The 57,671-nt window shown below is 71.2% G+C and carries 44 protein-coding genes, 1 pseudogene and 1 riboswitch (2 of these 46 cut by a window edge); of the genes and pseudogenes, 26 read left to right on the top strand and 19 right to left on the bottom strand.

Annotated elements, in window-relative coordinates; genetic code table 11:
• Window positions 1-464 carry the 5' portion of an HD domain-containing protein gene (locus tag AB0C35_RS18665; RefSeq protein WP_358457150.1) on the bottom strand. Its footprint begins 175 nt before the window's first position, so 464 of the gene's 639 nt are visible here — the first part of the coding sequence; the start codon lies at window positions 462-464; its stop codon lies beyond the left edge, outside the window.
• 99 nt (window positions 465-563) lie between these two features.
• Between AB0C35_RS18665 and AB0C35_RS18660 the strand changes: the two genes are divergently transcribed.
• Both AB0C35_RS18660 and AB0C35_RS18655 read left to right on the top strand, forming a co-directional pair.
• Complete coding sequence (locus AB0C35_RS18660) at window positions 564-1,526, top strand: GlxA family transcriptional regulator (RefSeq protein WP_358457147.1); 963 nt, start codon at window positions 564-566, stop codon at window positions 1,524-1,526.
• A gap of 102 nt (window positions 1,527-1,628) precedes the next feature.
• On the top strand, window positions 1,629-2,786 hold the full coding sequence (locus tag AB0C35_RS18655; protein ID WP_358457144.1) for a glycosyltransferase: 1,158 nt from the start codon (window positions 1,629-1,631) through the stop codon (window positions 2,784-2,786).
• A gap of 61 nt (window positions 2,787-2,847) precedes the next feature.
• On the opposite strand, the gene AB0C35_RS18650 is transcribed toward AB0C35_RS18655, so the two are convergent.
• From AB0C35_RS18650 to AB0C35_RS18615, 8 genes are read right to left on the bottom strand one after another with little or no spacing between them, the layout of a single operon-like run.
• Entirely contained in the window at window positions 2,848-3,261 is a 414-nt protein-coding gene (locus AB0C35_RS18650; protein WP_358457141.1) for a DUF1257 domain-containing protein, read from the bottom strand.
• An 11-nt stretch (window positions 3,262-3,272) separates the two neighbouring features.
• Window positions 3,273-4,868, bottom strand: coding sequence for an Hsp70 family protein (locus tag AB0C35_RS18645; protein WP_358457138.1), 1,596 nt, complete (start codon window positions 4,866-4,868; stop codon window positions 3,273-3,275).
• A 10-nt stretch (window positions 4,869-4,878) separates the two neighbouring features.
• Entirely contained in the window at window positions 4,879-7,251 is a 2,373-nt protein-coding gene (locus AB0C35_RS18640) for a hypothetical protein (protein ID WP_358457135.1), read from the bottom strand.
• Window positions 7,252-7,261: 10 nt separating this feature from the next.
• Window positions 7,262-9,634: a hypothetical protein gene (locus AB0C35_RS18635; protein ID WP_358457132.1), complete on the bottom strand. Its 2,373-nt coding sequence runs from the start codon at window positions 9,632-9,634 to the stop codon at window positions 7,262-7,264.
• Entirely contained in the window at window positions 9,631-11,175 is a 1,545-nt protein-coding gene (locus tag AB0C35_RS18630) for an AAA family ATPase (protein ID WP_358457130.1), read from the bottom strand. The genes AB0C35_RS18635 and AB0C35_RS18630 overlap by 4 nt, the downstream gene beginning before the upstream one ends.
• On the bottom strand, window positions 11,172-11,732 hold the full coding sequence (locus tag AB0C35_RS18625) for a 4Fe-4S single cluster domain-containing protein (RefSeq protein ID WP_358457127.1): 561 nt from the start codon (window positions 11,730-11,732) through the stop codon (window positions 11,172-11,174). The genes AB0C35_RS18630 and AB0C35_RS18625 overlap by 4 nt, the downstream gene beginning before the upstream one ends.
• The gene (locus tag AB0C35_RS18620) at window positions 11,723-11,938 is read right to left on the bottom strand and encodes a DUF2997 domain-containing protein (RefSeq protein ID WP_358457124.1); all 216 of its coding nucleotides are present in this window, start codon (window positions 11,936-11,938) and stop codon (window positions 11,723-11,725) included. The genes AB0C35_RS18625 and AB0C35_RS18620 overlap by 10 nt, the downstream gene beginning before the upstream one ends.
• Window positions 11,939-11,942: 4 nt before the next feature.
• Window positions 11,943-12,332 (bottom strand): DUF1257 domain-containing protein, encoded by a 390-nt coding sequence (locus tag AB0C35_RS18615; protein WP_358457121.1) that lies wholly within the window; start codon window positions 12,330-12,332, stop codon window positions 11,943-11,945.
• A gap of 226 nt (window positions 12,333-12,558) precedes the next feature.
• Here AB0C35_RS18615 and AB0C35_RS18610 point away from each other — a divergent pair, with 226 nt between their 5' ends.
• The 3 genes from AB0C35_RS18610 to metH all read left to right on the top strand — a co-directional run bounded on the left by AB0C35_RS18610 (window position 12,559) and on the right by metH (window position 18,028).
• On the top strand, window positions 12,559-13,812 hold the full coding sequence (locus tag AB0C35_RS18610; RefSeq protein ID WP_358457118.1) for a lipase family protein: 1,254 nt from the start codon (window positions 12,559-12,561) through the stop codon (window positions 13,810-13,812).
• A 91-nt stretch (window positions 13,813-13,903) separates the two neighbouring features.
• A complete protein-coding gene (locus tag AB0C35_RS18605) occupies window positions 13,904-14,293 on the top strand; it encodes a DUF6221 family protein (protein WP_358457115.1) in 390 nt (129 codons plus the stop codon).
• Between the two features lie 36 nt (window positions 14,294-14,329).
• Window positions 14,330-14,407, top strand: a riboswitch (S-adenosyl-L-homocysteine riboswitch).
• 9 nt (window positions 14,408-14,416) lie between these two features.
• On the top strand, window positions 14,417-18,028 hold the full coding sequence (gene metH, locus AB0C35_RS18600; protein WP_358457112.1) for a methionine synthase: 3,612 nt from the start codon (window positions 14,417-14,419) through the stop codon (window positions 18,026-18,028).
• Between the two features lie 82 nt (window positions 18,029-18,110).
• On the opposite strand, the gene AB0C35_RS18595 is transcribed toward metH, so the two are convergent.
• A complete protein-coding gene (locus AB0C35_RS18595) occupies window positions 18,111-18,899 on the bottom strand; it encodes a DUF2249 domain-containing protein (protein WP_358457108.1) in 789 nt (262 codons plus the stop codon).
• 56 nt (window positions 18,900-18,955) lie between these two features.
• Here AB0C35_RS18595 and AB0C35_RS18590 point away from each other — a divergent pair, with 56 nt between their 5' ends.
• Together AB0C35_RS18590 and AB0C35_RS18585 are read left to right on the top strand one after the other, a co-directional pair.
• Window positions 18,956-20,077: a hypothetical protein gene (locus tag AB0C35_RS18590; protein ID WP_358457105.1), complete on the top strand. Its 1,122-nt coding sequence runs from the start codon at window positions 18,956-18,958 to the stop codon at window positions 20,075-20,077.
• Window positions 20,074-22,596, top strand: coding sequence for a multicopper oxidase domain-containing protein (locus AB0C35_RS18585; protein ID WP_358457102.1), 2,523 nt, complete (start codon window positions 20,074-20,076; stop codon window positions 22,594-22,596). The genes AB0C35_RS18590 and AB0C35_RS18585 overlap by 4 nt, the downstream gene beginning before the upstream one ends.
• On the opposite strand, the gene AB0C35_RS18580 is transcribed toward AB0C35_RS18585, so the two are convergent.
• Window positions 22,586-22,975 (bottom strand): STAS domain-containing protein, encoded by a 390-nt coding sequence (locus AB0C35_RS18580; RefSeq protein WP_358457099.1) that lies wholly within the window; start codon window positions 22,973-22,975, stop codon window positions 22,586-22,588. The two genes, AB0C35_RS18585 and AB0C35_RS18580, sit on opposite strands and share 11 nt — an antisense overlap.
• A gap of 126 nt (window positions 22,976-23,101) precedes the next feature.
• On the opposite strand from AB0C35_RS18580, the gene AB0C35_RS18575 reads away from it, so the two are divergent.
• The gene (locus tag AB0C35_RS18575) at window positions 23,102-24,412 is read left to right on the top strand and encodes a HEAT repeat domain-containing protein (protein WP_358457096.1); all 1,311 of its coding nucleotides are present in this window, start codon (window positions 23,102-23,104) and stop codon (window positions 24,410-24,412) included.
• Between the two features lie 25 nt (window positions 24,413-24,437).
• Here AB0C35_RS18575 and AB0C35_RS18570 read toward each other — a convergent pair whose 3' ends face one another.
• The 3 genes from AB0C35_RS18570 to AB0C35_RS18560 are packed head-to-tail and all read right to left on the bottom strand — an operon-like array spanning window position 24,438 to window position 28,622.
• The gene (locus AB0C35_RS18570) at window positions 24,438-25,736 is read right to left on the bottom strand and encodes an ABC transporter substrate-binding protein (RefSeq protein ID WP_358457093.1); all 1,299 of its coding nucleotides are present in this window, start codon (window positions 25,734-25,736) and stop codon (window positions 24,438-24,440) included.
• Window positions 25,717-26,148: a DUF742 domain-containing protein gene (locus tag AB0C35_RS18565; RefSeq protein ID WP_358457090.1), complete on the bottom strand. Its 432-nt coding sequence runs from the start codon at window positions 26,146-26,148 to the stop codon at window positions 25,717-25,719. Before AB0C35_RS18565 ends, AB0C35_RS18570 begins: the two co-directional genes overlap by 20 nt.
• Window positions 26,148-28,622, bottom strand: coding sequence for a nitrate- and nitrite sensing domain-containing protein (locus AB0C35_RS18560; protein WP_358457088.1), 2,475 nt, complete (start codon window positions 28,620-28,622; stop codon window positions 26,148-26,150). The genes AB0C35_RS18565 and AB0C35_RS18560 overlap by 1 nt, the downstream gene beginning before the upstream one ends.
• Window positions 28,623-29,055: 433 nt before the next feature.
• On the opposite strand from AB0C35_RS18560, the gene AB0C35_RS18555 reads away from it, so the two are divergent.
• The 3 genes from AB0C35_RS18555 to AB0C35_RS18545 all read left to right on the top strand — a co-directional run bounded on the left by AB0C35_RS18555 (window position 29,056) and on the right by AB0C35_RS18545 (window position 31,600).
• Complete coding sequence (locus AB0C35_RS18555) at window positions 29,056-30,144, top strand: SRPBCC family protein (RefSeq protein ID WP_358457086.1); 1,089 nt, start codon at window positions 29,056-29,058, stop codon at window positions 30,142-30,144.
• Between the two features lie 62 nt (window positions 30,145-30,206).
• A complete protein-coding gene (locus AB0C35_RS18550; protein WP_358457085.1) occupies window positions 30,207-31,334 on the top strand; it encodes a hypothetical protein in 1,128 nt (375 codons plus the stop codon).
• 2 nt (window positions 31,335-31,336) lie between these two features.
• Window positions 31,337-31,600, top strand: a complete 264-nt coding sequence (locus AB0C35_RS18545) for a hypothetical protein (RefSeq protein WP_358457083.1) — start codon at window positions 31,337-31,339, stop codon at window positions 31,598-31,600.
• A gap of 63 nt (window positions 31,601-31,663) precedes the next feature.
• On the opposite strand, the gene AB0C35_RS18540 is transcribed toward AB0C35_RS18545, so the two are convergent.
• Window positions 31,664-31,846 carry a hypothetical protein gene (locus tag AB0C35_RS18540; RefSeq protein ID WP_358457081.1) on the bottom strand — a complete coding sequence of 61 codons (183 nt, stop codon included), beginning with the start codon at window positions 31,844-31,846 and terminating at the stop codon, window positions 31,664-31,666.
• Between the two features lie 374 nt (window positions 31,847-32,220).
• On the opposite strand from AB0C35_RS18540, the gene AB0C35_RS18535 reads away from it, so the two are divergent.
• From AB0C35_RS18535 to AB0C35_RS18505, 7 genes and pseudogenes are all read left to right on the top strand, one after another.
• Window positions 32,221-32,379 (top strand): hypothetical protein, encoded by a 159-nt coding sequence (locus AB0C35_RS18535; RefSeq protein ID WP_358457079.1) that lies wholly within the window; start codon window positions 32,221-32,223, stop codon window positions 32,377-32,379.
• Window position 32,380: 1 nt separating this feature from the next.
• Complete coding sequence (gene folE / locus AB0C35_RS18530) at window positions 32,381-33,028, top strand: GTP cyclohydrolase I FolE (protein WP_358457076.1); 648 nt, start codon at window positions 32,381-32,383, stop codon at window positions 33,026-33,028.
• A 49-nt stretch (window positions 33,029-33,077) separates the two neighbouring features.
• Complete coding sequence (locus AB0C35_RS18525; protein WP_358457075.1) at window positions 33,078-34,313, top strand: FAD-dependent oxidoreductase; 1,236 nt, start codon at window positions 33,078-33,080, stop codon at window positions 34,311-34,313.
• A complete protein-coding gene (folP, locus tag AB0C35_RS18520; RefSeq protein ID WP_358457074.1) occupies window positions 34,310-35,236 on the top strand; it encodes a dihydropteroate synthase in 927 nt (308 codons plus the stop codon). Before AB0C35_RS18525 ends, folP begins: the two co-directional genes overlap by 4 nt.
• Entirely contained in the window at window positions 35,236-35,979 is a 744-nt protein-coding gene (locus AB0C35_RS18515) for a pyrimidine reductase family protein (RefSeq protein WP_358457072.1), read from the top strand. Before folP ends, AB0C35_RS18515 begins: the two co-directional genes overlap by 1 nt.
• Window positions 35,980-36,120: 141 nt before the next feature.
• Window positions 36,121-36,467 (top strand): annotated as a pseudogene (locus AB0C35_RS18510) (VOC family protein).
• A 144-nt stretch (window positions 36,468-36,611) separates the two neighbouring features.
• Window positions 36,612-37,058: a hypothetical protein gene (locus AB0C35_RS18505; protein WP_358457069.1), complete on the top strand. Its 447-nt coding sequence runs from the start codon at window positions 36,612-36,614 to the stop codon at window positions 37,056-37,058.
• A gap of 444 nt (window positions 37,059-37,502) precedes the next feature.
• Here AB0C35_RS18505 and AB0C35_RS18500 read toward each other — a convergent pair whose 3' ends face one another.
• A complete protein-coding gene (locus AB0C35_RS18500) occupies window positions 37,503-38,585 on the bottom strand; it encodes a class I SAM-dependent methyltransferase (protein ID WP_358457066.1) in 1,083 nt (360 codons plus the stop codon).
• 92 nt (window positions 38,586-38,677) lie between these two features.
• On the opposite strand from AB0C35_RS18500, the gene AB0C35_RS18495 reads away from it, so the two are divergent.
• The gene (locus tag AB0C35_RS18495) at window positions 38,678-41,575 is read left to right on the top strand and encodes a BTAD domain-containing putative transcriptional regulator (RefSeq protein ID WP_358457063.1); all 2,898 of its coding nucleotides are present in this window, start codon (window positions 38,678-38,680) and stop codon (window positions 41,573-41,575) included.
• 24 nt (window positions 41,576-41,599) lie between these two features.
• Here AB0C35_RS18495 and AB0C35_RS18490 read toward each other — a convergent pair whose 3' ends face one another.
• Window positions 41,600-42,190, bottom strand: coding sequence for a hypothetical protein (locus AB0C35_RS18490; protein ID WP_358457060.1), 591 nt, complete (start codon window positions 42,188-42,190; stop codon window positions 41,600-41,602).
• 266 nt (window positions 42,191-42,456) lie between these two features.
• Here AB0C35_RS18490 and AB0C35_RS18485 point away from each other — a divergent pair, with 266 nt between their 5' ends.
• The 5 genes from AB0C35_RS18485 (at window position 42,457) to AB0C35_RS18465 (ending at window position 46,571) form a co-directional block, all read left to right on the top strand.
• A complete protein-coding gene (locus AB0C35_RS18485) occupies window positions 42,457-42,804 on the top strand; it encodes a VOC family protein (RefSeq protein WP_358457057.1) in 348 nt (115 codons plus the stop codon).
• 140 nt (window positions 42,805-42,944) lie between these two features.
• Entirely contained in the window at window positions 42,945-44,180 is a 1,236-nt protein-coding gene (locus AB0C35_RS18480; RefSeq protein WP_358457054.1) for a PHB depolymerase family esterase, read from the top strand.
• A 138-nt stretch (window positions 44,181-44,318) separates the two neighbouring features.
• Window positions 44,319-44,765: a hypothetical protein gene (locus AB0C35_RS18475; RefSeq protein WP_358457051.1), complete on the top strand. Its 447-nt coding sequence runs from the start codon at window positions 44,319-44,321 to the stop codon at window positions 44,763-44,765.
• A 154-nt stretch (window positions 44,766-44,919) separates the two neighbouring features.
• Window positions 44,920-45,732, top strand: coding sequence for an SRPBCC domain-containing protein (locus AB0C35_RS18470; protein WP_358457048.1), 813 nt, complete (start codon window positions 44,920-44,922; stop codon window positions 45,730-45,732).
• A 26-nt stretch (window positions 45,733-45,758) separates the two neighbouring features.
• Window positions 45,759-46,571: an SDR family oxidoreductase gene (locus AB0C35_RS18465; protein ID WP_358457044.1), complete on the top strand. Its 813-nt coding sequence runs from the start codon at window positions 45,759-45,761 to the stop codon at window positions 46,569-46,571.
• Window positions 46,572-46,631: 60 nt separating this feature from the next.
• Here the strand turns inward: AB0C35_RS18465 and AB0C35_RS18460 are convergent, their stop codons facing one another.
• Both AB0C35_RS18460 and AB0C35_RS18455 read right to left on the bottom strand, forming a co-directional pair.
• Window positions 46,632-47,933, bottom strand: a complete 1,302-nt coding sequence (locus tag AB0C35_RS18460) for a hypothetical protein (RefSeq protein ID WP_358457041.1) — start codon at window positions 47,931-47,933, stop codon at window positions 46,632-46,634.
• Complete coding sequence (locus AB0C35_RS18455; RefSeq protein WP_358457039.1) at window positions 47,933-50,389, bottom strand: AAA family ATPase; 2,457 nt, start codon at window positions 50,387-50,389, stop codon at window positions 47,933-47,935. The genes AB0C35_RS18460 and AB0C35_RS18455 overlap by 1 nt, the downstream gene beginning before the upstream one ends.
• A gap of 241 nt (window positions 50,390-50,630) precedes the next feature.
• Between AB0C35_RS18455 and drmD the strand changes: the two genes are divergently transcribed.
• Window positions 50,631-53,729 carry a DISARM system SNF2-like helicase DrmD gene (gene drmD, locus AB0C35_RS18450; protein ID WP_358457036.1) on the top strand — a complete coding sequence of 1,033 codons (3,099 nt, stop codon included), beginning with the start codon at window positions 50,631-50,633 and terminating at the stop codon, window positions 53,727-53,729.
• Window position 53,730: 1 nt separating this feature from the next.
• Window positions 53,731-57,671, top strand: partial view of a type IIL restriction-modification enzyme MmeI gene (locus AB0C35_RS18445; protein WP_358457033.1) — the 5' portion only. Its footprint extends 94 nt past the window's final position; only the first 3,941 of its 4,035 coding nucleotides appear in the window; its start codon is at window positions 53,731-53,733; the stop codon falls past the right edge of the window.

Below are 57,671 nucleotides of genomic sequence, written 5' to 3'. Positions count from 1 at the left end.
GCGTCCACAACGGCCGCGCGCTGTTCGCCGGAGACCGCGTCGTAGCCGATGCCCAGCACGTCCAGTTCGACTCCCCGGGTGACCAGGGCGACCTCCGGGGCCATGTGCAGCGGGATCTCCGGCGTGGTGTGCAGGGCGATCGCCGTCCAGACCCGGTCGGCCGCCTCGCCGGTGACGCCGTGGGCGTGCAGGAACCGCCGCGCCTCGTCGGCGCCGTCGATCTCGAATCGCTGGTCGGTGCGGCGGAACCGCTCGGTCAGCCCCAGGTCGTGGAACATCGCCCCGACGTACAGCAACTCGGGGTCGAACCGAACCCCCTGCTCGCGCCCCCGCAGCGATCCCCAGACGAAGACTCGCCGGGAGTGGTCGAACAGCAGCGGTGAGGCCGCCTCACGGACCAGTTCGGTCGCCTCGCGCGCCAGTGCGCTGTCCGGGATCTGCACGCCCGCAATCGACTCGCTCATGGTTCTCCCCGTCTCCTCGTTTCAGCGGTACTACCCAGCGTCGCCGGACACGTACTCTGGCGCCATGTCCTTTCTGACAGACAAACCACAGATTCAGACATGACGCATCGTGTGGGCTTCGTGGTGTTCGACGGTGTGACCATGCTGGACGTCAGCGGCCCCGCCGAGGTCCTGCACCAGGCGAACCGGCTCGACCGCCACTACGACCTGATCCTGATCTCCGCGCGCGGCGGGGAGGTCGGGACGTCGACCGGGATGCCGCTGAGCGGCACCGTGACGGCGGCCGACGCCGGACGGATCGACACGGTGCTCGTCGCCGGAGGCGACCGCCTGGCCGAGCGGCCGGTGGACGCGGAGCTGCTGGCGACGACCCGCACCCTGGCCGCGCGGGCGACGCGGGTCGCCTCGGTGTGCACCGGCGCCTTCGTCCTGGCCGAACTCGGCCTCCTCGACGGACGCCGGGCCGCGACCCACTGGCGGCATGCCGACGCACTCGCCCGCCGTCACCCCCGGGTGCGCGTCGAGCCCGATGCGATCCATGTCCGGGACGGGCGCTTCGTCACGTCCGCGGGCATCAGCGCGGGCATCGACCTGACGCTGGCCCTCGTCGAGGACGACCACGGAGCCGAGGCGGCCCGCCGCATCGCACGCGAACTGGTCGTCTTCCTGCAGCGTCCGGGCGGGCAGTCGCAGTTCACCATGGCCGCCACCCCGCCCGCGCGCGACGAACCCCTGCGCACCCTGATCAACGCCGTGCTGGCCGACCCGGCCGGCGATCACGGTCTGCCGTCCATGGCCCGCGCCGCGGCCGTCAGCCCCCGGCATCTGACCCGGTTGTTCCACACCGAGCTGGGCACCACCCCCGCCCGCTGGGTCGAGCGGGTCCGTCTCGACCATGCCCGCCGGCTCCTCCTCGACGGGCACAGCGTCACCTCGGCGGCCCGGCACAGCGGGTTCGGCAGCGACGAGACCCTCCGCCGCGTGTTCGCCCGCCACCTCGGCATCACCCCCACCGTCTACCGCCGGCGCTTCACCACCACCGCGGCCCGGCCCGCCGGGTGAACACCGCCTTCGTGAACACCGCCTTTTGTGAACACCGCCTTTCCGGCGCCGCGCTGACGCGCCGGTTGGACGGGCGGCCCGAGCACTGCAAGGCTGCCGGACGTGTTGGTCGTGGGCGTTCTGGCGCTGGCAGCCCTGGCCGGGTGGCTGTATCTCGCACTCGGCCACGGCGGCTTCTGGAAGACCGGCCCCGGGCTCCCGCCAGGCGCCGATCCGTCCGGCTGGCCCGAGGTCGTGGCCGTGGTCCCGGCCCGCGACGAGGCGGCCGTGCTTCCGGAGACTCTGCCGACCCTGCTGGCGCAGGAGTACCCGGGCACCTTCAGGGTGATCGTCGTGGACGACGGAAGCGGCGACGGCACCGCGGACGTCGCGACCCGCCTCGGCGGCGGGACGGACAGGCTCCGCGTGGTCGGGGCACTGGAACGTCCCCCGGGTTGGGCGGGCAAGGTGTGGGCGATGTCGGAAGGCGTCCAGGACGCGGGCGAGCCGGAGTTCCTCCTCTTCACCGACGCGGACATCGCCTACGCGCCCGGAACGGTGGCCGGTCTCGTCCGCGCCGCCCTCGCCGACGAGCGCGATCTCGTGTCGCAGATGGCCATGCTCAACACGGACACCCGCTGGGAACGCCTGATCGTTCCCGCCTTCGTGTACTTCTTCGCCCAGCTCTACCCGTTCCGCCGCGTCACCCGCGACGGCGCGCGCACCGCCGCCGCCGCGGGCGGCTGCATACTCGTCCGCCGCGAGACCCTCGCCTACGCCGGCGGCGTCAACGCGATCAAGGGCGCGCTGATCGACGACGTGGCGCTCGGGCGGCTGATCAAACGCGCCGGCGGGAGCTGCCGCCTGGACCTCAGCCGCGACGTGACCAGCCGCCGCCCCTACCCCGGCCTCGCCGACCTGTGGACGATGGTCACCCGCAGCGCCTACGACCAGCTCCGGTACTCACCGGCCCTCCTCACCGGCACGATCGCGACCCTCGTCCTGCTGTACGCGGTCCCGCCCGCCGCTGCCGTGGCGGGGCTGGCCGGTCTCGTGACCGGCACGGGGAGCGCCGCGCTCGCCGCCGCGGCGGGCCTCCTCGCCTGGACGATCATGGCCGCCACCTACGCGCCCATGCTCCGCCACTACCGCCTGTCGCCCCTCCGTGCCCCGGCCCTGCCCCTGGTGGCCCTGATGTACGCGGCCATGACCATCGACTCGGCCCGCCGGCACCGCGCGGGCCGGGGCGGCGCCTGGAAGGGCCGCACGGCCCCGCATTAGCGGACGGCCGGACCCGCACGCCCGTCTCGGCGGCCGGTCGTCCGGCGTCCAGGCCCCCGGTTCAGAAGGCCGTGCGGCGGAGGGTCAGGCGGACTTCGCCGGTCTGGTCGTCGGTCTTCTCGGCGGTGACGTCGAAGCCGTTGGATTCGGCGTAGGCGAGGGCGGTGAGGCGGCCGTAGCGCTGCGCGACCTTCTGCAGCCATCGACGGTCGTACCTGCTGCGGTCGTAGTCGCTGATGACGGCCTCGAACGTGCCGTCGGACGTCCGGTGAAAACCCAGATCGTTGCTGGCGGAGCCGATGTACCGGCGGCGGACGACGACCTCTGCCCGTTCGGGGCGCCTGTCGCCCCGGTAGCCGTAGAGGTGCGCGGCTTCGCCGTGGGACTCGACTTCGGGGAAGCCCAGTTCGTGGAGGACGGCGACGAGGCGGTCCTGGTCGGTGATCGTGGTCCGGACCGTCGTGAAGTGCGACATCGCGTCCTGCCTTAGGAGAGTCGGACCACGGGCTGGTGGTCGAGGACCAGGGTGTTGCGGTGGAGGTCGTAGGCGGAGACCGTCAGGCGTTTCTGCGCGTCCACGCGGAAGTCGAGGCGGAAGCGGTCGACGCCCGCCTCGGCCGGGGGGTCGGCTTCGAGGAAGGTGGGGCTGTCCTCGTTGAGCCAGAGCCGGGAGCGTTCCTGGAGGCGCTGCGCGGTGACCGCGACGGTGCGGGCGCCGCCGTTCGCGTCGAACATGATCTCCAGGTCGGAGCTCGCCTCGCGGTAGCTGGCGTGGGCGAGTTCGTAGACGGCGATGCCGAGGTGCTTCTGCCCGTCCCTGATGGCCTTGATGGTGAGCATCTTGACGGGCTCGGCAGTGGGGTATTCGGTGCCGGCCTCCACGAGCGTCTCGAATTCGTAGGCGCCGGTGTCGCGGTTGACGTGCCGGATGGCGTAGTCGTGCTGGATGTGGTCGCTCAGCTCGTATCCGCCGGCGATCCCGGCGGCGCCGGCGGCGACGGCCTCCAGCGGCCGGTCCAGGTGCAGGGCGTCCGGCGGGAACTGCAGCGACAGGACGTCCTGGACGGCCGGGATCAGGCTGGTGCCGCCCACCAGGAACACCTTGGCGATCTCGTCGGCGGGGAACCCCTTGGCGGCGGCGCCGTCGAGGGTTCTGCGCAGGGCGCGGTTGACCCGTCCGAGGACGTCCTTCTTCTTGAGGAGGCCGTCGAACTCGGCGCGGCCGATGTCCAGCCGGTACGGCCCGGCCTCGATGACCGCCGACTCCTGTGCCGTCAACGCGATCTTGGCCTTCTCGGCGGAGCGCAGCAGCTCCCGGAAGACGCGGTTGTACTCGCGGGTGTCGCCGAACGGGACGCCGGTCTGCTCGGCGGCGTACTCGGCGAGGAGGGCGTCGATGTGGTCGCCGCCGAGGTCGAGGCCCGCCTTGGAGATCGTCCGGACGGCGCTGCCGGCGGTGGCGTTGGACGGGTCCAGCACCTTCACGACGGACGTGTCGAGGGTTCCGGCGCCGAAGTCGAAGACGAGGAACACCTCGCCCGGGTTCAGGCGGGCGCTGTAGCCGACGGCCGCGGCGGTCGCCTCGTCCACGACCCGCAGCCGCGCCCCGCCCGCGTCCTCGCCGACCTCCTGGACGAGCCAGTCGCGGTAGGTGTCGAACGACTCGACGGGCGCGGTCGCGACGATCTCCAGGTCGGCGGAGTCGACGGTGAGGATCGCGGTGGCCATCACGTCGGACAGGAACCGGGTCGCGGCCTCCCGGGCGGTGACGGTCCGGTCGCCGCCCAGCCGGCGCGGGATGTCGACGGACCGGCCGGTGACCGCGCTCTTCGCCGACTGGAACACAGCGGTCCCGGGATCGTCGGCCATCTCCGGCGTCACCTGCGCGCCGATCCACCGCCGGTCGCCCGCGGCGGAGAACGCGATCCGGGACGGCACGACCCGCTGGTCGACGCCCCGGCCGTCCTCCCGTGTCAGGTCCAGCCCCGGCAGCGGGATCGGCTCGCCCCGGTCCAGGGTGTGGTCCCACCCCGCGACGACGGTGTTGGCGGTGCCGAAGTCGATACCGATACGGGTCGTCATCCATCCCCCTTCACAGGCTGATGTCGTATTCTCCCGCGGCGAGCCGGACGGCGTCGCCGATCTCGACGTCGTAGCGGAAGCGGTGCTCCAGGGACGCCCGGAGGAGTTCGAGGAGCGACCGCGCGTCCCCGGTGATCGCCGGGTCCGCGGTGGCGGCGGCGACGAGTCCCAGGTGGCGCGGTACGAGGTCGGCCACGGGGCGCCGGATCAGCCCGGGTACCTCGCGGAGGCGCAGATCGAACAGGTCGATGGCGCCGTCGCGGTGGCCGACCGCGAGGAACTCGCCGCCGGGCGACACGGTCAGGCCGGTGGGCTTGCCGGGGCGCAGGGCGGAGTGGACACCGGCCCTCTCCAGCGACGAGCCGTTGAGGAAGTACAGGTCGCCCTGCCCGCATGCGACCACGAGCTGGCCGATGTGGGGCAGCGTTCCCAGCCCGGCGAACCCGGGGACGTACACGAGGGGCGAGCGGTCGTGCCGCGCGCCCGGCGGCGATGCGAGCCTCAACGCCCCGTCCCGTTCGGCGCGGACGAGGGTGTCGGCGTCGACGAAGGCGGCCTGGACGGTCGACGATCCGGGACACACCCTGATGGCGGTTCCGGCCGCCGGGTCGATCAGGTGGATCGACGCGCCGATCACGGCGAGCCGGCCGGAGTCGCGGTGCGCGGCGACCTGGCGGGGCCACTGGCGCTTGCCCAGCCCGAACTCGGAGACGGGCCGGACCCGGACCGGGCCGCCGGGCGTGCCGAGCAGCAGTTCCCCGGCGCGCGTGCCGGCCGCGAAGCTCCCGCCGTGGCCGGTCAGCACGAGCGAGGTGACGGCGCCGGGCGTCGTGTGCAGGGCCTGCATGGCGCCGTCCGCGCACCGCACCAGGCGGCACTGGGGCTGACCGTGGTTGGGCTGCTCCCCGGCGATCAGCGTCCCGCCGCCGAGGTGCAGGACGCGCCCGACGGACGAGCCGAACCCGCCGTAGCGTTCGGTGAGCCGCGCGGTGCGCAGGTCGAACACGCCCGCGACCTTGTTGATGCCCGCCACGGCGAGGAACGGGCCGTCCGGCGCGAACGACACGTCGTTGACGCGGTCGTGGAAGAGGAACGTGGCCTGCGGCACCGCCGCCCGGCGCTCGTCCCGGAGCTGCTCCGAACCGGCCTTGACGGTCTCGGGATCGGCATCGTGCAACATGCGGAAGAGGCGGCGCTGGTCCTCGTGGCGCGGGGCCCAGCGGCCGAACAGGCGGATCAGTTCGATGCCCGCCGCGATGGGCAGGTCCTGCACGAGCGCCCACAGGTCATCCCATTCGCGCCGCGCCGCGAGTTGTTCGGCGAGGTAGCGGGCCTCCGCGTCGGGCATGGCGGCGATGCGGGCGCGCCGGTCGTCGCCGACGATGACGCGGACGAGGTCGAGGCCGCCGTCCGCCAGCATGACCTCGCGGGCGCGGGCGCGCACGGCGTCCGGCGCGGCGGCGTAGGCGAGGGAGAGCAGGCCGCCGTCCGGGTCCAGTGCGCGCAGCTGTTCCGGCCGTCCGGTGAGCAGGTAGAACATGGCGCGCCGTACCGGATCCTTCGGGACGAGGCCGCGTTCGGCGCAGTACCGGGCCGGTCCCGCTTCGGTGAGCGCCCGGTCGCACATCTCATCGACGAGACGCCGGTCGTCCAGCGCGTCGAACTTCGCCGCCGCGATGTCGCGGAGCGGATGGTCGCCGAGGAGCAGCGCGTCGAGCAGTGCCGCCCGGTGGGCCGGTTCCAGGAGGACGTCCCGGCCGGTCTCCACGGCGACGACGGAGAGCGGCACGGTGGGCGCGGGCCGTCCCCAGCGGAGGAGCGCGTCCCCGAGCGCGGGCGAGGGGGTCTCGATCCACTCGCTCCACAGGCCGCTGAGCTTCCTGGGGGTCGCCGGTGGCCTGCTGTTCTCCAAGAGGACGTCCCGCAGCGACGTCCCCGGGCCGGAATCCCCGTGCCACAGCCCGCTCAGCACCCGGCCGGTCGCGTTCCTGCACGCCGTGGCGGTCCGGTCGCGCACGTCGGTGTCGGGGTCGGTGAGCAGCACCGGCAGCAAGCCGACCTCGTGCAGATCCCCGTCCTCCAGCAGGTCCAGCAGGGCGCGGGTCAGCAGCCGCGGCAGGGGCCGGACGGCAAGGGCCGACAGGTCCAGGACGGCCTGACGCAGGCGGGGGTCACGCGTCTCGGCCCACAATTCCGCGACGGCATGGGTCGCCCGTTCGCGCAGCCGGTGCCCCGGCGTCCGCGCCACCTGGACGACGCCGTCCCGCGCCGCCGCGTCGCCGCGCACCGCCGCCCGGAAGAGCCGCCGCGCCGCCCAGCGTCCCCGCCGCCCGTGCCCGGCGGACGTGACCGCCCACCGTTCCGCGCGTGCCCGGCTGGTCACCGTCCCTCCCTCAAAGGCTGATGTCGTGCTCGCCGGCGGTGAGCCGGACGGCGTCGCCGATCTCGACGTCGAAGCGGAAGCGGTGCTCCAGGCAGGCGTGGAGCAGCCGGAGCGCGGCCCCGGCCGGGGCGCTCAACGCGGTGTCGGCCAGGGCCGTGCCGACGATGCCGAGGTGCCGGGGGACGAGGTCGACGACGGGCCGCCGGACGACGTGCGGCAGGTCCCGGACGCGCAGGTCGAACAGGTCGGTGTGGCCCGCGGCGTCACCGACGGCGAGGAAGTCCCCGCTGGGGGAGACGGTCAGGCTGGTGGGGTTCTGCGCCTCCGGTGCGCGGTACACGATGGTCGCCGCCGCCGTCTCGGGGTCGATGGCGTACAGGTCGCCCCGGCGGTCCATGACCATCGGCTCGCCGGTGCCGGGCGGCGCGGCGAGCCCGCCGAGCCCGCCGACCTGGGCCTGACCCGTCTCCTCGAACCGGTGCCCGCTCCGCCGCAGCCGGGTCACTTGTCCCGCCAGGTCGGCGCACACCAGCGTGTCGGCGTCGACGAACACGGCCCGCGCGGTGGGCGGCTCGGTCCGCGCGACGACGGGGTTCCCGGCCGCCGCGTCGGCCACGACGAGGAGCTTGCCGAGCACGGCGATCCGTCCCGACGCGGGGTGCGCGGCGACCGACCGGGGCCACCGGCCCCCCAGCCGGAGCGCCCGGACGGGCCGGGACTCCACGTGGCCGCCGGGGTCGCCCAGCAGCAGGTTCCCGGCGCGCGTCCCGGCGACGAATCCGCCGTCCTCGCTCCGCAGCGCCAGTGAGGTGATGGAGCCCGGCGTCTTGTGCAGCGTCCGCGTGGCGCCGTCCGCGCAGCGCAGCACGCGGCATTCGCGGTCGACGCGGTTGGTGCGCTCCCCGGCGATCAGCACGCCGTCCCCGGTGCACAGGACGCGCCCGACGGACGTGGCGAACCCGCCGTACCGCTCGACGAGCTGCGCGGTGCGCAGGTCGAACACGCCCGCGACCCGGTTGGTCCCGGCGGCCGCGAGAAACGGGCCCTCCGGCGCGAACGACACATCGTTGACGCGCCCGTGGAACAGGAATCTCGCCTGCCGGATCAGATGCGGGCGGCCATCGGGGAGGTGTCCGAGCAGGTCGGCGACCGCCGACGGGTCGGTCTCCAGGTACATCTCGAAGATCCGCCGCGTGTCGTCGTCACGCGGAACCCAGCCGTCGAACAGCCGGAACAGCCCGACCCCGATCCCGATCGGCACGTCCTGCACGATCGCCCAGAGGTCGTCCCATTCCCGGCGGGCGGCGAGCTCCTCGGCGAGGTACTCCACCTCTTCGGGGGACAGCGAGGGGATCCGGGCGCGCCGGTCGTCGCCGACGATGACGCGGACGAGGTCGAGCTCACCGGCGGTGAGCATGAAGTCCTGGATCTCGGCGCGTTCGCCCGCGGAGGCGGAGGCGTAGGCGAGGGACAGCAGGGACCCGTCCGGGTCGAGGTCGAGGTACTGCTCGCGCTGCTCGGTCATCAGGAAGAACAGCGCGCGTTTCACCTGGTCCTTCGGCGCGACTTTGTGCTTCCTGCAGAACCAGGCGAGCCCCGGTGAGCCCGACATCGCCTTCGCGCAGATCTCCTCGGTGAGTTCCTCGTTCCCCAGCGCGAGGGCCTTCCGCTCGGCGATCTCGCTCAGGGGCCCGTCGCCGAATCCGAGCGCCTCGATGAGCGCGTCGCGGTAGGGCTGCCTGGTCAGGACGCCCGGGTCGGTCTCCAGGACCACGACGCTGAGGGCCTCGTCTCGTCCGTAGGACGCGGGCCGCCCCCACCGGACGAGCGCGTCCAGCAGCAGCGGCTCGGGCGGGCGTCCGAGGAAATCGGCCCACAACCCGTCCACCACGTGGGGCGGGGGCGCCTCGGCGTTCGCGAGCAACGGCTCCCGCAGCGGCCACGTCCGACGGACGGCCGCCTGGACCCACAGGGCCTCCAGCAGGGGACCGGACGCCTCCCGGCACGCCGCGGCCGCCTGCTCCCGGACATCGGGATCGGCATCGGCCAAAAGGGGCGGGACCTTGACCGCGTCGCGCGGCTCCAGCTCCGCCGCGAGCCGTCCCAGCAGCGCCAGCGTCGGCAGCCGCCACTCCCCGGCGGCGACGGCCCCGACGTCAAGGACGACCTGCCGCAGGAACGGATCACGGTCCTTCGCCCACCACGCCGCGACGGCCGACCGCGCCCGTTCGCACAGCCGGTGCTCCGGCGTCCTCGCGACCTGGGCGACGTCCGCCCGCGCGGCGGCGTCTCCGCGTTCCGCCGCCGCGAACAGCCGCCGCCCGGCCCAGCGCGCGAACGGCCCCCGCCCGGCGCACGCCGCGGCGCGCTCCCCGGCGGTCAAGCCAGTTCCAGGCGCACCTGGTTCTCCGCGGCCTGGGCGGCCTCGGCGAAGGAGGCCGACTGGGCGCGCCCGTCGCGCAGCCAGGTCCGCAGGTCCTCGATGCGTTCCCGCTGCGACCTGCTGAGCGGGACGAGCCGTTCGATCGCCGCCGCGACGTCATCGGTGGTGATGTCGCGCTGCCCGTCCGCGAACGCCCGGTACAGCGCGTCGATGACGGTCTGCTCGATCTCGGCGCCGACGAGTCCGTCCGCCAGCCGGGCCAGGCGCATGATGTCGAACCCGGCCGGGTTCCGGCGCCGTTTCCACAGGTGCACGGCGAAGATCTCGCGGCGCTCGCTGTCGGTCGGCAGGTCGAGGAAGAACACCTCGTCGAACCGTCCCCGCCGCAGCGTCTCCGGCGGCAGCGCGCCGACGTCGTTGGCGGTGGCGACGACGAACACCGGCGCGGTCTTCTCCTGCATCCAGGTGAGGATGGTGCCGAAGACGCGCTGGGACGTGCCGCCGTCGAGCCCGCCGGCCGCCAGGGACTTCTCGATCTCGTCGATCCACAGCACGCACGGCGACACCACCTCGGTGATCTTCAGTGCGAGCCGCAGCCGCTCCTCGGACTCGCCGACCAGCGACCCGAACAGCGCGCCGACGTCCAGCCGCAGCAGCGGCAGCCGCCACAGCCCGCTGATCATCTTGGCGGTGAGGCTCTTGCCGGTCCCGGGGATGCCGATCAGCGCCATGCCCTTGGGGGAGGGCAGCCCGAACCGGGCGGCGTCCTCGCCGAACGCGCTCTCGCGCAGCGTCAGCCATTCCTTCAGCAGTTCGAGGCCGCCGACGTCGTCGGGCGTCTCGTCGGCGCTGTAGAACTCCAGGGCGCGGGACGCCCGGATGACGGCCTTCTTCTCCTCCAGGACGGCCGGGATGTCCATCTCGTCGAGGACCTTGTCGCGGACGATCGCCTTGGAGAACGCCCGGCGCGCCTGCGCGGCGGTGAGCCCCAGCGCCGCCTGGGCCAGCCGCGACCGCCCGTGCTGGGTCAGGTCGCACTCCACCCTCGTCTGCGCGATGAGCGCGTCGAGGTCGCCGCGCAGTTCCCGCTGGTTCGGCAGCGGCATGTCGATGACGACGACGTCGTCGCCCAGCTCCGCCGGAACGTCGGAGGAGTACGTCGTGACGACCAGCGACGAGTACGTGGACACCAGGCTGTGCGCGAGGTTCCGCAGTTTCCGCTTGACGGCCGGGCTCTTGTGCCAGAACTCGTGGAAGTCCTTCAGGACGTAGAGGTCCTTGCGGTTCGCGTTCCCCCGCGCCAGCTCGGCGATCTTGTCGAGGGCCGCGTCGGGCGTCGCCGCGGTGGGCAGGGACCGCCCGTCCCGGGACACCAGCCCCTGCGCGATGTCCCACATGACCAGGTCGGAGCGCGACGAGGCGTCCCGCCCGACCCGCACCTCGTTGAGGATCTCCAGCGCGCGCTGCTCCTCGACGGTCACCAGGACGATCATCGGTACCCGCGCCCGCAGGTACAGGTTCAGATCATCGTGGACGCTCATGGCCCTCCCCACGCGTGCATGCCCGTCATCGAAAACGTCCCGTCCGCCGAGATCACGATCTCGATCTCGGGGACGGCCGCGAAATCGTCCGCCGAATAGCGCGACGTGATCGCCCAGTACTCCTTGTTCGACGATCCCCGGAGCCCGGTCCCCAGATGGAGCCGCGGGTTGTAGCGCCCGGCGATGACCATGTCGGCGTCTTGGACGGCCGCCAGCCGGTCCGGGTTCTCCTCGATCTCGGCCCGGGAGAATCCGCTGAGCACCACGATCCCGAGGCCGGACGGCCGGATCAGGGCACAGAACTCCCGGAGCGGGGCGGGCTGCTCCAGCGGTTCGCCGCCGCTGACCGTGACGCCCTCGGCATCGGGCGTCCGCAGCGCTTCCGCGGCCACGTCCTCGGCTGTTCTCGCCGTCCCGCCCGCGTCGTGCGTCTCGGGGTTGAAGCACCCTTCACAACCCAGCGAGCAGCCCTGCGTCCACACCACGAACCGGGTGCCGGGGCCGTTGGCGGCACTCCGGGAGAGGGTGGCGTGGACCTGCCACGCCGTCACTGCCACAGCCGGTCCTGATGCTCCTGCGATTCCTCGGCGGTCTCGTCGGACTCGTTGTAGGCCTCGGCCGTCAGCTCCTGCGATTCGACCTGCCCGCCGAGCAGCGCGACGAGTTCCTCGGTGGTGGCGAGGCAGGCCATCCCGTCGACCCCGGTCACATGGATCTCGACGCTGCCGTCTTTCTTGATGGTCACTTCGACGGTCTCGTCCACGCCCTCACACTCCCACGTGCCGCCGCAGGACGACCCGGATGTCCCCGGACTCCTCGTAGCTGCGCCGGTCGACCTCGAAACCCCGTGCCTCCAGTGCGGACAGGGTGCCGGCGAGCGCGTACTGCTGTTTCAGGGTCCGCACGAAGGACTGTTCGGTCATGCCGCGAACGCCCCACCAGTCCGCGACGAGCTCGTAGCCGTCGTCGGACGGCGCGAAGCCGATCTCGTGCGTCCCGCCCGTGGGCCGGATCTTGAACTCGGCGTCCGTCCGCCGCCCGAGGAACCCGCGCACCCCGCGTCCGGGCGGCTCGACGGCGTGGCCCATCTCCCGCAACGCCGTCCGCAGCGTCTCGCCGTCGGTCAACCGGGTCTTCACCTTCGTGAAATGGGACATCCGACCTCCCCGGAAACGCATGGGCCCGCCCAGCCTAATGGGGCGTGATCACCAGTAACAGGTAATTAGCCGCACTTGCCGGGCAGGCGGCGGTGATCTTGTCACGCCGGCACACATCCGGCGCCGCCGGTCTCGTCGCCAGCTTCATTGGAGTAAGTGTCCAATTGCGTTAGCGTCGGCTCGCTGTCACCCGGACGGCAAGGGGGACGACGAAGGGTTACGGGCCATGTCCATCAAAGTCCGCCATGTTCTACGCACCGTGCTGGTGTCCTGTATCGGGGTCGCCCTGACGGCGACCGCCCTCCAGGGCCCGGCCACCGCGGCTCCCCAGGAGAGCAAGCCTCCCGCCGAGGATCCGTTCTACAAGCCGCCCTCGCCCCTCCCGGAGGGGCAGCCCGGCGACCTCATCAGGTCGCGGCCGGCGGTGTTCACGGTCGACCCGTTCGGCAAGTCGCCGTACGAGGGCGTCAAGGCGTGGCAGGTCCTGTACCGGTCGGAGACGGTGCACGGCACCCCGACCGCCGTGTCGGGGATCGTGCTCGTCCCGACCAAGGCGTGGACGGGCGAGGGCGCGAGGCCCCTCGTGTCCTACGCCGTAGGGACGCGCGGCCTCGGCGACTCGTGCGCCCCGTCCTACACCCTCACCCAGGGCCTCGACTACGAGGCGCTGATGATCACCGACGCGCTCAGCCGGGGATGGGCCGTCGCCGTCACCGACATGGAGGGCCTCGGCACCCCCGGCCAGCACACCTACGAGGTCGGCCGCTCGCAGGGCAAGGCCGTCCTCAACATGGTGCGGGCCGCGCAGCAGCTCCCCGAGGCCGGCCTCGGCGACGCACCGGTCGGCCTCTGGGGCTACTCCCAGGGCGGGACGTCTTCGGCCTGGGCGGCGCAACTGGCGCAGTCCTACGCGCCGGAACTCGACCTCAAGGGCGTGTTCGCCGGGGGAGTCCCGTCCGATCTCCGCGCGGTCGCCGCGAACCTGGACGGGTCGCCGTTCGTCGCGCTGATGTTCATGTCGGCGGTCGGCTACGACGCCGCCTACCCCGGCCTGGACCTGGAGAAGTACCTCAACGACAAGGGCCGCGAGCTGCTGGAGAAGGCCCAGGACGTGTGCCTGCTCAGCGTCGACGGCGCGTCCACGCTGATCGACACCGCGTTCAAGAAGATCGGCGACTACACGACCAGCGACCCGCTGGCCACGCCGCAGTGGCAGGAGGCGCTGGACGCCAACAAGCTCGGCGGGACGGCCCCGAGCGTCCCGGTGCTCCAGACGCAGGCCGTCTACGACCAGATCATCCCGTTCGAGCAGGCCGACACGCTCCACAAGGCGTGGTGTGCGAAGGGCGCGAACGTGACCTGGAAGACCTACACGCTCGCCGAGCACGCCACCGGCATGCTCTGGAGCTGGCCGGACGCGACGGCCTTCCTCACCGACCGCTTCGCCGGCAAGCCCGCCGAGGGCAACTGCGCCGCCTGACCACTGCGCAGCCTGACCACGGGGCCGCCTGACCGTGTTCTCTCCGAGTCCGCAGGGCCATCCTGTCCCACGCACGGGGCAGGATGGCCCTATGGATTTGGTGGAGTTCCTTCGAGCGCGGCTGGCGAGGGACGAGCAGATCGCCCGAGCATGTTCCGGCATCCCCTGGAAGGCCGTGCCCTCCGGCACGATCCACACCGACACGGCTCACGCCGACGGGGGCGAACCGGGGTTCGTCGCATCGGCGGAGAACGAGGCGTACGCCGAGCACATCGCCCGCCACAACCCGTCGCGGGCGCTCGCCGGGGTCGCGGCCGCCCGCCAGATCATCGACGACTACGAGAAACAGGCGTGGATCCTGGATCAGGGCCACAGAACGCCCGAGCTCGAGGCCGCGCAGGCCGCCCGCGAGACCGTCCTGCGCTGCCTCGCACTCGCGTACGCGTCCCATCCCGCATACCGAGATGATTGGCGCCCCTGACAGGACATGCCGCGCTCGGTTATGTAATCTCGATGTGAGGCCGAGAGGCGCTGCAACGGGCGTGAGCCCGCCACGCTCGGCCCGGGTTCGTATCGACAAGGGCGCCTCCCACTACAACGGGAGGTGTTCAAAATCGACGACAACAAACTTCGCGAGCTTCTTGACCAGCGGATCGCGGTCCTCGACGGAGCCTGGGGCACGATGCTCCAGGGCGCGGGCCTGTCCCCGGAGGACTACCGCGGCGACCGCATCGCCGCCGGCCATCCGAAGGACGTCACCGGCGACCCGGACCTGCTGAACCTGACCCGCCCGGACGTCATCCTGGACGTCCACCGGCAGTACCTCGAAGCCGGCGCCGACATCACGACGACGAACACGTTCACCGCGACCAGCATCGGCCAGGCCGACTACGGCCTTGAGGGCCTGGTCCGCGAGATGAACGTCGAGGGCGCCCGCCTCGCCCGGCGGGCCGCCGACGAGTTCGGCGGGCGGTTCGTCGCCGGCTCCGTCGGCCCCCTGAACGTCACGCTCTCGCTGTCGCCGCGCGTGGAGGACCCCGCCTACCGCGCGTTCACGTTCGACCAGGTCAAGGACGCCTACGCCGAGCAGATCGCCGGGCTGGCCGAGGGCGGCGTCGACCTCCTGCTCATTGAGACGATCTTCGACACGCTGAACGCGAAGGCCGCGATCGCCGCGGCCCGCGAGGTCGCCCCGGACCTGCCGCTGTGGATCTCGGTGACGATCGTGGACCTGAGCGGCCGGACGCTGTCCGGCCAGACCGTCGAGGCGTTCTGGCGGTCCATCGAGCACGCCGAGCCCCTGGTCGTGGGCGTGAACTGCTCACTGGGCGCCGAGGAGATGCGCCCGCACGTGGAGGACCTGGCCAGGGTCGCCGGCACCTACACCGCCTGCCATCCGAACGCCGGCCTGCCGAACGCGTTCGGCGGCTACGACCAGACACCGGACGAGACGGGCGCCTACCTCGGCGACTTCGCCGCGTCCGGCATGGTCAACGCGGTCGGCGGCTGCTGCGGGACGGGCCCCGACCACATCGCCCGCATCGCCGAGGCCGTCCGGAACGCGGCCCCCCGCGAGATCGCGAAGCCCGCCAAGGCGCCCCGCTTCAGCGGCCTGGAGCCGTTCGAGATCGGCCGGGACACCGGCTTCGTCATGATCGGTGAGCGGACGAACGTCACCGGATCCAAGCGGTTCCGCAGGCTCATCGAGGCGGGCGACCACCAGGGCGCGGTGGCCGTGGCGCTGGACCAGGTGCGCGGCGGCGCGAACCTGCTCGACGTCAACATGGACGCCGACCTGCTCGAAAGCGAGCGGGAGATGACGACGTTCCTGAACCTGATCGCGACCGAGCCCGAGGTGGCCCGCATCCCGATCATGGTGGACAGCTCGCGCTGGAGCGTGCTGGAGGCGGGGCTGAAGACCGTCCAGGGCAAGGGCGTCGTCAACTCCATCAGCCTCAAGGAGGGCGAGGAGCAGTTCCTGGAGCAGGCCCGCCGCGTCCGCGACTTCGGCGCCGGCGTCGTCGTCATGGCGTTCGACGAGACGGGCCAGGCCGACACGGCCGACCGCAAGGTGGAGATCTGCGGGCGCGCCTACGACCTGCTCACGCAGAAGGCCGGGTTCCCCGCCGAGGACATCGTGTTCGACCCCGCCGTCCTCGCCGTGGCGACCGGCATCTCCGAGCACAACGGGTACGCGAAGGCGTTCATCGACGCCCTGCCCCGCATCAAGGAGCGCTGCCCCGGCGCCCGCACCAGCGGTGGCATCTCCAACCTGTCGTTCTCCTTCCGGGGCAACGAGGTCGTCCGTGAGGCGATGCACTCGGCGTTCCTGCTCCACGCCGTCCGCGCCGGGCTCGACATGGGCATCGTCAACGCCGGGCAGCTCGCCGTCTACGAGGACATCCCCGCCGACCTCCTCGAACTGGTCGAGGACGTCCTGTTCGACCGCCGCCCGGACGCGACCGACCGGCTCGTGTCGTTCGCCGAGAACGTCAAGGGCGAGGGCACCAAGCGCGAGGTCGACCTGTCGTGGCGGGACGCCCCGGTCGCCAAGCGCCTGTCGCACGCCCTCGTGCACGGCATCGTGGACTTCATCGAGGAGGACACCGAGGAGGCCCGGCAGCAGGCCGCCCGTCCCCTCGACGTCATCGAGGGCCCGCTGATGGACGGCATGAAGATCGTCGGCGACCTGTTCGGGTCCGGCAAGATGTTCCTGCCGCAGGTGGTCAAGAGCGCCCGCGCGATGAAGAAGTCGGTCGCCTACCTCGAACCGTTCATGGAGGAGGAGAAGGCGGAGGCGCTGCGCGCCGGGCGCGTCCATGAGGACCGCGGCCAGGGCAAGATCGTCCTCGCGACCGTGAAGGGCGACGTGCACGACATCGGCAAGAACATCGTCGGCGTCGTCCTCGGCTGCAACAACTACGACGTCGTGGACCTCGGCGTCATGGTCCCGGCGGCCAAGATCCTCGACACGGCGATCGCGGAGAACGCCGACGCCGTCGGCCTGTCCGGGCTGATCACCCCGTCGCTGGACGAGATGGTCTCCGTCGCCGCCGAGATGGAGCGCCGCGGGATGCGGCTGCCGCTGCTGATCGGCGGCGCCACCACGTCCCGGCAGCACACCGCCGTGAAGATCGCGCCCGCGTACGAGTCGACGACCGTGCACGTCCTGGACGCGTCCCGGGTCGTCGGGGTCGTCGCCGACCTCCTGGACGAGGGCCGCGCCGCCGCGCTGGACGTCGCGAACCGCGAGGAGCAGGCGAAGCTCCGCAAGCAGCACGAGACGAAACAGCGCCGGCCCCTGCTCACCTACGACAAGGCGAGGGCGAACCGCGAGGAGGTCGACTTCGGCGACCTGCCCGCCCCGGCGTTCACCGGCGTCCGGATCGTCCAGCCCGACGTGACCGCGCTCCGCGAGATGATCGACTGGCAGTTCTTCTTCCTGGCGTGGGAGCTGAAGGGCAAGTACCCCGCGATCCTCGACCAGCCGGTCGCGCGGGAGCTGTTCGACGAGGGCAACGAGCTGCTCGACCAGATCATCGCGGACGGCTCGTTCGAGGCCCAGGGCGCCTACGGGTTCTGGCCGGCGCACTCCGACGGCGACGACATCGTCCTGCCCGAGGCCCGGTTCCCGATGCTGCGGCAGCAGACGTCCAAGCCGGAGGGACGCCCGAACCGGTGCCTCGCCGACTACGTCGCCCCGTCCGGCGACCACCTGGGCGGCTTCGCCGTGACGATCCTCGGCGCGGAGGACCTCGCCGCCAGGTACGAGGAGCAGCAGGACGACTACAAGGCGATCATGGTGAAGGCGCTCGCGGACCGGCTCGCGGAGGCGTTCGCCGAGTACATCCACCTGGAGGCCCGCCGTGCCTGGTTCGAGCCGGACGCCGACCCCCTCTTGGCGGACCTGCACGCCGAGCGGTTCCGCGGCATCCGCCCCGCGCTCGGCTACCCGGCGAGCCCCGACCACAGCCTGAAGCAGAAGCTGTTCGACCTGCTGGACGCGGGGCGCCTCGGCATGAAGCTCACCGAGTCGTACGCGATGACCCCGGCCGCCAGCGTCAGCGGCCTGATCTTCGCGCACCCGTCGTCCCGCTACTTCACGGTCGGCCGCGTCGGCAAGGACCAGATCGAGGACTACGCCCGCCGCTGCGACCTGCCCTTGGCGGAGGTCGAGCGCTGGCTCGCCCCGAACCTGGCCTACGACCCCTCGTAGGTCCCGCCAACGGCGAAACGCCTGACGGCCGCCGCGCCGCGGCCGTCAGGCGTGCTCTTCGGGGACCCGGGGGTTACGGGCGTTACGGGCGTCCGATGCGGACGCGCCACACCTCGGGCCCGGCCTCCTCGTAATCCCAGGTGAAGTCGCCGGGGTGCTCGGCGGCGAACTGGTAGTACAGCGGCTTCGGGTCGTGGTCGTTGACCAGCAGGAACGCGGTCCCCGCCGACAGCGCGGCGAACGCGGCGAAGATCTGCTCGTGCCGCTGCGCCGGGGCGAGGACGCGCACGTCCAGTTCCCCGCCCGTGACCTCGGCGGTCGCGCCGGGCGTGCCCGGGTCGTCGTGCCCGCCGCACGTGCAGTGGTGCCCGCCCGCCTCGGCGGCCTCGCCGCCATGTGCGTCCGCGCCCAGGATCTCGTGCATCCCCGCCAGCAGCGCCGCCAGGTCGACGCCGTGCTCGACGAGGGCGGGGAGCACCAGGTTGTTCTCCTTCTCCAGGTGCGACTGGAAGATCGCGTTGAGCGCCGACGCCGCGGCGACCGTCTCGCCGGGCGTCCGCGCCGCCTCCAGTTCGGTGACCGTGTCCCGCAGGGCGGTGTGCTCCCGCAGCATCGCGCGGAGCAGGAGACGGGCCTCGGGCAGTTCCTCGGCCGCCTTGTACAGCGTCTTCTCCTCGGCCTCGGCGTGCGGGACGACCTCCTCGGCGCAGAACGCGACGAGCCGGTCGCGCCGGTCGTGGGGGTCGGTGAGCTGGTCGGCGGCGCGCGCGATGGTCAGGACGTGGTCGGCCATGGTCCGGCCGAGCCGCTCGTGGTGGTCGAGGATGGCCCGCACGGTCTCCTGCTGCGGGTTCGCGGTCGATGTGGTCATGAGCACTCCTCGGGCCGGTATTTTTCACAACGCTACTTGTATTTATAATAGACGGTATGGAGAAACTGGAGACCAGGGCAACCCCCGCCCGCGGCCCCCGCCACCGCATCGCGGCGCGCCGGCTCCCGCTGCTCGCCGGCGCGCTGCTCGCCCTCGTCGCGGGGCTCTGGGGCGCCCTGGGGCTCCTCGGCCTGGACGTCCCGCTGCCGCGCACGTCGTTCGCGCAGCACCACGGCGCGCTGATGGCGCTGGGCTTCCTCGGCACGCTGATCTCCCTCGAACGCGCCGTCGCCCTCGGCCGCCCCTGGGGCTACGCCGCCCCGGCCCTCGCCGGACTCGGCGGCATCACCACCGCCATCGGCCTGACGGTCCCCGGAAAGCTCCTGCTGACCGCCGCCGGCGGCTGGCTCGTCGCGATCTACATCACGGTTCTCGTCGGCCGCCGCACCGGGGGCGACCTCGCCGTCCAGCTGTCCGGCGCCGTCGCCTGGTACGCCGGCGCGCTGCTGTGGCTGGCCGGCCGGTCCGTCTCCGAGATCGTCCCCTGGCTCGCCGCGTTCCTGGTCCTCACGATCGCCGGTGAACGCCTCGAACTCGCCCGCGTCGCGTTCCTGGGCCGCCGCGCGACCCACGGCCTCCTTGCCGCGGCGGCCCTGCTCGGCGCGGGCGCCGCCGTCTCCGCCGCATGGCCGGGCCCGGGGTGGCGGCTCACCGGCCTCGGCATGGTCGCCCTCGCCGGATGGCTCGCCGTCCACGACGTCGCGCGCCGCACCGTCCGCGGGACGGGCCTGCCCCGCTACGCCGCCGCCTGCCTCCTCACCGGCTACGCCTGGCTCGCGGTCGCCGGGACGATCTGGCTCGCCGCCGGACGGCCCGCCTCCAGCGGGCTCAACGACGCCGCCCTGCACGCGGTGTTCCTCGGCTTCGTCATGTCGATGGTGTTCGGGCACGCCCCGGTGATCCTGCCGGCCGTGCTGCGGGTCCGGCTGCCGTACCACCCGATCCTGTACGCGCCGCTCGTCCTCCTGCACGCCTCCCTCCTCGTCCGCGTCGCCGGCGACCTCGGCGGAGTCTCCGCCGCACGGACGGTCGGCGGCGTCCTCGGCGAGGTATCGCTCCTGCTCTTCGGCGGCTGCGCCCTCGCCGCGTCGCGGCTGCCGCGAAGGGAACCGGCATGACGTCCATCGGGCTCAGGCCGAAGGCCGCCGGCTCCGGTCCCGGCTCCTCCCCGCGCAGGCCGCAGCGTTCCGCCTGGCACGCCATCGCCAACGGGGTCGTCCTCGCGTGGCTGGCACTGACCGCCGTCGCCGCCCTCGTCCATCCCGAGCTGCCCGCGCCGCGCTGGCTGCTCGTCCACCTGTTCCTCCTCGGCGCGGTCACCAACGCGATCGTCACCTGGACGGAGCACTTCGCCGCCGCGCTGCTGCGCATCCCGCAGCCCCCGCGCTGGTGGCCGATGACGCGGCTGGGGGTCCTGAACGCCGGGATCGCCGCCGTGCTGTGCGGCGTCGCCGGCGGTTTCCCTCTCCTGGCCGCCGGCGGCGCCGCGACCGTCGTGACCGTCGTCGCCGCGCACGTCACCGTCCTCACCCTGCGCGGCAGGGGAGCCCTCGGCGGACGGTTCGCGCACGTCGTCGGCTGGTACGTGTGGTCCGGCGCCGCCCTCGTCGCGGGCGGGACGCTCGGCGGCCTGCTGGCGTCGGGCCGCACGCCGTCCGGCTGGCAGGAGCCGATGCGGGCCGCGCACGCCCACGTCAACATCCTCGGCTGGGTCGGCCTGGCCGTCCTCGGCACGCTGTTCACGCTCTGGCCGACCGTCCTGCGCACCCGGATGGTGGACGGCACCGGCGCGATCGCCCGCTGGTCGCTGCGCGCCGCCGTGCCCGGGCTGTCCGTCGCCGTCGGCGGCCTCCTCGCGGACCTGCGCTGGCTCGCCGCCGCCGGGCTCCTCCTCTACGCGGCCGCCGCCGCGCTCGCCCTCGTCCCGTTCGTCCGGACGCTCGTCCGGAGGCGCCCGCACACCCCCGCGTCGTGGATGCTCGCGGCCGGGACGACCTGGTTCGCCGTGACCCTCGTCGCGGACGCGGCCCGCCAGAGCGTCGACGGCCTCCTCCCGCTCGTCCTCGTGGGCTTCGTGGGGCAGACGCTCCTCGGCGCACTGACGTTCCTGCTCCCCGTCGTGCTGGGCGGCGGACCCGCCGCCTTCAAGGCCAACGCCGCCGTGATCGAACGCGTGTGGATACCCCGGGTGATCGCCGTCAACGTCGCGGTGCCGCTGCTCGTGCTGCCCGTCCCCGCGTGGCTGACCCGCGCCGCCTGGATCGTCGCGATCGCCGCCCTTGGCGCGTTCGTCCTGCTGGCCGTGGCGACCATCGCCCGCTCCCGCCGCCCGTCGCCGGTCGTCGCGGGCATCGCCGCCGGCGTCCTCCTCAGCGCGCTCGCCGTCGGTGTCGCGGTCGGCGGCGCGACGTCCCCTTCGACGTCCCCTTCCACGGTCGCCGCCTCGGGCACCCGCACCGTGGACGTCACCCTCGCCGACATGCGCATCCGCCCGGGGACGATCGAAGCCGAGCCCGGGACCCGCCTCGTCCTGCGCGTCACCAACGAGGACGCCATGCGGCACGACCTGCGCCTCGCCACCGGCCAGGCCACCCCGATGCTCGACCGGGGCGAGTCCGCCACGCTGACCCTCCCGCCCCTGGAGGAGCCGATCGACGGCTGGTGCACCGTGCCCGGCCACCGCGCCGCCGGCATGACCATGAAGATCGAGACGACCGGCTCCGCGACGCCGCCCCCGGCCGGCCACCGGCACGCGGCCGAGCAGGGCCCGCTCGACCTGGCGGCCCCCATGTCGCCGGAATGGCGCCCCTACGACGCGGCCCTCAAGCCCACCCCCGGCGCCAAGGAACACCGCGTCGAGATCCGCGCCACCGAGCGGGAACTAGAGGTCGCCCCAGGCGTCCGCCAGCAGATGTGGACGTTCAACGGGACCGTCCCAGGGCCCGTTCTGCGCGGCAAGGTCGGCGACGTCTTCACGGTCACTCTCGTCAACGACGGAACCATGGGCCATGGCATCGACTTCCACGCCGGGTCCCTCGCACCGGACGTCCCGATGCGCACCATCCAGCCCGGCGAGAGCCTCACGTACCGCTTCAAGGCCGAACACGCCGGCGCCTGGCTGTACCACTGCTCGACGATGCCGATGCTCCAGCACATGGGCAACGGCATGTACGGCGCCGTCATCATCGACCCGCCCGATCTGCCCCGCGTCGATCGCGAGTATGTCCTCGTCCAGGGCGAGCTGTACCTGGGGCAGCCGGGATCCACCGGGCAGGTGGCGAAGATGCGCGACGGCCGTCCCGACGCCTGGACGTTCAACGGCACGGCCGCCGGCTACGACCACGCGCCGCTGACGGCCCGCACGGGCGACCGCGTCCGTGTCTGGGTGGTCGACGCGGGCCCGACCTCCGACACGGCGTTCCATATCGTCGGAGCCCAATTCGACACCGTTTACAAGGAAGGCGCCTACCTTCTCCGCAAGGGCGACGACGGCGGCGCGCAGATTCTCGACCTGTCGCCCGGCCAGGGCGGTTTCGTGGAAGCGGTCGTCCCCGAAGCCGGTCACTATCCGTTCGTCGACCACGACATGCGGCACGGCGAATCCGGCGCCCACGGAATCCTGAAAGTCACCGATTGAACCTGCGGCCGGCCGGTTCCCCCGCCGAAGGCGGGGCCGCCAATTCCACGGGCATCATCCGCGTCACCCCGGCGATGGAGCAGGTGCGCCTCACCATGCCCTGCTCCGGCAGCCGGATCGACAGCCGGGTACCGGTCGTCCTGGCCCGGACATAGGTGCGGAGGATGACGTTCAGGCCGCTGGAATCGCAGAAATGGCAGCCCGTGAGGTCGAGGATCAATGACAGGACGCCCTCGTCCAGCAGCCGCCGCGACGCGGTGTGCAGATCGTCGCAGTTGCGGACGTCGGCCTCTTCCGGAAAGAGTAGAATCGCGTTCTGGTCCGTGCGCTGGACGGTTGCGCCGCCCAAAGTCGTGAACTCCATGGTCGCCTCACCCATGGTCGGTCGAACCGTATGTGCCGCGCTATTGGACCGCTGTTCAACGCCCCTGGGTCCGAGACCAGCATCAATCCGCGTGCGGGCGAAAGTCAAACCCTGTACGAAACTTCTGCGATCATTTTGCGTGTGGAAATCGCCGACCTCATCGAACGGCTCGCCGGACCCGGCCAGAAGGCCGCGAGCGACGCCCTCGCGGCCATCGGCGCCCCCGCCGTGGAACCCGTCCTGGCCGTCCTCTGCGACGAGGACTCCCCGGTCGACTGGGGCACCAGCGCCATGGTCCTGCGCCGCATCGGCCTCCCCGCCCTCGCCCCCCTGATCGAGGCCATGGCGGCGGCGCCGACCCGCGAGGTGGCGCGCCGCTGCGGCTGGGCCCACAGCGGCCTGAAGATCGACGACCTGGCGGCGTTCGTCCCCGGCCTGCGCCACCCGGCCCCTAAGGTGCGCGGCAACTCCGCCTACGTCCTGCAACTCAAGGGCACGGCCGCGCTTCCGCACGCCCCCGACCTGATCGCGCTGCTGGCCGACCCGGACGCCGACGTCCGGCAGCACGCCATCTGGGCACTGGAGGGGATCGGCCCGGACGTGGTGCCCCTTCTCCGCGAGGTCCGCCGCTCCCGCACCGCCGGCCGGCTGCGCGGACCGGCCCTGGAGGCCATCGTCGCCGTCGCCGGGCCCGCCGGGCTGGACGACCGCGACCTGGCCCTCGTCCGCCGCCTGATCCGCGTCAAGCAGGCGGCCGAGGCGCCCGAACCCATGCACCTGTGCGGCACCTGGTACGCCGTCCCGTCCGGCGACCAGGGGGACATCCTCGACGCGTTCGGCCTCTCCGACCCCGAGCCGGCCACGATGCGGATGGGCGCGTCCGCCTGGAACGGCGACCACCACGGCGGCGGCGCGGCCTCCCGCGTCTACGTGACACCGCGGTTCGACGGCTGGACCCTCGTGTTCGGCGACCCCTTCGACGGCGCCGGAGAACCCGATCACGACGAGGTCCAGGGGCACTGCCGGGAGTTGAGCCGCCGCTTCGGCTCCGCGCACTGGTACGGCGCGAGCTGCGGCGACCACTGGACGGCCTGGTGCGTCGCCGAACAGGGCGAGATCATCCGCTACTACGACGTCTTCGAGCCCGACGTGCAGGTCGGGCCCGCCCACCCCGCCGAGGACGGTTACCTGCTCCCGCACGTCGACGGCTTTCCCGACGACGCGTTCGACGGCATCGACATCTCCGACCACGAGGCGTTCAGCGCCCGCTACCACCAGGTCAAGAAGGATCTGGACATCCCCGACGAATGCCATGCGACCACGTTCGCGGCCCGCGCGTCTGTGGACCCGTCCGCCCTCGGCGCCCACACCCGCGTGGAAGGCCGCGCCGTTCTGGCCCTGACCGGCCACGGCCGCGAGCACGGCCACCCCCGCGGCGCCCTGGAGATCTGAACGCGCGTCCGGGTGGCCCGGGCCGTCAGCGGGGGTTGTAGCAGGGGGCTTCGAGGCTGTGGGCGATGGCGGTCGTCCCCGCGGTGAAGTCCGTGATCACCTTGCTCCCGGTGAACTCCCGCTCGTCGGGGCGGGCGATCACCGACTCGCGGTAGGCCGCCGCGTTCGGGCTGCCCGAGAAGTTGCCCGCCTTCCTGGGCAGCATCCCCTCGTAGTCCACGGTGGTGACCTGCCCGAGCGCCTCGTACACGCCCTCGCGGCTCATGTTCCCGTTCGCCGCGGCCTTCTCCAGCACCGCCTTCAACGGGTACGACAGGACCCAGCCCGAGGTGAACGCGTCGCTCGGCTGCACCCGGCCCAGCGCCAGCCGCATCGCGGTGTGCCCGGGCGAGTCGGAGGCGAACGGCTTCCACGGCGCCACCACCAGGTAGCGGGCCTTCAGCGGGGGACCCGCCGGGGTCTGCAGGAGAGACCCCACCCAGGTGGGGTTGTTGCCCATGAAATGCCCCTGGAAGCCCGCCCCCACGGCCCCGCCGACGATGGCGGCGGTCTCGGCCGGGCCCACCGTGAGCATGACCATGTCCGGCTTGCGTTCGAGGATGGCCTGCACGGCCTCGTCCTGCTCGCCGGCGCCCTGCGGCGTCTCCAGCTCCGAGAAGCGAAGGCCGCGCGCCGCCGCGGCCGTCCTGGCGCCCGCGGCCCCGTCGCCGCCGTAGTCGCCCGCGTAGTGGACGGCCATCACGCTCTCGGCCTCGAAGGCCTCGGCGGCGTGGTCGACCGCGTTCATCGCCTCGAAGCAGTACGAGGCGCCCGACTCCAGGATGACGTCCTCGAACTCCCATTTGGACGGGTAGGAGCCGGGCACCGCGATCATCCGGGAGGAGCGCAGGTCGTCCAGGATCGCCTCGGTGGTCGGCGACCCCAGGCTCTGCGCCAGCGCCAGCACCTTGTCCTTGATCTCCAGGTACTCGCGGCGGTGCGTCGCCGGGTCGTACTTGTTGTCCATGACGTAGGTGTGGACGTCGACGTCGTAGCCGCCGATGCCGCCCTGCTGGTTGACCCGGTCCCAGAACGCCTTCTGCGCTGTCACCATCGGCACGCCCAGGCCCTTGAAAGGTCCCGTGGTCAGGTCGGAGATGATGCCCAGGTAGATGCAGCCGTGCTCGGGGTTCACGGCCCTGGGGCAGGGCTCGCCGGTGATTCCCGGGCCGGACGCGCCGCCGCCGCCGTCCGGACCGGAGGCGCAGCCCGCCAGCGCCGCCAGCAGCGCGGCCCCGGCGGCCAGGGACCTGACCCTCGGACTGTCAAAGCGCACGGAGACCATCGATCACTTCCTTGAGAATGCGCCTATCGGGGCGTCCGGCCGGCGCGACACGGCTCTGCACTTCCATCAGCCCGCGATCCAGCAGATCGCTCACCAGCACCCGGATCACGCCCACCGGCAGCCGCAGATGGGACGCCAGCTCGGCCACCGACACCGGGCTGAGGCAGAATTCCAGGATCCGCTCGTCCTCCGGGCCGAGCGTCAGCGGATCGGGCATCGGCACCTCGGCGGTCACCACGACCGCGATCAGGTCGAGGTCGCCGCCGCGCCGCCGGGACCGGGTGCGGCCCCGGGTCAGCGCGAAGGGACGGACGACGGGACCGGCCTCCTCGTCCACCCACAGATCGTCGTCGCGCCGCGGGCGGCGGTGCCGGCCCGGATCGGGATGCCCGCCCGGCAGATCGCGGGACATCACGCACCGCCGGACCCGGGCGCGCGGCCCGTCCCGGACGGGTCGTCCGAAGCGCTCCCGCCGTCCGCCGCGCCGGCCCCGCCGTCCTCCGGTTCAGCGGAGGCGTCCGGACCGGGCGGGACGACCGGTGTGCCGAACCAGTCGGGGCTGCGGGACGCGGCGGACTCGCCCGGCCCGTCCTCGCCGGCCCCGTCCTCGGCCGCGGCGGCGCGGCCCCGCTCCCAGCCGCGCTGCATCGTCGACACGAGATCGCGGGCGGCCTCCGGCGACCGCTCCTCCGGCTCGGGTCCCTCCGGTTCCGCCTCGGCTCCGGCGGTGCGCCTCAGCTGCGGCGCCAGATGCGCCTGGCGGCGCCGCACGGGCAGCCGCGCCCACTCGCCGGACGTGTCGGATCCGGCCGTCCCGCCGCCGTTCCCGGAACGTTCCGCGCCCCCCGGACTCCTGCCGGACAGCTCGTCGAACGCCGGCGCCGCCGGGGGAGCGACCAGCGCGAGGCGCTCCTGCGGCGACACCGGCGGCGCCGACGACGCGGGCAGGGCCCAGTCGCCGCCGTCGGTGACCGCGTACCCGGAGGGCCGCTCCACCACCAGTTCCTTCGGGATCAGCGCGATGGCGACGATCCCCCCGTACGGGGACGGGCGCAGCGTCACCTGGATGCCGTGCCGCGCCGAAAGGCGGGCCACGACGAACAGGCCGAGGCGGGCGCTGTCGTCCAGGTCGAGCTCGGGATCGGTGGCCAGCAGCCGGTTGAGGTCGGCCAGCACCTCGGGCGCCATGCCCAGCCCGCGGTCCTCCACCTCCAACGCGAACCCGTGCGCGACCTCCTGCCCGGTCACCCGGATCGGGGTGCTGGGCGGGGAGAACGCGGCCGCGTTCTCGATCAGCTCGGCCATCAGGTGGATGGTGTCGGCGACCGCGGGCCCGAGCAGCGCCGTCCGGCCCATCGGCACCACCTCGACCCGTGCGTAGTCCTCGACCTCCGCCGCCGCAGCGCGCGCGACGTCCACCATCCGGACCGGGTCGCGCCAGGTCCGCCCGGACGGACGGCCCGACAGGATCACCAGGCCCTCGGCGTGCCGCCGCATCCGGGTCGCCAGCGCGTCCAGCTCGAACAGCCGCTCCAGCTCGTCGGGGTCCTCGGTGCCGCGTTCCATGGTCTCCAGCATCCGCAGCAGCCGCTGCAGCAGCGACTGGTTGCGGCGGGCCAGCGTCACGAACACCTCGTTCAGCCGCCGGTGCGCACGGGCCTCGCCCTCGGCGGCGCGCACGACCGCCCGCCGGGTCTGCGCGAACGCCCGGTCGATCTGCTCGACCTCCGTCACCCGGAACCGTCCCGCGGGCCCGCCGCCCGGACCGTCGTCGGCCGGCGGTTCCTCGCCGCGCCGCGCCCGCTCGGTGATCTCCGGCAGCCGCTGCTGCGCGAACGCGTTGACGGTCGCGGCCATCTCGCGGCTCTCCACGATCAGCCGGCGGCCCGCCCGGACCGCGATCAGGATGGACGCGATCACCGCGACGAGCCCGAGCCCGCCGGTCAGGCCCAGCCGCAGCAGCACGGCGCCCGCCTCGTCCCCGGCCCGCCGGGTGTTCTCCTCGCGGATGCCGGACGACATGGCGGCCAGCTCGGCGTCCACCGCCTCGGTCGCGGTGTGCCAGGCGCCGATGTCCACGGCGGGCCGCCCGCCGGTCGCGCCGCCGCGCATCAACCGGTTCTGCAGCTCCTCGAACCGGCGGAACTCCGGCCCCGACACGATCCGCGCGTACCGGATCCGGTAGGCGTCCGGCAGGTTCCGCGCTGCGTCGGCGTACAGGAACCGGTGCGTCCCGGCGAACTGCACCAGCTGCAGATGCTCGTCCTCGCTCAGCCGCCCCGCCGCCAGCGCGCCGGTGACCAGCGCGTCCTCGCGGGACAGGTTCTCCCGGGCGCGTTCGAGCGTGCGCAGGATCCGGCTGCGCCGCACCAGTTCCGGGTCCATCGAATGGACCTCGTCGTAGATCTCGGCGGCCTGCTCGATGTACTCGGTGTAGCGCGCCATCGCCTCGGCGCGTCCCAGGCTGCGGTCGTCGACCGTGGCGCGCAGCGGCTCCAGCCCGCCGAGCATGTCCGCGAGCCGCACCATCCGCTGCCGGGTCTCGGGACGGGTCGCGCCCGCGATGTCGCCGTCGGCGGCCGAGGCGCGGAACCGCGCGCGGGCCCGGTCGGTGACCGCCCGCTGCGCCTCGAACCCGGCCCGGCCGATGGTCGCGTCGTCGCCCAGCGCCGACAGCGACATCCGCCGCTCGTCCTGCAACGCGGCGACGACCTGGTCGGTGGGCTCCAGCACCTTCTGGGTGAACGTGCGCGCTTTGGCCTGCCGCAGGCTGTCCTGCAGCGACGTGGTCGCGGCGACGCCCCACAACACGACCAGCGCCGTGATCGGCGGGACCAGCAGCAGCACGATCCGGGACCTGACGGACCTGGCCCTGCCCCTCAGCACCCCGCGCCGCCTCGGCCCGGCCGACTCCGTCCGCCGGGCCATTACGCCCCCGGGCACATCGGACGGTCAACGCTCATGACGACCTCCGCGTACTGTGATCCAGCTCACTCAGCAGGCCGGAACGCTACTCCATCCTCGTGAGACACTTCGGCAATTTGACTCACCCGCCCGCATCGTTACCTATGTGTGACTTATCCCTCTGACCTTGATCAACACCCTCGGGGCCCATGCGGCCGCCCTCGCCGCCCGCGCTCCGGTGGCCCCGTCCGCTTCCGCTCTCCGCCCGGGACCTCGCGTCGTACGCCGAGCCGCACGGGCCGGGCGGGGGAAAGGGCCGATAGATCTTTAATTTCTGCTGGTCAGCGGCTTTTAGGTTGTTTCGTATCGCTTCGTGGGGCTATGGCCAGAACGACATCGTCTAGGAAGCGAAGTGATGACCATGACGGAGAAGGGCACCGAGGGCGCCGGCCAGGCCCGCCCCGATGAGCTGCCCGTCGATCAGCTCAAGGAGGCCGGGCGGGAGCTCGTCCAGGCGCTCATGGTGCGGGCGCTCACCGGGGCGAGCGGAAGGCTCCAGGGCATGACGCAGCGGCTGACCGACGTCACCGACAACGGCGCGGGCGTCGGCACGAAGATGGCCGCGGCCGGCGCGAAGAAGATCGCCGAAGGCGAGTCCCCGCTCAAGGCGGGCCTCAGCGCGGGCGCCACCGGCGCGAAGGAGAAGGTTAAGGAGGCCGTGGGCTCCGCCGGAGGCGGCAAGGACGGCGGAAAGGACGGCGGCGGAGGCGGCGGGGGCGGCGGCAAGATGAAGGTCACCAACATCGTCGAGCAGTTCGATGTGGGCCTGCCACGCCGCGTCGCCTACGACCAGTGGACGCAGTTCGCCGACTACCCGAGCTTCACCAAGAAGGTGGAGAGCGTCGAGCAGGAGTCCGACGAGAAGCTCAACTGGCGCGCCCAGATCTTCCTGTCCCACCGGACCTGGGAGTCCACGATCGTCGAGCAGGTGCCCGACGAGCGGATCGTCTGGAAGTCCAAGGGCCCCAAGGGGTTCGTCGACGGCGCCGTGACGTTCCACGAACTGGCGCCGACCATGACGCGGATCATGCTGGTGGCCGAGTACCACCCCGACGGCTTCTTCGAGAAGACCGCGAACCTCTGGCGGGCCCAGGGACGCCGCCTCCGCCTGGAGTTCAAGCACATCAAACGCCACATGATGATGCACACGCTCCTGGAACAGGGCGAGGTCGAGGGCTGGCGCGGCGAGATCCGCGACGGCGAGGTGGTCAAGACCCACGAGGACGCCCTCAAGGAGGAGCAGGAGGCCGCCGGGTCCGAGGAAGACCGGGAGCGCGAGGCCGAGGACCAGGAAGGCGAGGCCAAGGATCAAGAGGCCAAGGACCAAGAGGCCAAGGACCAAGAGGGCGAGGAAACCGGGGAGCGCGGCGAGGGCCGCGAGGACGGCGGCGAGAAGGCGGAGTCCGAGGAACGCGCCAGGGAGAAGGCCGGGAGCACCGCCTGACACCCCGCGCTCTGACGTTTTCGCTGGTCGAGCCCGGGTAGCGGCCCGCAAGGGGGTAAGCGATGGGCAACACCGCGGCTGACAGACCAGAGCCGGACCGGAATCGGAACGATTCCGGCGGTGAGGTGGAGGGCACCGGCGACAAGGCCATCACGCCGGACAGGCGGCTGCGTTCGGGCGAGGGACCGGACGTGTATCTCGACGTGCCTCTGCTCAAGGTGGACGAGATATCCCTTGAGGTGGAGAACCTGGAGGCGCACGTCTCGCTCGTCGCCCAGGTCCTCGATCTGCTCAGGCTGAACGTCGGCGCGGACGTCTTCCTCGGCAGGGTCAAGCTGGAGATCAAGGGCGTCGAAGCCCAGGCGCAACTGGACGTCCGGCTCGACAACGTCGCCATCATCGTCGACCGCGTGCTGACCACGCTCGACCGCAACCCAGAGATCCTTCAGCACATCGGACGTGGCGTGGAGGCGGCGGCCCGCGACATCGGAGCCGGAACCGGCACCGCGGTGGGCGAAGTCGGCAAGGGCGCCAAGGGCGCCGTGCAAGACGTCGGCCGGGGTGCCGGGGGTGCCGTCGAGAGCGTTGGCCGGGGTGCCGGAGGTGCCGTCGAAGACGTTGGCCGGGGTGCCGGTGCCGCGGTCGAGGACGTGGGCGAGGGTGCCGGGGGCGCCGTCAAGGACGTGGGCGAGGGCACCGCGGGCGCGGTCGAGGACGTCGGCGAGGGTGTCCGTGACGTGGGCGAGGGCGCGGCTGGCGCGGTAGAGGGCGTCGGTGAGGGCACCGGCCGGGCCGCGGAGACCGCCGCCGGGGGCGTCGCGGCCGCCACCGAAGAAGCCGGCAAGGCCGCCGAAGGCGCGACCGGAGAAACCGGCAAGGCCGCCGAAGGCGCGACCGGAGAAACCGGCAAGGCCGCCGAAGGCGTCACCGGCACGGAGCCGAAGGAACCCGACGACTCCACCGAGAACGGGAACGGGAACGGCCGGCAAGACGAGCCTGAGACCAAGCCTGAGACCGACCAGAAATCCGATCAGGAGACCGACGACGGCGCGGAGCCGTCCAACGGCGAACAGGAGATCACCGCGCTCAAGTCCGCACTTCACGAGACTGAGCAGTCCGTGCGTGAGTTGGGCCGGGCGCTGTTCCGGATGGTGTCCGCGCCCCGTTCGCCGGACCGAGGGGACGAGTGACCGTGAGCCGCGATGACGAGCGTCCAGGAGCCGAAGCCCGGCGGACGGCGGACATTCTCTTCACCGCCAAGGTGAAAGCCGACGAACTGCGCTTCGAGGTCGTCCCCGAAAGTTCGGTGGAGTTCACCGGAGACGCCGCAGACAAGTCCGCGTCCGGAAGTGACCGGACCAACCTGCCGGACGAGGTGCGTGAGAACGTCACCTACCGGGACGTCCACATCGATTACGCGATCGCGGCGAAGCTCAAGGCGACCAAGCTCTGGTAGAGGGCCGGACGTGAAATGCGGTACGCGTGGGTCCGGCGCCCGCCTCGCCGGACCCCTCCGACGTCACTCTCCGGGCCTGGCCTCCAGCACCATGTTGAACATGTTCTCCGCCGCGCGCCGGACGGTTCCGTAGCCGGCCTCGTGGAGGACCTGCCGCAGCCGCGCTTCTCCGGCGAGGGCGCCCAAGGCCAGCCCGACCGGCTGCGACCTTACTGGACATCCCGGTGCTGGCGGCCGCCTCGTCACGGGTCACGGGATCGCTCGCGTGCCGCAGATGCTCATGCATCCGGCGCCGCGACTCCTCTCCCAGGACGCTGATGGATTCGATCGCGGCGTCTGCGGGTGAGATCGGCCGATTCGCGTCGGGGGCCACCCGGCCATGATAACTCCCAGAAGGCTTGGCGTCATGCATGTTGCAGCCTTCTGACCAGGTGTGCTTGACCAGATGCCATAATAAGACCAATACTTATTAGCGAATTAGGCCTCAGCACACGATGCCGCCGCCGCCCAGGCCGGTGGGAGCGCCCCGTCCCGCAGCATGTCGGGCGGCGCGGCCGACCGACCGGGGCCGCAGCTCTCATTCACGGGCGGGCCCGCACCTTTACAGACCTGGAGTTGTCATGAACATGGCCGTACTCGCCGGGTGGCCGGTCGCCGCTCTGGGGAGCCGCCTGACCGTTCCGAGCGTCCTCGGACGCTTCGCGCCCGCTGAGCGGCCCTCGCCTGTGCCGGTGGCCGCCGGGCGCGGGCTGCCCGCCGCCCAAGGGGCCGGTGCCTGACATGACCGTGTATCCCGATACGGCCGTGTCCGCAGACGAGTTCGGTGCGCGGGCGGACGCTCCGGCCGTGGTCCGTGTCACCGGGCGGCCCGGTGAGGCGGATTTGGCGGCCGCCGAGCTGGCCGCCGGGGAGTTCCTGCGGGCTCTGGGCGTCGGCATCGACTCCGAGAGCCTGCGCGGCACCCCTGGGCGGATGGCCCGCGCCTACGCCGAGTTGTTCACTCCCCGTCCCTTTGACCTGACGACCTTCCCCAATGATGACGGCTACGACGAGTTGGTACTCGCCCGTGACATCCCCCTGCGGTCGGTGTGCGAACACCATCTTCTGCCGTTCGTCGGTACCGCCCACATCGGCTACCTGCCCGGGCGGCGGATCCTGGGCCTGTCGAAACTGGCCCGGGTGCTGGAGCACTTCGCCTGCCGTGCCCAGGTCCAGGAGCGGCTGACCAAGCAGGTCGCCGACTGGCTGCAGGCCCATCTGGAACCCGCGGGGGTGGGGATCGTGATCGAGGCCGAGCACACCTGCATGACCCTGCGCGGCGTACAGGCGACAGGGGCCAGGACCGTCACCTCCACGCTGCTGGGAACCCTGCGTGACGACCCGGCGTCCCGGCAGGAGTTCCTGGCTCTCACCGGCGTGGGCCGGTAGCACGCCCCGCCCGCGAACACCGAGACGAGATGAGTTGGGGAGACACATGATGAGCGCACCGCAGCGGATCGTGATCGTCGGAGCCGGGCTGGCCGGCACGTCGGCGGCCACCGCACTCCGCGAACAAGGATTCGAGGGCGAGGTGACGCTGTTCGGGGGGGAGCCGCACGCCCCCTACGAGCTGCCGCCGCTGTCCAAGGGCATCCTGCTGGGCGAGACCGACGAGCCGGACTGGGTGCGTGAGCCCGGCCACTATGCCGATCATGGGATCGAGTTGCGCCGCGACACCGCGATTACCGCGCTGCGCCCGGCCGAGCACGTGGTCGTCGACGCCGCCGGCGCCGAACACCACTACGACCGGCTGCTGCTGGCCACCGGGTCCCGCCCGCGGACCCTGCCCGGCTTCGACGGTGCCGACGGTGCCGGCGTGCACCTGCTGCGCACTCTGGACGACGCGCTGGCGCTGCGCGAGAAACTGACCGCCGACGCCCGGGTGGTGGTCATCGGCGCGGGCTGGATCGGCTGCGAGGTCGCCGCCGCCGCACGCACCCGCGGGGCGCGGGTGCGCATGGCCGACCCGCTGCCGCAGCCGCTTCAGCGGGTGCTCGGCGCCCAGATCGGAGCGGTGTTCCGCGACCTGCACGCCGACCACGGCGTCACGCTGCGCCTGGGCGTCAAGGCGACCGGGATCGCCACCCGCGGCGCCACCCGGGTGGTGCGTCTGGACGACGGCAGCGAGCTGGCCGCCGATGTGGTGGTCGCCGGGGTCGGCGCCCTACCCCGCACCGAACTGGCCGAACAGGCCGGTCTGGAACTGGCGGCGGGCGGGGTCGCCGTCGACGCGGCACTGCGCACCTCGGCCCCGGACATCTTTGCCGCCGGCGACATCGCCGCTCACGACCACCCCCGCTACGAAGGCCGGGTGCGCGTCGAGCACTGGGACAACGCCAAACGGCAGGGCACGCACGTGGCCGGCGGCCTGCTGGGCGGCGACGAGCCCTACACCCCCGCCCCGTTCTTCTTCTCCGACCAGTACGACCTGGGCTGCGAATACCGGGGCCTCGCCGACCCCACCACCGACGAACTGGTGGTACGCGGAGAACCGTCCACTCGCGAGTTCCTCGCGTTCTGGCTGCGCGGCGGGCGGGTCACCGCGGCGCTCAACGTCAACTCCTGGGACCACGGCGACACCCTTCAGGCGCTGGTCGACACCGGGGCACCGGTGACCGCCCGGGAACTCGCCGAGGCGGACCTCGCGGCCCTCGCCGCCACCGGTGCCCGGTGAGCGCGATCATCGGCGCGGGCGCGCGGCAGGCACAGGACGCGCATCCCCCGCCGCAGGGAGCGGTCGAACTGGTGTTTCGGGGACGCCGCGCCGCCCGCGACCGGCCACTGGTGATGGCGATCGTCAACCGGACACCGGACTCCTTCCACGACCGCGGCGCCACCTTCGCCGCCGACGCCGCCAAGGCCGCCATCAGCCGCGCCGCCGCCGACGGTGCCGACCTGGTCGATCTCGGCGGGGTCGCGGCCAGTCCCGGCGAGGAGGTCACCACCGCGCAGGAGCTGGCCCGGGTGGTGCCTCTGGTGGAATGGACCCGCGACCACCACCCCGACCTGCTGATCAGCGTCGACACCTGGCGTCACGAGGTCGGTGACGCCGCATGCCGGGCCGGTGCCGACATCCTCAACGACGCATGGGCCGCCGCCGATCCGCAGCTGATCGACGTCGCGGCCGCCCACGGCGCCGGCTACGTGTGCACCCACACCGGCGGGCGGCCCCCGCGCGCCGAGCCGTTCCGCCCCGGCTACCCCGACGTGGTGGCCGCCGTCCGCACCGCCGTCACCGGGCTGGCGGAACGGGCCGAGGCCGCCGGCGTGCCCCGCGGCGGCATCCTCATCGACGGCACCGGCTACGGGAAGAACACCGCCGATCATCTGCTGCTGCTGCGGCACGTCCGGGAATTCGCCGGGACCGGATGGCCGGTGCTCATGGCCCTGTCGAACAAGGCGTTCGTGAGCGAGACCCTGGACGTGGGCCCGCGCGACCGCCTGACCGGCACCCTGGCCGCCACCGCGATCGCCGCCCGGGACGGGGCGGCGGTGTTCCGGGTGCACGACGTCCGGCCCACCAGGCACGCCGTGGACATCGCGGCCGCCATCAGCGGCACCCGCCCACCCGCCCGCACGAGCACCTGGATCTCCTGATGCACCACATCTGGCCGCCCGAGCACGCCGGCCGCGTCATCGACGACGCGGAACTGGAACGGCTCTACACCTACCCGGCCGCGCCGCGCTGGCTGGTCGCCAACTTCGTCGCCAGCGCCGACGGAGCCGTGGAACTCGGCGGACGAGCCCGGCCACTGTCCACTCCACCCGACCGCAAGGTACTGCGACTCGGCGCCGACCTGGCCGACGTGCTGCTGATCGGGGCCACCACCGCGACCGTCGAGAACTTCCGCGGCGTCCACCCCGACCAGCAGACCCGGGCCCGCCGGCACCGCCACGGCCTCGCCCGCATCCCGCCCACCGCCGTGGTGAGCACCGGGCGGAGCCTGCCCGCCGACGCACCCGTCATCACCCAGGCGCAGGTGCCCACCCTCGTCCTCACCTGCGCGGCCGCCCCCGCACGCACGCAGAAGGCCTGGAGCGACGCCGGCGCCGAGGTCGTCGTCACCGGTGACGACACGATCGACCCGGCCGCCGCCGTCTCCGCACTGCTGGACCGCGGCCTGCGGCGCATCGACTGCGAAGGAGGCCCTCACCTGTTCGGCGCGCTGGTGGCCGCCGGGCTGCTCGACGAGCTCCGCCTCACCATCTCCCCGATGCTGACCGCGGGCACCGCCGGACGCATCGCCACCGGCCCCGCCATCGAACCGGCCAACCTGCGCCTGGCCTCCGCGCTCGGCGAAGGCGACACCCTCCTGCTGCGCTACCTCGCACAACAGTGACCACCGATGGACGCCAACGCGGCGGGGCGGCCGGCCGGAATGGGCGGAGTTCCCATCCGTGCAAGACGTGGATGCGGCACTGGGCGACGCTGGACCTTCACCGAGTCTCACAGACGCGTTCCTTCTCGTTTGGAGTTATCGATGGCCGTTCGCCGTGTCGTGCCCAACGTCCAGTCAGAGGCCCTGGGGGAGAGCCGGGAGTTCTATGGGCTGCTGGGCTTCGAGGAGGTCATGGACCTCGGCTGGGTCATGACGATCGCCTCCCGTCGAATCCGACGGCTCAGGTCAGCTTCATCGCCGGCGACAAGACCGCATCGGTCACCCCCGACATGAGCGTCGAGGTGGACGATGTGGACGCGGCCTGCGCGGTCATGCGCGACAGCGGTGCGGAGATCGTGCATCCCTTGCAAGACGAGGAGTGGGGGGTACGCCGGTTCTTGGTCCGCGATCCCAACGGCCGTTTGGTCAACGTGCTGGGCCACCGCTGACGCCGCCCGCGGGATCGCCGGCCACGGCGCGCGCCCATCCTCGGACTGGACCTCGGCCGCCGGCGTTTGCTCCTGTCCGCCGAGATCGAACCCTGGTTCAGCGCTGCTCCGCCCTCGCTCACACACGGCCCCAAAGAACCCGCCATGATCGCGGCTCTCGAAGCCGCCCCGCCGCACCTGCTCCGCGCGGTCGCCGCGCGCGAGATGATGCGCCTGGCCGCCCTCCTCAACCTCGACCGCACCCCTGGCCTGGCCGAGGCGGTCGCCGCGGCCGAGCGCGGCGAACCCGTCACCGTCTCTGCCGGCTCCGAGCTCGGCACGCACGTCCGCTCCTGGCTGACGCGTTCGCGCCAGGCGGGGCGATCACTCAACGACCCGTCCGCCCGCACCAAGATGAGCGACGACGAGCGGACCGCCGCCTTCATACTGGGCTGGTTCGCGGGCGCGTTGAACGCCGCGCTGTGGCCCGAGCCGCACGCCGCCGCCCGCGCCACCCTCCGCCCGCTCACGCAGGGCCCTCCACAGCTCCGTGACCCCGCCCAGGAGACCGCCATCCTGCACACCCTCCGCGGCACCCCAGACCCGGCATGACAGCGAACCCGCCGCCCATGCCCCGCCCAGGCCCGCCCCCGCGGCGTGTAGCAGCAGGACCCGGCCGCAGCCCCGGCGGCGCAGGTACTCCGGAGTGACGTCCAGGCAGGGCGTCGGAGAGATGACACCACTCTGTGCGGTCTTGGCGCGAATGCATGCCGGCATGGTCGGCGAACGTGCGGACGTGCCCGATGTCGGTGTTCGCCCGCTGGCATCATTCGCTCGCACCGCCGAAGTGCGCGATGTCGACATCGAGGTACAAGACGGTGGGGCCTCGCATCGGTGAGGAACCCGGCCGTCATCATGGCGATCGTGCTCGTGCCAACGCCGCCGGACGTCCCGTCGAGCGCCCAGCGCGGGCATCTACCCCGCCTGTCCGGCGGGATCGCAGGAACCGACCGGCGAGCAGATGCGCTGACCCCGCCTCGCCGGACCCCTCCGACGTCACTCTCCGGGCCTGGCCTCCAGCACCATGTTGAACATGTTCTCCGCCGCGCGCCGGACGGTCCCGAAGCCGGCCTCGTGGAGGACCTGCCGCAGCCGCGCCTCGCCGGCGAGGGCGCCCAAGGCCAGCCCGACCGGCTGCGACAGCGAGTTGGCCGTGCACAGGAACGTCGAGGCGGCGTAGTTGAGGCCGGCGGTCGGCACCCGGGCCAGGGTCGACGCCAGGTCGTCGCCTGCCACGGGCTCCACCAGCATCAGCGTCCCGCCCGGAGCCAGTGCGGCGCGGGCGTAGGCGGCCGCGCCGACGGGGTCGCCGAGGTCGTGGAAGGAGTCGAAGAACGTCACGAGGTCGTACCCGTCCTGCGGGTAGCCGTGGCAGTGGTGCACCTCGAAGGTGACCCGGTCGGACACACCGGCCTCGGCGGCGCGGGCCCGCGCGGTCTCGATGGACGGCTCGTGGACGTCGAACCCGACGAACCGGGAGTTCGGGAAGGCGTCCGCCAGCAGCAGTAGCGGCGCCCCGTGCCCGCACCCGATGTCGGCGACGCGCGCGCCGGCCGCCAGCCGTTCGCGGACGCCGTCCAGCGCGGTGATCCACTCGCCGACCAGGCTGTTGCGGTAGCCGACCCGGAAGAACCGCTCGGTCGACTCGAAGATCATCGGGTCCTGGGCGGCCCAGGCGATGCCCTGCCCGGTGCGGAACGCGTCCGCCATCTCGTCGACGCGCCGGTGCAGCCCGGTGATCATCGGGGCGGCCCCGATCATGGACGCCGGCGAGTCGTCGGTGGCGATGACGGCGGCGTGCTCGGCGGGCAGCGTGAACGTGCCGTCCGCCGCGTCGTGCGTCACGATGCCGACGGCGGCCTGCTGGGCCAGCCATTCCCGGATGTACCGGCCGGAAGTGCCGGTCAGGTCGGCGAGCCGGGCCGGGGTCACCGGGCCCGCCCCGGCGAGCGTCCGGTAGAGGCCGAGCCGGTCGCCCACCACCATCAGGGCCGCGGTGGCGCCGCCGGTCAGCAGCCCGGCGATCTTCTCGGCGAACGCGCCGACCGTGTTCATGTCGAGTTCGATGTCGGTGGTCATCGTGCCCCTCCTTCTCGCGGGTTCGTGTCTCCGACCGTCACAGGCGCCCGTTTCACGAGACATTCACCACCGCTTCACCGAAGATGGATCACATGGTCGACCTGCGCTTCGGCGTCCTCGGGCCTCTTGAGGTCCGGCGGGACGGCACGCCGGTGGACGTGCCGTCCGGGCGCCGCCGCGTGGTCCTGGCCCGCCTCCTGGTCCAGGTGGGACGGCCCGTCGCCGCCGACGCGCTGGTGGAGGCCGCCTGGGCGGACGAGTTGCCCGCCGACCCCAGGTCTGCGCTGCGCACCGTCCTGTCGCGGCTGCGCACCGTCCTCGGGGAGGGCGTGATTCGCGCCGACGCGGCCGGGTACACCCTCGCCGTCCCGGCGGTGGCGGTCGACGCGCACCGGTTCGAGTCCCTGTCGCGCCGTGCGGAGGAGGTTCCGCAGGACGCGGCCCGCATCCTGGACGAGGCGCTCGCGCTCTGGCGCGGCCCCGCCTACGCGGAGTTCGCGGACCGCGGTTTCGCCGAGTTCGAGGCGCAGTCCCTCGAACGGATGCGCCGGGACGTGATGGAGGCGAGGGCGTCCGCCGCTTTGGCCGGAGGCGATCCGCGCGCCGCCGCCGCCCGCCTCGAAGGCCTCCTCGCCGAGCAGCCGTTCCGGGAGAGCGCGGTGGAGTTGCTGCTCACCGCGCTCTACGACATGGGCGACCACACCGGCGCGCTCGCCCGGTTCCGCGAGTACCGGGCCCGGCTGGACGCCGAGCTGGGCCTGGACCCGTCCCCGGCATTGCGCGAGCTGGAGTCGCGGATCCTCGCCCACGACCTCGCCCGCCCGTCCCGGCGGCACGCGGCGGCCCCGGACACGCACGCGTGGGTGGACACCTCGACAGCGTTCGTGGGCAGGGACGCGACGGTGGCGGAGCTGGTGGACGCCGTCGCGGCGTGCCGCCTGGTCACCGTCACGGGCGTCGGCGGTGTCGGCAAGACCAGGACTGTCGCCGAGGCCCTGCCGGCCCTCGCAGAACGCCTCGGGACACCGGTCACCGTCGTCCAGCTCGCCCCCCTGCCCGGTGGCAGGGTCGATGCCGCGGCGGCGGAGGCGCTGGGGCTGGACCGTCCCGCCGGATCGGCCCGTGCGGCCATCGTCGAGTATCTCCGCGTCTCGCCCGGCGTGCTCGTCCTCGACAACTGCGAGCACGTTCTGGCCGAGGCTGCGGCGCTGGCCGGGGCCGTGGTGACGCGGTGCCCGTCCGCGCGGGTGCTGGCGACGAGCCGGCACCGGCTGGGCACGCCGTCCGAACGGCTGCTGCCCCTCGAACCGCTGCCGACCCCCGACGCCCGCGCCGGCCCGGACCGCATGGACCTGGCGGCGAGCGTCCGCGTCCTCACCGACCGGATCAGGCGGCTGCGGTCGTCCTTCGGCATGACCGGCGACAACGTGGCCGTGGTCGCCGAGATCTGCCGCCGCCTGGACGGGCTGCCGCTCGCGCTGGAACTGGCCGCGTCCCGCATCGCCGTCCTCGGTCTCGAACCGGTCCGGGACCGCCTCGCCGAGGACCTCACCCTCCTCGACGACCACGGCCCGGGAAACCTGCACGCCGTGATCGACTGGTCCTACCGCCTGCTCACGCCCGCCCAGCGCGAACTGCTCGTGCTCCTGGCGGTCTTCCCCGCCGGCTTCGACCCCGAGGCGGTGGAGGGCCTCACCGCCGCCTGCCCGGAGTGGCCCCGGGACCGGCCGGTGGCCGGGCACCTCGGCGCGCTCGTCGAGTCCTCCCTGCTCGCCGCCCACCCGGCGGGGCGGGCCGTGCGCTACCGGATGCTCGCCGTCGTCCGCGCGTTCGCCGCCGCCCGGCTCCGCGACACCGGCGGCGAGGCGGCCGCCAGGCGCGCCTACCTGCGCTGGATGTGCCGGTGGACGGAACAGGCCGCCGCCGACTGCGCCGGACCGGGCAGCGTCGCGGCGTTCGCCCGGCTCCGGCGCCGCCGCGCCGACATCGAGCAGGCACTGCGCTGGGCCGTCGAGGCGGGGGAGACAAGCGGCGCGGCGCGCCTCGCCGCGGCCGTCCAGCTGTGCCAGCACTGGCAGCCCGGCTCGGAGACAGTCGACCTGACGGCCGAGCTGGCGGAGCGGTGCGCGGCGGCCCCGGGCCCGGAATCGGCACTGGGCGCCGCGGCGGGCGCCTGCGCCGTGACCAACGCGGGCGATACCGTCCGCGGACGGGAACTGGCGACGACGGCGCTCACGTGGGCGACGACCCCCCGCGAGCGCTATCTCGCCCACCTCGCCCTCGGCATCGCCGCCATGTACCGCGGGAACCATGACGAGTCCGCCCGCTGGTGGCGGACGATCACGGACATGGACGGCATCGCGCCCGCCTACCGGGCGTCGGCGCACGCCTCGCTGTCCCTCACGGCCTGCTACCGCGGTGACCTTCCGGCGGCGCGCCGGGAGGCGGAACTCGGGGTGCTGGGCGCCGAGACCGCCGGAGCCACGGCCGTCCACGCGTTCGCGCTGTACGCGCTCGGCGAGGCCGAGACGGGCGACCGCAAGACCGAGCTGCTCGCCGCCGCGGCGGAGAAGGCCGACCTGGTCGGCGCGGCCCACGTCGGCCAGGTGGCCCGGGTCGCGCGGCTGGCGGCCCTGGTGCGCGACGGCCGCCGCCACGAGGCCCTCGAACTCGTCACCCCGCTCCTGGACGGCATTCGCCGCGCCGGCGCCTGGCCCCAGCTGTGGACGACCATGCGCATTTTCGCCGAGCTTCTCGCGGCCGGCGACCGCTCGCACGAGGCGGCCCTGCTCCTGACCGGCGCCGACGCGGCGGACACCGCCCCACCGGCCATGGGAACCGACATAGCCCGCTACACCGCTTTGAAGAAGACCCTTCGCGCCCGCCTAGGCGAAGAAACCGTCACCGGGATCGCCGCCCTGTCCTGCGACATCCCAAGATCCCAGTTGGCCGAGCGAGCCCGAGCGATAGCCGACCACCTGACCCTCTGACACTGGCTTCGGGAGGGAGGGCGCCTACTCGGGAAGGTCCGGGCTGTCCGACTCGGTCGCGGTCGGCACGTCCGAAGGATCGTCGGTTGGGGTCGGCACGTCCGACGGGTCCTCGGTCGGGGTCGGCACGTCCGCCGAATCCTCCGGGTCGATCTTCTCCCGGCAGGCCTCCGGGTCCCCTGTCTGTTCGGCGCACCGTTCGATCTGTTCGTCCTCCGACGGAACCCCCGGCACGCCTTCGCTTTCCTCGGGCGACGGCGGAACCGGCTCGACCGACCCAACGCCCTCCGGCCCGAACTCCTCGATGCAGCTCTGCCGGACGCTCGCCCCCGCCGGGTGCCTGCACTCGGCTGGAAGACTCCGCTCGGGCCCCTGGGCCGTCCGCCGAGGGCTCTGTGTCGAAGCCTCGTCGGTCGGACTCGGATCCGACGTCATCGGGCTGGGCGCTTGAGTCGTCGTCGGAGGCGCCGGAGGATCGGGCGAATCCTCTCCTCCAGCACACCCGGTGGCGAGGACTGCCGCCGCCCCGACGATCGTCGCGATCTTGACGCCCAGGGCGCGGCCCTTGGAGTCTTCAGGGAACCGCTCGTACGCACCTGGCCTGCTCGGCTTCATCGGCTGACCCCCTCGTTGAAGAGTTCCCAGGTCAGAGCCAGGATCTACGGGGGACGTTCCCGGAGTCAGCCGGTTCGAACACGACCACCGCGTGACGCCTCTCCGCGACGCAGTGGTTTGCGGAGTTCCCATCCGTACAAGACGTGGACGTGGCCCTGGACGATGCTGGGCCGCATGGCGCAGAACAGCGGCAATGACCGTCCCTCGGTGTGGACCTCCAGTGTCCGCGACCCGGAGGGGACATGCCTATGCAAATGGAGTCTTCAGTGATCGTTCGTCGTGTCGTGCCCAACGTCCAGTCGGATGCCGTGCAAGAGAGCCGGGAGTTCTATGAGCTGCTGGGCTTCGAAGAGGTCATGAACCTCGGCTGGGTGATGACGCTCGCTTCCCCGTCCAATCCGACAGCTCAGGTCAGTTTCTTCGTCGACGACAGAACCGCACCGGTCAACCCCGACATGAGCGTTGAGGTTGACGATGTGGACGCGGCCTACGCGGCCGTGCGGGAGAGCGGCGCGGAGATCGTGCATCCCTTGCAGGACGAGGAGTGGGGCGTGCGCCGGTTCTTCGTCCGCGACCCCAACGGCCGGGTGGTCAACGTGCTGGGGCACCGCTGATCGCACTCCACCACCGGCCGGACGTGTGAAACGGGTGAAAGGGTCCTTGTCGGGCGCGGGCGCTCGACCACAGAGTGATCTTCTCCGCTGCGGCGACTCGCGAGAGTGAGCGCGGCTCGCAACGAGGAAGGCGTGATCTCGTGAGGACGCTGGGTGTGCTGGTCGCCGCCGCCGTCGCAATGCTCACCATGCTGATCGGCCCGAACGCGTCGGCGGCGGCGCTGACCGAGGTGACCGACTTCGGCGACAACCCGAGCGGTCTGCGGATGCACCTGTACGTCCCCGACCAGGTCCAGGAGACGCCGCCCGTCCTGCTGGCGGTGCACTGGTGCACGGGGTCGGGGCCGGCGATGTACTCGGGGACGGAGTTCGCGCGGCTCGCCGACCGGTACGGGTTCATCGTGATCTACCCGTCCGCCACCCGCAGCGGCAACTGCTTCGACGTCTCCTCGCCGCAGGCGCTCAGGCGCGGTGGCGGCAGCGATCCGGTCGGGTTGAAGTCGATGGTCGACCACGTCCTGCAGCGGTACGGCGGCGATGCCTCCAGGGTGTTCGTCACGGGCGTCTCGTCCGGCGCGATGATGACCAACGTGATGCTCGCCGACTACCCCGACGTGTTCGCCGCAGGCGCCGCGTTCGCGGGCGTGCCCGACGGGTGCTTCGCCACCACCGACGGCTCCGGATGGAACAGCGCGTGCGCCAACGGCACCGTCCTGAAGACGCCGCAGGAATGGGGGGACATCGCCCGCTCCGCCTACCCCGGCTACAACGGCCCGCGGCCACGGGTCCAGCTGTGGCACGGCACCGAGGACGACACCCTGCGTTATCCCAACTTCGGCGAAGAGATCGACCAGTGGACCAACGTCCACGGCGTGTCCACGACACCGACCTCCACCGACCACCCGCAGCAGGGCTGGACCCGCACCCGCTACGGCGACAAGGTCGAGGCGTACTCCCTGCAAGGCGTCGGCCACAACCTCATGACGACCGGCATGGCACAGCACACCATCGAGTTCTTCGGCCTGGACGAGGGCGGCACGCCCACCCCGCCCGGTGACTCGCCCTGCCGCGTCACGTACACGGTGAACGCCTGGAACACGGGCCTGGTCGCCAGCATCACCATCACCAACACCGGCACCACCCCCGTCAACGGCTGGACGCTCGCGTTCACCCTGCCCGCCGGCCAGACCATCACCTCGGGCTGGGGCGCGACCTACCAGCCCACCAGCGGGACGGTCGACGCGACAAACGCGTCCTACAACGCCTCCATCCCCGCAGGCGGCTCCATCGGGATCGGCCTGCAGGCCACCCACACCGGCAATACCGGCGGACCAACCGCCTTCACCCTCAACGGCACCGACTGCGCGGCCACCTGACCCGCCCCCGTGCGGAGCACCCCCGCCCGCGCTCCGCACGGGCGCGGCGGGTCGGCGTCCACCCCACGACAGACCTGAAGGCCGAGTCCGCGTGCCCGGCCGGACGTGATGATCTCAAATCGGGGTAGCGGAGGCGGCATGCACACTCTCATCAACGGACTGATCGCCGGAGCCGCAGGCACAAGCGCGCTCAACGCCACCACATACCTCGACATGGCCGTCCGGGCGCGCGGCGCCAGCAGCACACCACAGCAGGCCGTCGAAAAGGTGGCCGAAGGCATGCAGGTCGACCTCGGCGAAGAGGAACAGGCGGAGAACCGCAAGGAGGCCCTGGGCACCCTCCTCGGCTACGGAACCGGCCTCGGGGCGGCCCTCGCCTACGGATTGCTGGCACGCCGCCGGACATCCTGGCCGGTCGGCGTCCTCACCCTCAGCGCACTCGCCACGTTCGGATCGAACATCCCGCTCGTCGCGCTGGGCATCACGGATCCACGCGAGTGGTCCGCTTCAAGCTGGGTCTCCGACATCGTGCCCCACCTGGTCTACGGCGCCGCCGCATACGCCGCCTACGAGCAACTCCGCTGACCAGGACCCTCGCCCGACCCACCCCTGATGGCCGGTCTTCGTCGCGTCCGCCGACCTCGTCGCGCGTACCGCAGACCCACCTCGGACGTCCGCCGCTGCCCGGCCTCCAAGGCCGTACTTGAAATACGCAGGTAAATACCTGCATAATGAGGGCATGACCGCACGGCAGGACCCCCTCGACCTGGTGTTCAAGGCGCTGGCCGACTCCACTCGCCGCCTGCTCCTCGACCGGCTCCGCCAGCGGAACGGGCAGACCCTCACCGAGCTCTGCAGCAGCCTCGGGATGGCGCGCCAGTCGGCGACCCAGCACCTCGACCTGCTGGCGCAGGCCAACCTCGTCGTCGTCGTACGACGCGGGCGGGAACGCCTGCACTACCTCAACCCCGCCCCGATCAACGAGATCGGGGAGCGCTGGATCGCGGCGTACGACGCGCCGCGACTGGCGGCCCTGAGCTCCATCCGAGACCGAGCAGAGGAATACGCCATGACCGAGACCACCACGACCGTTCCGACATACGTCTACGTCACCTACATCGAGGCGACCGCCGAGCAGGTGTGGAAGGCGCTCACCGACGCCGACCTGACCGCGCAGTACTGGCACCACGCCAACGTGTCCGACTGGCAGGTCGGCTCGCCCTGGGAGCACCGCCGGATCGACGGCTCAGACGCCGTCGACGTCGTCGGCACCGTGCTCGAGGTCGAGCCGCCGACCCGCCTCACGGTCACCTTCGAGGACTCGCCGGACGAGGAGCGGGTCAACGGGCCGTCCGTCGTCACCTTCCTGATCGAGCCGCACGCCGGCATCGTCCGGCTGACCGTGACCCACGAGAACCTGCCCAACGTGGAGATGCTGAACGGGATATCGAGCGGCTGGCCGGCGGTGATCGCCAACCTCAAGTCGCTGCTGGAGACGGGCACGGTCATGCCGGCGGCGCTCTGGGAGATCCCGGCGGCCAAGACGTCCTGAACAGCCCGATTACCTGGAGGACCCACATGAGCGGCTTGCTGCTTGAGAATAAGAATGCCGTGATCTATGGCGGCGGCGGCGCTATCGGCGGCGCGATCGCACGGGTATTCGCCCGGGAAGGCGCGAGGGTCTTCATCGCCGGGCGGACGCAGGCGAAGCTCGACGCCGTGGCGCGTGACATCGCCGCCGCGGGCGGAACGGCCGAGACCGCGCAAGTCGACGTTTTCGATCAACAGGCGGTCGAGAAGCACGCCGATGCGATCGCGGCGACGGCGGGCGGCATCGACATCGCCCTCAACGCCGTCAGCGTCATGCACGACCAGGGAACCTTGCTGGCGGACCTCTCGCTGGAGGAGTTCATGCGGCCGATCGATGGTTTCCTGCGGACGCTGTTCATCACCAGCAAAGCCGTGGCGAGGCACATGGGCCGCGAGCGTCCTGGCGTCGTCCTGACTTTGTCCGAGCCGGGGGCCAAAATGGCTGCAGGCGGCATCCTGGGGCACGGTGTGAGCGCGGCCGGCAAAGAGGCCTTCTCAAGGCTTCTCGCCGCGGAGCTCGCGCCCGGCAACATCCGGGTCATCGACATCCGCCCACACGCCGTCATCGATGCGCCGGCGGCGGGCTCCTACACCAAGGACCTCTTCGAACCCTCCGCGGCAGCGGCCGGGCAATCGATCCAGGAATTCCTCGAAGGCGGTGGAATGGTGCAGGGGACGCTTCTCAAGCGGCTCCCTACACTTTCCGAGATAGCAGAGACCGCCGCGTTCCTGGCGTCAGACCGCGCCGGCTCCATGACCGGAACCGTCGCCAACCTCTCCGCCGGCGCACTCGTGGACTGAGACCCGTTTTCGAGGCGGCCGTCAAGGCGCCGCATCCGGCGGGACGGCGATGACGGAGGATCACGCGGACGTTGTTCCGACACGGGTCCGCTGGTCATACCCAGGCATCATCAGATCGCGCAAGCCGTCGCACAGGAGCTCTCGAGCCCCGCTGCCACGCAACGCCTCCGGAACGTTGACGGCGACGTACGTCACCCGGGCCGCGACGTCCCCGTCACGCCGATGCAGGCTGACGGTCTTCGGCCGCACGTCCCGGTCGGAGGCGTAGATGATGAAGGCGGTCGGCGTCTCGGGCGAGCCGCTGACCGCCTTCGCGTAAACGAAGCTCTGGTAAAGGTCGGGCGTCGCGACCTTCTTGTCCGCGTAGAGCTTGTACTTGGCGTCCACGGAACACCGCCGCGCCCGCGTCCCAACTCCTCGGACGAGCTGCACGTCCGGCTGGATCGACGTGTAGGAACCGACCTCGCCTCGCACCGCGCGGGGGAGGGACTCCTGCGCCCGCACGGCGACATCGGACCCGGCGAAGGCGTCGCGCAGCAGGCGTATGACGAAGTCCTCGAACAGCGCGTTCATGTCGATCATGAAGGCGTGGGACGTCCCGCCGTGATCCGCGTAAAGGCTGGAGAACGAGGTTCCGCCCAGCAGCATCAGCGCCCACCGGTGCGCGTTGCGGTAGTGCTCGTTCGCGCGATCGTAGGCGAGGCGTTCCGCCACAGCGCGGACGTCGACGCCTTCGGTTCCGCACAGCGCGGCGAAGTCGGCGGCCAGACGCCGCGCGTGCCCGCGGAGACCCGGGTCGCTGACAGTACGGGCGGCGACCCGCAGGGCCGCCGCGCAGAGCCGGTTGTCGAGGATGTCGGCGCTGCGCTCGTCATACCGGCATTCCAGCCGGTCCAGCCGCCCGAACCGGCGCATGATCTGCCGGTCCGCCAGCAGCCGCCCCCGGACGACCGGGAGCGCCTCCTCCCGCCGCAGATAGTCACGCCGCAGCCCATGCCGAAGCAATCGGTCGCACTCCCGTGTCAGGAGCAGGCAGACGAGGTCCCGCAGATTGAGCCCGCTGCCGAGCCGCTGAACGAGCGGCAGGTCGCGCAGGGAGTCGAGCCCTGCGGCGTAGTCGAGCATCTCGAGCACACCGAGTTCGGAGCCCACCAGCTTCGGGCGCACATGGATCGACGCGCATTCGAGGTTGACGACGCCGATGTGGGACCCGGCCGTGACCTCGAGTGCGTCGCCGCGCAGCCAGCGCAGCCGGATCCTTCTGGTGAGGGCCTCAGACTCCGCGACGGCGATGTCTGCGCCCGACGGCACCACACCGGGAACCCTCTTCGTCTCGTACTCATCGAGGACGATGGGCTCCATCAGCCGCTCTCGTCCGCGCGCAGTTCCGCGGCGAGGGCCTCGACGAGCCCCTCATCGCTCAGCCCGGCGACGGTGTGCGCCTGCACGTCCACGATCTTCTCGCCGAGGAACCGGGAGAGGAGCGAATAATCGTCATAGGCGTACTCCTGAAGCAGCGGCAGCACCTCGGTACGGACGATGGCCGCCAACTCCGCCTCGCTGTCCACCGGCCTGCCGCCGGGCAGGAAGAACGAGTGCCCGATCTGCCGCTCACGGCCCAGCTCCTTGACGACCCGGCCGTTGAGCTCCCCGAGCAGCAGCCCGAGATCCACGTTGCCGACCTTCTGCCCGTTGAGGACCTCGGTGTCGGGCAGCAGCTCGTGGAACGCGAACCTGCGGCGCAGGGCGGAGTCCAGGAGCCGGATGCTGCGGTCGGCGGTGTTCATCGTCCCGAGAATGTGGACGTTGGACGGGACCGCGAACCGCTTCCCTGTCGGCAGCGTGACGTGCATGCCCCGCTTGTCCGGCTCCAGCAGCGTGATCAGCTCACCGAGGATCTTCGGGATGTCGCCGCGGTTGATCTCGTCGATCAGCAGCAGGTACGGCCGCTCGGGGTTCTCGGCGGCCGTCTTGCACACCCGCTTGAAGATCCCGTCCCGCAGCTCCAGCCGCAGCCCGCCGTCGCCGCCCTCCACCGGGCGGAATCCTTCGATGAAGTCCTCGTACCCGTACGCGGGATGGAACGTCACCTGCGTCAGGTGCCCGGCCTCATGCATGGCGTCCAGGGCTCGCCGGAAGTCGGCCGTTCCGTACGCCGCGAGCGGGTCCAGGCCCGTGTCAGGGAGTTGTGCGGCCAGCCACCAGAGGGCGAAGCGAAGGCTCGTGTAGGTCTTGCCGGTGCCGGGCGGCCCGTACAGGACGACCTGGCCCTTCCGCTCAAGGAGCCCCGAAATCTTCTCGAAGAGCTCGTCGGCCGGGACGACCTTCTCCGACGTGCGCGAGCCCGCCCGAGTCTGGATGGTCTTCCACAGTTCCGCCTGGACGGGGGCGACCGTGACCGTGCCCCACGCCTTCCGCGGCTCCGGCAGCATCTGCGCGTAGCCGGTGTCCCAGTCGACCGACACGGTGTTCCGGAATTCCCGACGCTCGTCGCTCCACCGGTAGCCGTCCTCGGTCACTCTGCCGACCGCGAGGACCTCGTTGATGCCGCGGTTGGCGACCACCCGGTCCCCGGGCTCAAGCCTGAAGAACCGCCACAGCTCCTTGGCCTTCTTCGAGATCGTGCTCTTGTGGCCGTTGTAGAGGTCGGAGTACGCGGCTTCGAATCTCTCGCGGAACTCGTCTTCGGACGCGAACTCGGTCAGGTCGCCGACATCGTCCCAGCCGATGCACATGTAGCCACCGGCCAGACACTCCTGCCAGTACTTCGCCCTCTCGCCGGGCGCCACCTTCAGGATCGTTGTGGTGGCGGGCCGTGGGTCGACCCACTCGTACAGGAAGATCCCCACCTCGTACGGGTGCCAGTCGGCGAAGCGCTCGTCGCCCTCGATCACCTGCTTGAGCCGCTCGTGGGCGGCGAATGTCTCAAGTGCGGTGTCGTCCCCGGTCAGATGGAAGATGAAGGCGCGTACATGGTCGCGGCTGGTGACCGGGATGATCACATTGGGGGAGTAGCAGGAGATCGCCTTCGCGGTGAGCGCCGGCCCTGACCTCAGCGCGTCGATGGTGTCGATTTCGGTGAGCCGGCCTTCACTCGCATAGGCGAATGCGGTCACGAACCCGGCGCGGACCTCCTGCCACGTCTCCTGCGCGTCGGATCCGAAACGGAGATACCAGCCGTCGTCGCTCTTGCGCCAGTAGATGATGTGCTTGCCGGCGTGGCCGCCCCTCATGCTGCACAGGGCAGGCGTCCCGAACTCCATGCGATAGCAGAAGGAGTCCCCCGAAACGTCCGTTCCCAGTGCGTACCGCTCAAGCGGCATGGAAGGCCAGGCGTCGAGTGGAAAGTCCTGTACAACCTGCGTGATCTCTGTGTCCGCATCGGCGACCCGCTCGGCGCAGGCGGCGCGATCGAACTCGGCGACGGCCGCGGACAACGGCTTGCCGGCCGATCGGATACCACCCCAGGCGACGAGCGGAACGAGCGTGCAGGTCCGGCAGACCTGGGAGATCGGGTCACCACGCCCGTTTTGCAGCCCGGCGCTCGCGCCGAACGCCCGCCGTCCGTCTTCGTCGTCCCTTGGCGCGGATTCGAGCAGACGCCGCCACAGGTCCTGACCCGGGTCCGAGTAGGCCACGGGTGATTCCTGGGAGCTATCCGTGATGTGTCCGCAGTGCGGATCGTGATGGATCGCCGCTCCACCGGCCGCCGCGCAGAACACCTCGCCGGGGGAGGGACGCAGTTCGAACGGCTGCCCGTCGTAGTGGACGATCTGGCGGCCGTCGGAGGTCTCCTTCACGGACACGGCCGGACCCATGTGTGCCTCCCCAATCGCGACGAACCGTAGGCGGACAGTCTCGCCCAGTACCGGCGCAGAACGCTGACCGATGGCGGCCACGAACGTGTATCAAGTACACGGGCAAACCATGTGTCGATGCGATATGACTTACATGTCGTAGTCTCCACGTGGCCCGGCCGGATCGGGACTACAGGTGACGCGCCACCTGGACCCTGTGCTACGAAGAGTCAGCAGCTCAGCCCCCACAGTAGGAGATCTGTTGCCGTCGACAGCGACTGATGAGCGTCCCGTGCCCGGTGCCCTCGTTCAGGTGCGCGGCCAGCGGTGGGTGGTCAGCGCCGTGGACGGCCACGAGGCCAGCACCCTGGTCACGCTCCAGTCCGTCGAGGACGGTCGGTACGGCGACACCCTCTCGGTCATCTGGGAGGTCGAGCCCGGGCGCCGCACGCTCCCGTCCGGCTCGCTCCCCGAGGTCGGCCAGGGCAAGTTCGACTCCCCGGAACGCCTCGCCGCCTTCCTGGACGCCGTCCGCTGGGGTGCGGTCGCGTCCGCCGACGTGAAAACACTCCAGGCCCCGTTCCGCTCCGGCGTCGCCATCGAGGACTACCAGCTCGAACCCGTCGCCCGCGCACTCGACGCACCCCGCGTCAACCTCCTCCTCGCCGACGATGTCGGCCTCGGCAAGACGATCGAGGCGGGCCTGGTCGCCCAGGAACTCCTCCTCCGCCAGCGCGGACGCAAGATCCTCATCGTCTGCCCCGCCGGCCTCACGGTGAAGTGGCGCGACGAGATGGCCGAGAAGTTCGGCCTCGAATTCACCATCATCGATTCCGCGCGCTGCGCCGAGGTCCGCCGCACGCACGGCAGCGCCGCGAACCCGTTCGAGGTCTACCCCCATGCGATCGTGTCGCTCCCGTGGCTGCGCGGCGCGAAGGCCCAACGCCTCCTGGACGAGGTCATCCCGGCAGGCGGCCCCACCTACCCGCGCACGTTCGACCTCCTCATCCTGGACGAGGCGCACCACGTCGCCCCCGCCGCACCCAAGCAGATCTACGCGATCGACTCGCAGCAGACGAAGCTCATCAGAAGACTCGCGCAGCACTTCACGCACCGCCTGTTCCTGTCAGCCACCCCCCACAACGGCTACCAGGCGAGCTTCACCGCGCTCCTCGAAATCCTGGACGACCAGCGCTTCGCCCGCGGCATGAAACCCGAGGACTCCGCTGTCAGGGACACGGTCGTCCGCCGCCTCAAAAGCCAGATCATCGAGGGCGGCAGCCCCCGCTTCAAGGAGCGCGACGCCCGCGAGATCGCGGTCCTCTATCCCGACGACGAGCGCGAGATCCACAAGCTGCTCCAGGAGTTCGCGCAGGCCCGCCGCAGGCGGCTCAACCAGACCCGCGGGCGCAAGGCCGCCGACCTGGTGACACTGCTGCTGAAGAAGCGCCTGTTCTCCAGCCCGGCCGCGTTCGCGCACACCGTCGCCGCCTACATGGAGACGCTCAAGTCGAAGTCCCGGCACGTCCTCCCACCCGAGGACGAGTGGCTGGAGGAGTTCTTCGACGACATCGCCACCCTCGACGACGAGTCCCTGGACGAGGCCGAGTCCGACGCCCTCACCCTCACCGCACCACTCGTCGAATCAAGGGACGACGAACTGGCGCTCCTCCAGCGCATGCACGACTGGGCGGCGGCGCACGAGGCGCAGCCGGACGCGAAGGCCCTCAAGCTCATCGAGTACCTGAAGTCCGTCTGCCGCCCCGGCCGCGACTGGACGAACGAGCGCGTCATCGTCTTCACCGAGTACCGCGACACCAAGGACTGGCTCCGCGAACTCCTCCGCGCCCAGGGCCTTGGCGGCGACCGCGTCGCGGAGCTCGACGGCGCGATGAACGCCCACGACCGCGAGAAGCTGAGGCTAGCGTTCCAGAAGGCGCCGCACGAGCACCCGGTCAGGATCCTGCTCGCCACGGACGCCGCCAGCGAGGGCATCGACCTGCAGAACCACTGCCACCGGCTCGTCAACTACGACATTCCGTTCAACCCGAACAAGCTGGAGCAGCGGATCGGCCGCATCGACCGCTACGGCCAGAAGAACACCCCTGAGATCCGCCACTTCGTCGGCACCGGATGGGACAAGGCCGTCGACTCCTACGAGGCCGACCTGGAGTTCCTGTCCCGCGTCGCGAAGAAGGTCGTGCAGCAGAAGGAGGACCTGGGGTCGGTCAACCCCGTCCTCGCCGACGCCGTCCAGCGCCGCCTCCTCGGCGAGCACGTCGACGTGGACGCCGAGACGGCCAGGGCCGCGAAGAAGGAACGCGTCCCATCGGAGTCCAACGTCGGCGACCAAGTCCGCAAGCTCCGCGACAACCTGGACGAGACGGTCAGCGCCCTCCGCATCACTCCGAACGGCGTCAAGCGCGTCGTCGACACCGCGCTCGCACTGGCCCGCCAGCAGCCGCTGAAGAAGGCCGTCGACCCCGACGACGGCGTCTACGACGTGCCGGTCCTCACCGGGTCGTGGGAGCGCGCGTCTGCCGGCCTCCTCGAAAAGCTGCCGCCGGACGGCCAGCCGCCCCGCCAGCTCCCCGTCACGTTCAGCCAGCAGGTCGCGAAAGACCGGGACGACGTCGTCCTCGCCCACCTCGGGCATCCGCTCGTCGCGATGTCGACGCGGCTGCTGCGCGCCGCCGTGTCCAACGACCGCATCGACCTGAACTGCGTCACCGCCGTCGTCAGCGACGACCCAGAGCTGGAGACGACGCTCGTCGCCGCGTTCTCCCGGTTCGTCCTCGTCGGCGCGGACGGCGTCCGCCTCCACGAGGAGGTCCTGTACGCCGGCGGCTGGGCCCCCGAAGGCGGACGGTTCCGCCGACTGGAGAACCTCACCCGCCTGGGCGGCTTCCTCGACCGCGCCCTCACCGCCGGCACCCCGGCGACCCCGCGCATCCAGGCCCGCCTCGCCGAGCGGTTCGAGTCGCTGCGCCCCGGCCTCGAAGCCGCGATCAAGTGGCGGGCGGACACCCGCCACGAGTCCCTCGCCCGCCGCCTCGACCAGCGCCGCGACGCCGAGTCCCGCCGCATCACCGCCAACATCGAGCAGTTCGCCGACAGCCTCCGCGGCCAGCTCGCCCTGGGCGACGAGGAGGACGCCATGTTCTCCATGATCGAGGCGCGCAGCCGCGAGGAGATCCGCCAGTACCAGAACGACCGGCGCTCCTGGGAGGAAAGACTGCAACGCCTGTCGGACGAGAAGGACCTCGAACTCCAGCAGATCGAGTCCCGTTATGCGAGCCCCGAACCGCACTCGTTCCCCGTCGCGGTCGTTTTCGTCGTCCCGAAGCGAGAGGCGATCTGACATGGCCCGGTTCCCGAAGCACAAGGACGACTTCAACCACGCCGACTGGCTCAGCCTGATCGACGTGTCCGGGCCGTTCCTCAGCGTCCCCGTCCTCCGCCGCGTCTGGCCCACCCTCGACGCGATCGGCAAGAGCACCCGCGAACGCCTCCGCCAAGAGCACGCCGCCCTCCCCGGCCGCACGTGGATCGACTACGTCCTGACCGAACTCCTCGGCTGGGACGACGCGGCGCACTTCACCGGCCTGGACGCCCTGTCCCTGGACGTCCCCGAGCACGACACCGCGGTCACCCCGTCGTTCGCCCTCCTCGAACCGGGCACGACCCCCGGGACGGACGCGAAGAACGTCCGGCTCCTCGGCCTCATCAGCGACGACCGCCCCACCCAGCGGATCAAGGACTCGGACTGGGCCGCGACCCCCGTCGACCGCCTCGCCCAGCTCTGCCGCCACCACGACGTCCAGCTCGGACTCGCCACCGACGGACGCTGGTGGGCCCTCGTCTGGGCCCCGCGCGGCGGCGTCACCACCACTGCCGTCTTCGATGCGGTCAACTGGCACGAGGCCGCCGAACGCGACGTCGTCCGCGCCTTCGTGTCGATCCTGAACCGCGCCCGCTTCTTCGCCGTCCCGGACGACGAGACGCTCGTCCACCTCCTCGACGTCAGCAAGGACAACCAGGAGGACATCACCGAGGCCCTCGGCGTCCAGGTCCGCCAGGCCGTGGAGTTGCTGGTCGCCGCAATCGGACGAGCCCACACCGCCGACGTCGCCCAAGGCGGACGCGGCCTCGCGGACGTCACCGCCCACGAGGTCTACCGGGGCGCCGTCGCCGTCATGATGCGCGTGGTGTTCCTCCTCTTTGCGGAAGAAAGAGGACTCCTCCCCGCCGACAAGGAGCTGTACCGGACGGCCTACTCCACCGGCCTCCTCTGCTCAGAGCTCGAACAACGCGCCCTGGACGGCAGCGAAGAGGACCTCGAACACACCTACACCGGCTGGCACCGCCTCCTCGCCCTCTTCAACGCGGTGTACTTCGGCGTTGACCACCCCGAGATGAAGATGCACGCCCACGACGGCTCCATCTTCAACCCGGACACGTACGCGTGGCTCCCGCACACCATCGACGACCGGACCGTCCTGCACATGCTCCAGGCGGTGCAATATGTCGAGATCGGCACCGGGAAGAGCCGGGAACGCCGCAGGCTGTCCTTCGCCGCCCTGGACGTGGAGCAGATCGGATACGTCTACGAAGGCCTGCTCTCCTTCGAGGGCTTCTACGCGGACGAGACCTATGTCGGCCTGATCGGCAAGGCCGGACTCGAAGAAGAGGTCGCCCTCCGCACCCTGGAGGAACTCGCCGCCGCCAGCCCGGACGTCCCGTCGCTGGCCGCCAAGCTCGCCACCGAATACAAGGACTCCCGGATCGGCTCCGCCAAGGCGCTGGAGAAGCGGCTCGCGCCTCTCCCGGACGCCGAGAAGCAGGACGCCCAGCGCAAGCTCCTGGCCGTCACGGGTGGCGACTACCCGCTGACCGAACGCCTGCTGCCGTTCTACAAGCTCATCCGCACGGATCTCCGCGACCTGCCCGTGGTCATTCTGACGGACGCTCTCTACGTCACGGAGTCGTCGCTACGGAAGAACACCGGCACCCACTACACGCCGAGCTTCCTCGCCAAGCAGGTCGTCGAAGGCGCACTGGAGCCGCTCGTCTACTCGCCCGGCCCCTTGCAAACGGCGGACAAGAACGAGTGGAAGCTCAAGACCTCGGACGAGATCCTGTCGCTGAAGGTCGCCGACATCGCCATGGGCTCGGCCGCATTCCTCGTGGCCGCCTGCCGCTACCTCGCCGACAAACTCGTGGAGGCGTGGGTCCGCGAGGACGATGAGCGGGTCCGCGACTACAAGGGCAAGTCGACCACCACGGCCGCCGACGCCGAAGCGGACCCGGTCACCATCGACGCCAGCCGCCAGATCATCGAGCACTGCCTCTACGGCGCCGACATCAACGAGATGGCCGTCGAAATGGCGAAGCTATCCTTGTGGCTCGTCTCCATGGACCCGCACAAACCGTTCACGTTCCTGGACGACCGCCTCATCGTCGGCGATTCGCTGCTGGGCATCACGTCCCTCGACCAACTCGAAGTCATGCACATGGACGCCAAGGCCGGCCGCAAGCTGCACGAGGACGACGGCGCCCTCTTCAACCTGACGACGGGCATACGAGAACTGGTCAGCCGCGTCGCCGACAAGCGCCGCGAACTGGTCGCCATCGAAGGCACCGACCTGGACAAGCTGGCCACCAAGCGCGCCATGCTCGCCGAGGTCGAGCAGGACACCGAACGCGCCCGCCTCCTCGCCGACCTCACCACCGCCGCTGCCCTGGCCTACGCCAGCAGGGGAGCGACCGGCCTGGACACCGCCTCCAAGCAGGCCGTGACCCAAGCGCTCAAGGTCATGTCCGCCGACGAGGCAGCAGAGCTGGCCGCCCGAGACCTGCTCAGCATGTGGCTGCGCACGGACCTGCCTGACGGAGCCTTCGAACGCGAGCCGATCCACTGGCCCCTGGCCTTCCCAGAGGTCTTCGAGAAGGGTGGCTTCGACGCCATCATCGGCAACCCTCCGTTTCTGGGGGGATGGAAGCTCAAAACAGCACTCGGATCGACGTATCGAGATCTGCTGGTTGAGCATATTGGTCATGGAGAGCGGGGGGTTCGAGGAACGGCAGACCTGATAGCATACTTTATGCTACGCATTGTTGCTCTCACTAACCTTGTCGGGCAGACAGGAATTATTGCCACCAACACCCTCGCTGAGACTGACACGCGAGAAGTCGGCTTGGCGCGTCTGGTTGCAGATGGTGTTGTTATTCGGCAAGCTATAAAGAGCGAACCCTGGCCTTCCAAGAGTGCAGCTCTGGAATATTGCGCTGTATGGGCGAGCCGGACCCGCCCAGAAAGTGCTGCGAAGTTTATTGCCGATGGCCTCATTGTGTCCGGAATTACACCGTCACTCGATCCGGCATCGCGCCTTTTTGGCGATCCACGGCGACTGTCGGCAAATTCAGGCATATGTATGCAAGGGTTCAAAATTCTGGGAGTCGGGTTCACTATGGAACCTGCTCTAGCGAGAGATCTGATCGCTAAGGACTCGCGCAACGCCGAGGTTCTATTTCCGTATCTAAATGGCAGTGACCTAAATACTCGCCCTGACTGTTCCGGGAGTCGTTGGGTCATCAACTTCCATAACTGGGACGAGGAAAAAGCCAAAGGTTATCCTGAGTGCTATGATCAGGTGTCTCGATCCGTGCGCCCTGGTCGCATGAGAGACAAAATCCAGTCTCGCCGCGAGAAATGGTGGCAATACTCCGAGTATCGGCGGGGCCTTGTTGAGGCAATGTCGTCTTTCGAGCGGGTAATCGCAATGACACGGGTGAGTAGGACCGCCATGCCCGCAATGATCCCTGCTGCTCAAGTAATGAGCGAGGCGACGGTTGTCTTTGCATCCAGTGACCTTGCATTGTTGGCGCTCCTATCCGGCGCCGGTCATTACTGGTGGGCCATCAAGTGGGCTTCAGGACTTAAATCGGATCTGCGGTATACGGGTAGCGCCGTGTTTGAGACATTGCCGTTGCCGGAGATGACACATGAGATGCGGGAGTTGGGTGACCGGCTTGATCGATTCAGGCGGGACGTCATGTTGGCGCGGCAGACCGGACTAACAAAGACATACAACTTGGTGAATGACCCAAGCAATGACGATGCGGACATCGTGGAGCTTCGGGAGATTCACAAGGCGATCGATGTAGCTGTATGCCGGGCCTATGAGTGGGACGACCTGATCCCACAGCTTAACCATGGGCATCACCCGGTCGGACGGGAGACGCGGTACACCGTGGGTCCTGCTGTCCAGCGAGAGTTGGTGGATCGGCTGCTTGAGTTGAA

Origin of the sequence: Spirillospora sp. NPDC048819, assembly GCF_040650055.1 — a bacterium.
GTDB lineage: Bacteria > Actinomycetota > Actinomycetes > Streptosporangiales > Streptosporangiaceae > Spirillospora.
Note: the sequence above shows the minus strand (reverse complement) of the source record. Positions and strands in the feature narration are given on the sequence as shown.

Coding starts and splice junctions, on each gene's coding strand:
- AB0C35_RS18660 (WP_358457147.1), top strand. CDS start 564: ATGACGCATCGTGTGGGCTTCGTGGTGTTCGACGGTGTGACCATGCTG.
- AB0C35_RS18490 (WP_358457060.1), bottom strand. CDS start 42,190: ATGAAGCCGAGCAGGCCAGGTGCGTACGAGCGGTTCCCTGAAGACTCC.
- AB0C35_RS18495 (WP_358457063.1), top strand. CDS start 38,678: ATGGTCGACCTGCGCTTCGGCGTCCTCGGGCCTCTTGAGGTCCGGCGG.
- AB0C35_RS18610 (WP_358457118.1), top strand. CDS start 12,559: ATGTCCATCAAAGTCCGCCATGTTCTACGCACCGTGCTGGTGTCCTGT.
- AB0C35_RS18475 (WP_358457051.1), top strand. CDS start 44,319: ATGCACACTCTCATCAACGGACTGATCGCCGGAGCCGCAGGCACAAGC.
- AB0C35_RS18460 (WP_358457041.1), bottom strand. CDS start 47,933: ATGGAGCCCATCGTCCTCGATGAGTACGAGACGAAGAGGGTTCCCGGT.
- AB0C35_RS18525 (WP_358457075.1), top strand. CDS start 33,078: ATGAGCGCACCGCAGCGGATCGTGATCGTCGGAGCCGGGCTGGCCGGC.
- folE (WP_358457076.1), top strand. CDS start 32,381: ATGACCGTGTATCCCGATACGGCCGTGTCCGCAGACGAGTTCGGTGCG.
- AB0C35_RS18555 (WP_358457086.1), top strand. CDS start 29,056: ATGACCATGACGGAGAAGGGCACCGAGGGCGCCGGCCAGGCCCGCCCC.
- AB0C35_RS18565 (WP_358457090.1), bottom strand. CDS start 26,148: ATGTCCCGCGATCTGCCGGGCGGGCATCCCGATCCGGGCCGGCACCGC.
- AB0C35_RS18650 (WP_358457141.1), bottom strand. CDS start 3,261: ATGTCGCACTTCACGACGGTCCGGACCACGATCACCGACCAGGACCGC.
- AB0C35_RS18630 (WP_358457130.1), bottom strand. CDS start 11,175: ATGAGCGTCCACGATGATCTGAACCTGTACCTGCGGGCGCGGGTACCG.
- AB0C35_RS18590 (WP_358457105.1), top strand. CDS start 18,956: ATGGAGAAACTGGAGACCAGGGCAACCCCCGCCCGCGGCCCCCGCCAC.
- AB0C35_RS18515 (WP_358457072.1), top strand. CDS start 35,236: ATGCACCACATCTGGCCGCCCGAGCACGCCGGCCGCGTCATCGACGAC.
- AB0C35_RS18550 (WP_358457085.1), top strand. CDS start 30,207: ATGGGCAACACCGCGGCTGACAGACCAGAGCCGGACCGGAATCGGAAC.
- AB0C35_RS18465 (WP_358457044.1), top strand. CDS start 45,759: ATGAGCGGCTTGCTGCTTGAGAATAAGAATGCCGTGATCTATGGCGGC.
- AB0C35_RS18470 (WP_358457048.1), top strand. CDS start 44,920: ATGACCGCACGGCAGGACCCCCTCGACCTGGTGTTCAAGGCGCTGGCC.
- AB0C35_RS18580 (WP_358457099.1), bottom strand. CDS start 22,975: ATGGGTGAGGCGACCATGGAGTTCACGACTTTGGGCGGCGCAACCGTC.
- AB0C35_RS18500 (WP_358457066.1), bottom strand. CDS start 38,585: ATGACCACCGACATCGAACTCGACATGAACACGGTCGGCGCGTTCGCC.
- AB0C35_RS18505 (WP_358457069.1), top strand. CDS start 36,612: ATGATCGCGGCTCTCGAAGCCGCCCCGCCGCACCTGCTCCGCGCGGTC.
- AB0C35_RS18645 (WP_358457138.1), bottom strand. CDS start 4,868: ATGACGACCCGTATCGGTATCGACTTCGGCACCGCCAACACCGTCGTC.
- AB0C35_RS18615 (WP_358457121.1), bottom strand. CDS start 12,332: ATGTCCCATTTCACGAAGGTGAAGACCCGGTTGACCGACGGCGAGACG.
- AB0C35_RS18605 (WP_358457115.1), top strand. CDS start 13,904: ATGGATTTGGTGGAGTTCCTTCGAGCGCGGCTGGCGAGGGACGAGCAG.
- AB0C35_RS18535 (WP_358457079.1), top strand. CDS start 32,221: ATGAACATGGCCGTACTCGCCGGGTGGCCGGTCGCCGCTCTGGGGAGC.
- AB0C35_RS18595 (WP_358457108.1), bottom strand. CDS start 18,899: ATGACCACATCGACCGCGAACCCGCAGCAGGAGACCGTGCGGGCCATC.
- AB0C35_RS18585 (WP_358457102.1), top strand. CDS start 20,074: ATGACGTCCATCGGGCTCAGGCCGAAGGCCGCCGGCTCCGGTCCCGGC.
- AB0C35_RS18455 (WP_358457039.1), bottom strand. CDS start 50,389: ATGGGTCCGGCCGTGTCCGTGAAGGAGACCTCCGACGGCCGCCAGATC.
- AB0C35_RS18570 (WP_358457093.1), bottom strand. CDS start 25,736: ATGGTCTCCGTGCGCTTTGACAGTCCGAGGGTCAGGTCCCTGGCCGCC.